Here is a 57,203-nt window from a genome sequence, read left to right as displayed (position 1 = left end):
CCCCACCCTCGATCAGGGCCTTGGCGCTGCCCACAGGGTCGGCCTGCATGTCCACATCGATGCCGGAGCGCCGCAGCATGTCCCGGTAGTGCGGCAGCGACATGTGTGCGGAATTACTGGCGAGCGCCACATCCGTGGGCTCACGGCCGTCCGCCGCCAACGCCACCGGCACCATGGCAACCAGGCGTGGCCGACTGCGGCCGGCCGCCGCGGCACCCTCGGCGAGCGCCGGCACGACGACGTCGCGTAGGTAGGAGGCGGGTGTCAGCCAGGTAATGGCGACGTCTGCGACCTCTCCGGTGAGCCGGGCCATGCCCGGCCGCAGCACGCCCAGACCCACCTCGACGGCGGGCCTCGGCTGCGGCGGAAGCTGACCGCGCACGCGGAAGAACTCCCCGTCCATGTCGACGGCCTCGCCGTCCAGCAGCCCGCGCACGGCGGTGGCGTACTCACGGCAGGCGCCGAGCTGACTGCGGTAGGGGGCACCGAGCAGGTTCTTCTGCAGGATGCCGGCACCGGGACCGAAGCCCGCCACCACCGGATGGTTCATGGTGACGGCCAATGACTGGGCCTGCAGCGCCGCTTCGTAGGGGTGACGAAGCGGCATGACGGTGACCCCGGTACCGGCCGCGACCCGGAACCCGGAAGCAGCCATGTAGGCGAACGTCTGGTGGGGCTCACCGACCGAGGACTGGCCCTGCCACAGGCGGTGCGCTCCGGTCCACTGGGTCAGGGCCGCGTAGGGCAGCGCCTGTTCCGGACGTGACGGGGTGAAGGGCATCAGCACCGAGTAGCGGGGCGAGGCTTCGGAGGCGGCGGGGCCGGACATGGGAACTCCTGGAGGCGGTGGTGGGGCGATGACAGCCGGATCGTGTTTCACGTGAAACATGGCGGGGTGCAGAGGGCCCGATCGCTTGTTCCACGTGAAACATCCGGACGTCAGGCCGTGGAAGCAGAGGGGACAGTCAGGCGGCGACCGGAGCGCGGAAGTCGGCACCGAGGGACTGGCCGGCGACCAGCTCCGCGTAGGCGGGGCAACGGTCCACGAGTGCGGCGTGCCCTCCTTCGTCGGTGACGGCCCCCCGGTCCATGACGATCACGTGGTCGGCGTGCTGGATGGTGGAGATCCGGTGCGCGACGACGACCACGGCGCGTTCGGCGGCCAGTCGGTCGACGGCCAGCCGCAGCCGCTGCTCGTTGACGCTGTCCAGGTGTGACGTGGGTTCGTCGAGAAGCACCAGATCCGCGTCGGCCAGGACGGCGCGGGCGAGCGCCAGCCGCTGGCGCTGACCGCCGGACAGACCGGTCCCGCCGTCGAGCACGGTGTCCAGGCCGTCGGGGAGCGAACGGATGTCCTCTGCCAGACCGACCCGGTCCAGTACGGAGTACAGAGTCTTGTCGTCGGCGGGGCGCCTGCGCCCGAGGACGAGGTTGGCCCGTACGGACTCCTGAAGCAGGGTCGACGCCTGGTCGACGTAGGCGATACGGCTGCGCAAGTCGGCCGGGGACCAGTCCGTGAGCTCCTTGCCGTGCACCTCGATGCGGCCGCTGTCGGGCTCCATGAAGCGCTCGATGAGGGACAGGACCGTGGTCTTGCCCGAGCCGGAGAGTCCCACGACGGCCGTCAGGCCACGGCCGGGGACAGTGAAGCGGGCACCGCGGAGCACCGGGCGCTCTGGTTCGTATCCGAAGACGACATCGTCGAAACGAACGGCCGGGACCGCCGGGGAGGCCACGGACGGGGCGATGGCCGGCGCGGCCGAGCCGTACGTGCCCTCCTCGGCCGGCAGGGCGAACACGTCCTCGAAGCGCTTACGGGCCACCAGTCCGAGCTGGATCCCGCTGACACCGGAAGCAGCCATGATCAGAGGGGCGGTGAGTTGCAGCAGATAGAGCAGGAAGGCGACGAAGTCCGCGAGCACGAGGTGGCCGTCGAGCATCCGGGCACCGCCGCCGACGACGACCGCGACCAGGGCGATCTGCTGCCCCAGATTGATCACCGGCACCATCAGGGACTCCATGCGCGCCGCATCGGTCTCCAGCTTCGCCACCCGCCGGGCGCGGTCCGCCAGGGACGCGGACACGGATTCCTCCGCACGGTAGGCCTTGATGACGGTCAGCGACTCGAGGGCTGCCACGAAGCTCTGGGCGAGCGTGCCGACCTCCTCGCCCACGGAGGCGTACTTCCGGCGCAGACCTTTGACGACCAGCGTGATGATGCCGACGGCGACCAGGAACGCGCCGACCGTGATGAGCAGCAGGACCCAGTCGAGCAGCCCCATGACGATCAGTGTGCCCAGGACGGTGATGCCGGCCATGGGCAACTGCACGGGACCGATGTCGATCAGATTCTTGATCCGGGCGGCGTCCGAGGTCAGCCGGGCCACCAGGTTGCCGCTGCCCTCACGCCGCGCATCACCGAGACGCAGACCGAGCGAGTGGCGCATGGTCCGAACCCGCAGTCGGCAGATGAGCTGCTGGCCCATCCGTCCGAGCAGGAACGACGCGAGGGCTCCTGCGGCAGCGGAACCGAACCCGGCCGCCACCATCACGCCGGCCCACATGGCGAGGCCTTCGCCGCTCTGGATCGCGCCCAGCAGCTTGCCGACGACCAGTGGCAGGGCCAGGGTCGCACCGGTGGAGACGAGGGCGAGCAGTCCCACGGCTGCCAGTTGCAGTCCGTTGCCGCGGGCGAGCTCCCGCATCACCTTCAGTTCGGCCTCGGGGTCCGCCCCGGGCCCGGCGGTGTGCTTCATCGCAGTCCAACTCCTCTGATCGGTACGGTGGTCGGGTGTCGCGGCCATCTGGGGACCTCAGAGCCGGGCGCCGCGCAGGGCGTCCTTCACCTTGACGATCCCGCCGTGCTGCAGCAGCCCTCCGGCATAGATGCGGCCCCCGATCCGGATCAGTACGGCCGCGGTGACGAGGGTCAGCGCGAAGGCAGTGCCGATCTGCCACCAAGGCACGTCCTCGTACGCCATGCGGACGGGCATCGCCGCCCAGGAGACGCCCGGGACCAGCGAGAGGATCTCGACGGTGGCGGAGTCGGTCGATCCGGCGAGGGCAAGTCCCGGCCCGAGCAGGCCGAGCATCTGGAAGCCGTTGACCGGGCCGACGACGTGGTTGACGTCCTCCGGGCGGGAGACCAGCGAGCCGGCCACCGCGTAGAGGGTCACGAAGAGGACATAGCCGGGGATGAACCAGAGCAGCACGTTCAGCCCCGCTCCGACGGCGTCCGCCGGCGCCTCGAAGAGACCGAAGGCGACAGCGGCACCCAGGCAGGCGGTGGCCAGCACCAGGATCTGGACCAGGGCCGATGCGCCGAGACCGATGATCTTCCCGGCCAGCAGATGGCGTGCCCGGACCTTGGCCAACAGCACTTCGGCGATCCGGCTGGACTTCTCCTCCGCGACACCCTGCGCGACAGCGAGCCCGGAGACCAGCATCAGCATGAAGAGGATGAAGACGGCGGTCGCAGCGGTGGTGGTGCGCTGGAGCGTACGCACGGCGTCGGGATCGAGCGTGGTGGTGGGGAGCGGCGGCACCGCGGCGGCCTGCGCGGCCTCTGCCTCGCTCAGCCCGTGCCGGCGCAGCGAGGCGTCGAGGACAACGGCACGGTGCGCCTCCTGCAGCAATCTGCCCAGTTCCTCGGGCAGTTCACGCTGGACGACGATGCCCTCGGGGCCGTCGAGCACGGCGGCGTCCGCCCTGCCGGCGTCGACTGCCGCCCGGGCGGCCGCCGCGTCGGCGGCGGTGGACACCTCGGCATGGGGGCGCAGCGCCGGGGCGAGCGAGTTCTGCTGACCGGTGAGGACGACGGTGAGGCGTTCACCGCCGCTGCCCTGGAAGTAGCTCGTGGCGCCGAAGGTGACGGCCATCATGATCGCGGTGATCGCGACCGACATCCAGAAAGCCTTGTTGGTCAGTTGCTGGGTGAGTTCGCGGCGGGCGATCGCGAGCACGAGCGCACTGTCGCGTATGCGGCGTGGTTCCGTTTCCCGGTCGGGTGCCTGCTGGGGTGCGGCCCCTTTTTCCGTCTGCTGTGCCATGGGTTCGTCGCGTTTCATCGTCTGGGGTGCCATGGGGGTCAGCCCCCCACTGATTCGCGGAAGATGTCGGAGAGCGCCGGCCTGCGGCGGCCGAAGTGCTCGATCTCGCCCGCGGCTTGGGCCACGGCAAGGATCCGTCCGGCGGGCACGTCGTCGTCGACCCGCAGCAGGACCGTGCGGCCTTCCGTCTGAAGGACCTCGACACCGTCGATCCGGTTCAGCCCGTCGGTCCAGTCGGCGCTCGCGTCGCTCAGTTCGACCTCGAGCGGGCCGCGCCCGGCTCCGTCGCGCAGCTCGCCGACGGTGCCCTCGGCGACCAGAGCGCCGTCCCTGACGATCCCGACCCGGTCGCACAGCCTCTCCACAAGATCGAGCTGGTGGCTGGAGAAGACGACGGGGACACCGCGACGGGAGAAGTCGACGAGGGCGTCGGCCATCGCGTCGACGGCCACCGGGTCCAGTCCGGAGAAGGGCTCGTCCAGGACGAGGACGTCCGGCTCATGGATGAGGGAGGCGATGAGCTGGACCTTCTGCTGGTTGCCGAGCGACAGCTTCTCCAGCGCGTCCTTGGGACCGGCGACGACCTTGAGCCGCTCCATCCACTCCTCGGCGCGACGGCGGGCGGTCGTACGGTCCACGCCGCTGAGGACCGCGAAGTGCACCAGCTGGTCGCGCGGCGTCATCTTCGCGTACAGACCCCGCTCCTCCGGCATGTAGCCGATACGGGCCCGTGAGGCGGCGTCCACCGTCTTTCCGTTCAGGCGGACCTCGCCACGGTCCGCCTGCAGCACACCGAGAGCGATGCGCATCGCGGTGGTCTTGCCGGCGCCGTTCGCCCCGCAGAAACCGAAGAGTTCCCCGGGCCGGACGGTGAACGTCAGCCCGCGCAGTACCTGTCGTTCGTCGAAGGCCTTGTGCAGTGCGTGGAACTCAAGCATTGCGGAACTCCAGCAGGGAGCGGACCGCGGTGGCGGGGCCCTCCCAGGACGGTTCGAGGCCGGCCGCCGCGGCCAGCGCCTTGATCTCGGTGACGGTGCGCACGGGGCGCGGCATCACGGCCCGGATGTAGAGCTCGGTGCCGGCCGTGGCCGGGCCGTCGGCCTCCACCGGGATGTTGACGTCGGCGACCAGAACCCTGCCGTCGGCGCCTGCCGCCTCGGCGACGCTGCGCAGGATCGCGACGGCCTGCTCGTCGTCCCAGTCCGCGAGGATCGCGGAGAGCAGGTAGACGTCGGAGCCGGGGGTGATCGGATCGAAGAAGCTGCCCGTCTCGGCGGTGAGCCGGTCGCCGAGACCGCTCTCCTCGAAGCGCAGGGCTGCGACCTCGGCGGCGTTCTTGAGGTCGAGCACCCGTCCGCGAAGGTGCGGGTTGCGCAGGGCGAGCTCGATGAGGAGGGTGCCGTTGTTGCCGCCGACGTCCGTGACGGACCCGACGCCGGACCAGTCGTACGCCTCGTGGATCAACTCGGCGCCCCAGCCCAGCTGCTGGGGCCCCTCCTGCCGGAAGGCGTCCGCGAACCGCGGGTCCTCGTTGACGGTCTCCCAGTAGCCCTGTCCGAAGACCGAGGCGTGGGCGGGCTCGCCGGTCCGCACGGTGTGCAGGATGTTGATCAGGGCCAGGTCGGTACGGCCGAACAGCCCGTCCATGCTGAGGTGCTGCCGCACCCCGGCGGGGTCGGAGCCGCGCAGCGGGGCGCCGAGGCCGGTGACCGAGTAGCGGCCGTGCTCGTCCCTGTCGAGGATGCCCAGCCGCACCAGGTGGCGCAGCAGCATGTCGAGCAGGTCGGGGCGGGTGTCCGTCAGCTCCGCCAGCTCGGCCGTGCCGGTGGCGCCGGCGTCGATGTGATCGACCAGGCTCAGGGTGGCCGCGGTGCGGATGGCGGCCGGACGCAGGATGTCGGCCATCTGCATCAGTTCCTGGGCGCGTTCCTGGGCGAGCCGGAGTTCGTCTTCCCCGGTCGTGCCCTCGGTGCGTTCTGCGGTGGTGGCAGACATGACGGTGTGGTGCCTTTCTCGCCCGAGGGCGCATCCGTGCCGGTGAGGGGGTGCCGGGCGGGGGCCGGGCGGGGACCGCCGCTGGTGCGGCGGTGCCACGCCCGGACGCCCGGCTGGTGCCGCCCGCTCAGCAGCCGTCCTTGTACGTCTTCACCGTGAGCTGGCTGCCCAGCCAGGAGATGGTCGCCGCGGCGCAGGCCGGGGTGGACGCCGGAGCGTCCGCCGCCGCCTCTGCGACGAGCTCGCCCGCCTCGCTGTAGGTGTCGTATCCGGCGACGAGCTCGCTGATCGCGGCCGTCTTCCCGAGTTCGGCCATGATCAGCAGCCTTCCTTGTACGTCTTCACGGTGAACTGGCTGGCGAGCCAGGAGACGCTGGCAGCACCGCAGGGGGCGCTGGTCGCGGGGGCCTCGGCAGCGGCGGTGGAGTTGAGCTCCTCGGCGTCGCTGTACGAGTCGTAGCCCTCGATCAGCTCGGTGATGGCACCGGTCTTGTCCATGGGAAAGCCCTTCTGTGTCAGGTACTCGTCAGATGTGGGCGCGTGCGCGCCCGGTGGATCGGGGTCGAGATCAGCAGCCGGCCTCGTACGTGGCACCGGAGATCGCCGAGGCGGCGGAGGCGCACCAGGTGGAGCTGGCGATGCTCGCGGCGCAGACCGGCGTGGTGGCCGGGGCGTCCGCGGCGGCGGTGACGTTCAGCTCGTCGACGTCCGCGTAGGCGTCGTAGTTGGCGATGAGGTCCATGATCTCGGTGTTCTTCTGCATGTTTCTCTCCTGTGGGACGGGGCCGACGTGGGCCGGCCCGGTTGAAGGCTGAGCCGAAAACAGAGGGCGCTCAGGGGCGCCCCCTGCAACCGCCTCAGACATCGGACGGTGCAGATGAGCGGTGCACATGGGTGGAGCAGTGGAGCAGTGGAGCAGAGCCCACGAGCGGTGCGCATCGGGCGGCTCCACCGCGCACGGACCACCGGGCTGTGCGCCTCGGCCGTCCGCCTCGGACGGTTCTTCCTGCCGGAGCCGGGACGGGGGGCGCCGGCCCCGGCAGGGGTCTCCACGGACCGTCGGGCCGTGAACGGCTTCAGACGGTGCGGGGCAGGTTGCGGTACGGGTCCGCGGGGTCGGCGCCGGCCTCGCGCAGGGCCTCGGCGAGCAGGGAGGGAAGCGGGCCCTCGCCGCGCGCGGCGCCGAGCAAGGCATGTGCCGTGGCGGTGGCGCGATGCTGGCCGAAGCTCAGGCCGGACATCGCGGGCCTCGGGTCGTCCGGTTCCTCGGCGACGGAGACTCCGGGCGCCAACTCGCTCGTGAACACCGACGTTTTCGCACCCACGCCCTCGGCTCCGCGCACGGCGTCGGCCACGGCGCCGGCCGCATCGGCGGCGTCTCCGGTGAGATAGACCACCAGCGCGTCGCGGCGCGGGTAGAGCCCGCGGGCGGAGAGCGCCTTGCTGCGGTACGGCACGCCCTCGCCCTCCAGGCGGGAGAGCACGCGTCCCCACACAGGCGCGGCGTGGTGGGCGGCTGTGACGTGCACGTACACCCGCAGCGTGCGGTTGCCCCGAGGCCTCGGGCGTGAGCCGTCGACCATGAAGAAGCCGGGTGACAGCGCGGGCCGCAGTGCTGCGACGCGCAGCGTCAGGATGCTGCCGGCTACGGCAGGATCGCCGTCCACCACTTGGTCGCGCGGAACCCAGACCCGGACACCGTCCCGTTCCACGAGCAGCGGTCCGCTGCCGGCAGGCGCGTGCTCGCCCGCGTCGAGGGCACGTACCCGGGTGGTGGTGCCCCGGTGCGGGACCACGGCGGCGAGTTCCTTCTCGAAGCCCTCGTCGCGCAGGTTGAGCGGCAGGTCCTTCTTGTCCACGTCCTGCCCGGCGTGCAGCACGTCGTACAGCGCTTCGGCGAGCAGCCGGCGCATCTCCCGGGGATTGTCCGAGGTGACCGTGCGGGTGCCGAGACGTGCCTCGGTGCCGTCCGCGGAGACGTGCACGTCCTTCAGGGCCCTGACGAGCCGGTCCGGCAGTGCCGGGGCGACGGTGATCGCCGTCATCTGCTGATCTCCTCGGGTTCCTCGAAGCCAAGCGTGGCCGCGAACTTGTGCGGGGCGAGCAGGGCCGCACGGCCGATGCCGGCGGCGGCGCGCTCGATGCCGGAGAGGCGTGCGCTGCGCTGGGAACCGGCCATGAGCCGGTCGAGCAGGTGCCATCCGGCGAAGGCGGTGGCCCGCTGGGTCAGGCCCGAGTCGATTTCGGGACGGGCCTTTCGGTATCCGGACCAGAACTCCCGGATGAACGGAAGAAGTCGTTCCAGTTTTTCCGCGCCACGGCGGAGAACGATGTCGTGGGTCAGCTCGACTTCAAAGGTGGTCGCGTCACCGCGGTTGGTCACGATGTCGAGCACCGAGCGGTAGAGCCATTCCCCCGCGAAGGAACCGACGTCGCGGGCGGGATCCGCGAGACGGAACTCCTCCCAGTCGGTCACATAGAAGTCGTCGCCCTTGATCAGGAATTGATCTACGCGCAGATCACAGTGGGACGGGACCTTCGGCGCCAGCTTCTCCGCCGCACGCAATTCCGTCACGCCGCGGACCAATGCCGTGTCCTGTTGCATGAGACGCCATGCCTGCGCCTCACCGAAGCTCAGATTCTCGAACATCGGCAGCGGTATTCCGTGCAGCAGTCGCACGGACGGCTGGGTGGGCGGAGAGTCGTCGAATGCCTCGTGCCCGGCGGGACGAGCCTCGTGCAGCAGACCGATGGCCGTGCCGATCCTGCGGGCCAGGCCGGCGTCGAAGTCCTCGTCGACCATCAGCTCGGCGCCGTTGCGCGCTCCCTCCACGAGGGCGAAGGCGACGAGGTCGTTGTCCTCGTCGAAGCCGAGCAGCCGAGGACCTCGCAGCGCCTCCAGCGGAAGCGTCGCCGCGCACTGCTCGAACGCCTTCAGCCTGCGCATTCTGGCCCGTACGTCGTCCTCGGGGCCGACCAGGCGCTTGACGAAGACGGGGTGCCCGTCGACGGTGACGCCGGCCCAGCAGTCGTTGCGGCCGACCGGGGCGGTGAGCGTGTCACGGTCGAAGACTCCGAGCCCCAGACGCCCGACCAGGGCGTCCACTGCCGGGTACCGGTCCAGGTCCCGCGGCTTGTATCCGGGCTTGGCCGCCTGTTCGGGGGCCTCCAGCATCACTGTCATGATTCCTCGTTCGCGCTTTCTCCGTGGACTTCTTCGAATTCCCCCGCTCGGCCGGCGGCCGGTTTACTGCCAGGTGATGGAATCGAGGACGGAGGCCGGAGCCGGAATCTGCCAGGTGATGGACCCGGAGCCCTCGACCGGAGCCGGGGTCTGCCAGGTGATGGACCCGGAGCCTTCGACCGGGGCCGGGGTCTGCCAGGTGATGGAGGAGGAAATGTCAGCCGCAGCGCCCTGCGTCTCATTCGCCTGGGCCGGAGCGGCGGCGATCGCAAGACCACCGATGACGAGGAAGAAAGCGCCTGCCGTGCGGATCGCGATGTTCTTCTTCATGATTCCCCCTGCTGACTTTCCGGGTTTTTGTTCCCGGCCCGTTTGCCTGTACGAGAAGACTGCCAGCGCGACGGGAGCGTCAGTAGGGAAAAGAGTGTCAGCTTGCTGCAGCCGCTCGTGCAGCATGGTGCAGCCCCCGGAAAACGCGCCGCCGGACGGGGCGTCGACCAGGCCGCCGGAAACGCGAAGAGGTCCCCTGACCACCGAAGGCGGTCAGGGGACCTCTCACACTGTGGAGCCTAGGGGAGTCGAACCCCTGACATCTGCCATGCAAAGACAGCGCTCTACCAACTGAGCTAAGGCCCCGGAACGGCGACGACGGCCGAGGAGAACCCTCCCCGGCAACCGCCGTGCACCAGAGTACCGGGTCACCCCCGTGATCCTGCAAAAACATTGGGGTTCCGACTGGACTCCCCGTGATCGGACACGCTCCGTAAGATGCAGCACAAGGTTCGCAGCAGCGAAGCCGCTTGGGGAAGCGATGGGGAGACGCAATGGACGCAGCGCAGCAGGAGACAACCGCAAGAGCCAGAGAACTGCAGCGGAGCTGGTACGGGGAGCCCCTGGGCGCCCTCTTCCGTCGCCTCATCGACGACCTCGGGCTCAATCAGGCCCGGCTCGCCGGCGTGCTCGGGCTGTCGGCTCCGATGCTGTCCCAGCTGATGAGCGGCCAGCGCGCAAAGATCGGCAATCCCGCGGTGGTCCAACGCGTACAGGCACTCCAGGAGTTGGCGGGCCAGGTCGCGGACGGCAGCGTGAGCGCCGTGGAGGCGACCGCACGGATGGACGAGATCAAGAAGTCGCAGGGCGGCTCCGTCCTCACCGGCACCAACCAGTCGACGGGCACCTCGGGCGCACCGACGGTCCGGCGCGTGGTGCGTGAGATCCAGTCCCTGCTCCGCTCCGTCGCTGCGGCCGGGGACATCATCGATGCCGCGGACTCCCTCGCACCGACCCATCCGGAGCTGGCAGAGTTCCTCCGGGTGTACGGTGCCGGGCGCACCGCCGACGCGGTGACCCACTTCGAGTCGCACCAGAGCTGAGCGAGGCAGTCGCCTCCATGAGGAACGGGGAGCTGGCGCAGCACCATGGGTGAGGGCCGGCCAACATCCTGATGGAGGCGACCGGGAAAGGGCGGCCCCACCTCAGGGTCTCGGACTTCGGGATCTCCATGCGCAAGGTGAGCCCCGGCTGACCGAGCCGAACTACGTGGTGGGAACGCCCGGTTACTTCGCGCCGGAGCAGATGCTCGGCGCGGAGCCGGACTTCACCGCCGACCTCTTCGCCGTCGGCCTCGTCGCCCTCTGTCTGCTCCAGGCCAGAAGCCCGACTCCCAGGCCTTGGTCGAACACTTCGCCAACCACGGCACGCCGGGCGCCCCGCAGGGCATCCCCGAGCCGCTCTGGCAGGTGCTCGCAGGCCTGTTGCAGCCGGACCCGCAGGTGCGGTTCCGCACCCCCACCGGAGCGCGCAAGGCACTCACAGCCGCTGTGGAGATGCTCCCCGAGCCGGCGCCGGACGGAGAGCCCGTCGAGATCTTCGACCAACTGGGCCCGCTCCCGGCCGGTTTCGGACCCAACGGCCCACATACCGCCCAGCAGACCGGCGATCGGCCTTCGCCCGCGCAGCAGCCCTCTCCGCCGTCGGAGACGGGCAGCTTCCGCGCGCCGGTGAATCGCCCTTGTTGTCCGCCTGCTTGTCGCCCTGCTCGTCCCTGTCGCCGCTCAGCACGGTGGCGCCGTGCTGCGGCGCGGCCGGTTCATCACCCAGGACGTCACCCGGAGCACCACGCCGATCCTCGTGTTCTTCGCGGCCTTCGCGGCTTCGCGGCTTCGCGGCTTCGCGGCTTCGCGCCGAGCGTGACGGCGATGCGGAGCCCGCCCTTGGTGTGCGCGGGCACGACGCACGGGCGGCTCTCGTGGCGGTTCGTCCACGCGACGGGCGCGGTTCCTCTCTCGAGGGCCGCTGGGTGGCCGTTGCAGGCGGTCTGCGGGCTGAACTCACCGGTGCCGCCGCCGACCGGCGCACGGGCCGCGGTGAGGGCCTGGGTGGCGCCGCAGTACACGCGGAGGAAGCGCCGTCCACCGTCGGCTCGTTGGCAAACTTCGCGTCGTGTCGTGGCGGAGCTGCCGGCCCCCATCCGATCGGCACCTTGTAGGCGGGGAGGCCCTGTGCTGCCCTGTGCAGTGACAGACCGATGGGAGTGTCGCCCTTGGGCTGCACGGCCTCCACGGCCTGCTTCATACCGGTCGGTCCAGCGGTTGCGCGGGCAGCGCCAGGCGCGTGTCGGCGCAGCCCTTGGAGCGGTCGGTCGGCGCCGTAGACGCGGAACCCGGTCGGACGGCCGTCGGGGAGGGCGTCCACGACGGTTGTGACGGCGGGCCGGGTGGACTCCGTCCGCGTGCGGCCCGTGCCGTCGTCGTCGGCCGCGTCGTCGGCCATGGAGCCGGAGGAGTCAGGACCGTCACCAGACCGCCGTCCCCGTCCGCCCTCGGCGCCCGTGCCACCCGGGCCCCCACCCCGCGCCTGCTCCGCCATCCCCGCGGCAGGCAGTGTTCCTGCCGCCAGGGCGAGCAGTGCCCCTGTTCGCCGCCACCGTCACACGGCGGCGCAGTCGTGCTGTCACCATGCGCCCCTCCCCGAGACCCCAGAATTTGCTCTCGCAAGCCATTCATTTGCTGGAGTGAACTCATGTGCATGGCGTCACGGTGATGCAACAGGCTGTGGCTGTCGGCGCCGCCGACCACCGCCGACCGGTCCGGGCAGTAGCGCCCCGGGCAGCACGAAGCCCCGGCCGCTTCCGCGACCGGGGCTCATGTCCAAGAAACGCTGCGTCTCACACACCCGAACCTGCGGGCACGGAGTCGGTCGCCTCCGTCCACAGATCCTGCTCGGCGCGATCCGCCTGGATCTGGCGGTACACGAGGAGCCCGCCGATGGCGGCCAGTGCGACCAGGAGAAGCTTCTTCACCGCGCGACCTCGTCTTTCCTTGACGTATGAGGACTTCTGGCGCCCGACTATACACACCGACCGATACCGATCGGTGACCTACGTTCGCCCGCCGCACGCTCATGCCGCGTCCCAACTCGGGCCGGGGACACTGCGTCCCGCCGGACGGAACCCCTCCGCTCGGGCCTGCCGTCGCTGCGGGCCGGGCGGGCCGGAGATGACAAAGACCCCCGACCGGAATCGGTCGGGGGTCTTTGTACTGGTGGGGCTAACAGGATTTGAACCTGTGGCCTCATCCTTATCAGGGATGCGCTCTAACCAACTGAGCTATAGCCCCGCCGCGCTGCGCGCTGACCTCTGAAGATTAGCGCACACGCGGTGCAGCGCCAAAATCGGAATCCGCGGACCCCGCAGCGGCGCTACTCGTCCTCGGCGAGCGTGAGCTCGACACCGCCCACAAAACCGGCGGAGAGGTTGTAGATGAAGGCTCCGAGCGTCGCCAGAGCTGTGGCCAGGACCACATCGATCACCGCGATGACCGAGGTGAAGATGAGGACCCGCGGCAGCGACAGGAACGACTGGAGATCGAAGCCGTTGCTCTCGTTCGAGCCGGTCGCCTCACTGATCGTGCCGCCGACGGTCGAGAACACGCCCATCGCGTCCATGACCATCCACAGCACGGCCGCCGCGACCACCGTGCACACGCCCAGCGCGATGGAGAGCAGGAAACTGACCTTCATCACCGACCACGGGTCGGCCTTGGCCACCCGCAGCCGCGCCTTGCGGGTACGCGGCGTCGTACGGGCACCTGTGCGCGGCCGGCGCACGGCGGCGCCTGCCTGCTGACCGGGCCGCTGCTGACCACCCTGTGTGCCGTCCGGCGAGGGATAGGCCTGCGGCGGGTGGTACGGCTGCCCGGCCTGCTGCCGGGCAGGCTGCTCGCCGCCATACATGTCGTACGAGGGCTGGTGCCCCCGGGTGTCCGTCACTGTGGCCCCCTGGGAGTCCGCGGCAGGGCCACGGGCACCGTTCGCTCCGGATGCGGATGATCCGGCGCCCGTGGCTCCACTCACGCTTTACTCCTCGTGCTCCCCTGCCGAGGGCTCTGTGCCCTCGGCTGCCGCCTCAACCGTCTCCGCGCCGGCCTCTTCGGTCGCGTCGGCCGGAACGGCCCCCTCGACCTCTTCGGCCTCGCGACCGGCCTCGGCGTTACGAGCGATGCCGACGACGGCATCGCGCTTGCCCAGGTTGATCAGTTGGACGCCCATGGTGTCACGGCCCGTCTCCCTGACTTCGCTGACTCGCGTGCGAATCACACCGCCCCCGAGCGTGATGGCGAGGATCTCGTCGGACTCCTCGACCACCAGCGCGCCCACGAGCGAGCCACGGTCCTCCACGATCTTGGCGGCCTTGATACCGAGGCCACCGCGACCCTGGACGCGGTACTCGTCGACAGCGGTCCGCTTCGCGTACCCGCCGTCGGTGGCGGTGAACACGAACGTACCGGCCCGGACGACATTCATCGAGAGCAGTTCGTCGCCCTCTCGGAAACTCATGCCCTTGACGCCGGACGTGGCTCGTCCCATCGGGCGCAGCGCCTCGTCGGTCGCGGTGAACCGGATCGACTGCGCCTTCTTGCTGATGAGCAGCAGATCGTCCTCGGCGGACACCAGCTCCGCGCCGATCAGTTCGTCGTCGGCGCCGCTCTCGGTCTCCCGGAGGTTGATCGCGATGACGCCGCCCGAGCGCGGGGAGTCGTAGTCCTTGAGAGGCGTCTTCTTCACCAGACCGGCCTTGGTCGCGAGCACCAGGTACGGCACGGCCTCGTAGTCGCGGATCGCCAGGATCTCGGCGATCTGCTCGTCCGGCTGGAAGGCCAGCAGGTTGGCGACGTGCTGGCCGCGCGCGTCGCGGCCGGCGTCCGGCAGCTCGTAGGCCTTGGCGCGGTAGACCCGGCCCTTGTTGGTGAAGAACAGCAGCCAGTGGTGGGTGGTGGAGACGAAGAAGTGGTCGACGATGTCGTCTTCCTTGAGCTTCGTGCCCCGCACGCCCTTGCCGCCGCGCTTCTGCGAGCGGTAGTCGTCGGTCTTCGTGCGCTTCACATAGCCGCCACGGGTGATCGTGACGACGATGTCCTCCTCGGCGATCAGATCCTCGATGGACATGTCACCGTCGAAGGGCACCAGCTTGGAGCGACGGTCGTCGCCGAACTTCTCGACCAGGGCCGCCAGTTCCTCGCTGACGATGCCGCGCTGCTTCTCGGGCGAGGCGAGGATCGCGTTGTACTCGTTGATCTTCGCCTGCAGCTCGTCGTGCTCCTGCACGATCTTCTGACGCTCCAGGGCGGCCAGCCGGCGCAGCTGCATCTCGAGGATGGCGTTCGCCTGGATCTCGTCGATCTCCAGCAGGCCCATCAGGCCCTCACGCGCGACGTCGACCGTGTCGCTGCGCCGGATCAGCGCGATGACCTCGTCGATCGCGTCCAACGCCTTGAGCAGACCGCGCAGGATGTGCGCGCGCTCCTCCGCCTTGCGCAGCCGGAACTTGGTGCGCCGGACGATGACCTCGATCTGGTGCGTCACCCAGTGGCGGATGAACGCGTCCAGCGACAGGGTGCGGGGCACACCGTCGACGAGCGCCAGCATGTTGGCGCCGAAGTTCGTTTGCAGGTCGGTGTGCTTGTAGAGGTTGTTCAGCACGACCTTCGCGACCGCGTCGCGCTTCAGCACGATCACCAGGCGCTGACCGGTACGCGACGAGGTCTCGTCACGGACGTCGGCGATGCCGCCGATCTTGCCGTCCTTCACCAGGTCGGCGATCTTCTGCGCCAGGTTGTCCGGGTTGGTCTGGTACGGAAGCTCCGTGACCACCAGGCACTGACGGTTCTGAATCTCCTCGACCTCGACGACCGCGCGCATCGTGATGGAGCCGCGACCGGTGCGGTACGCCTCCTCGATGCCCTTGCGGCCCACGACCAGCGCGCCGGTCGGGAAGTCGGGGCCCTTGATCCGCTCGATCAGCGCCTCGAGCAGCTCCTCGTGCGAAGCCTCGGGGTGCTCCAGCGCCCACTGGGCACCGGCCGCGACCTCGCGCAGGTTGTGCGGCGGGATGTTGGTGGCCATGCCGACGGCGATACCGGCACTGCCGTTGATCAGCAGGTTCGGGAAGCGCGCCGGCAGAACCGTCGGCTCCTGGTTGCGGCCGTCGTAGTTGTCCTGGAAGTCGACGGTCTCCTCGTCGATGTCCCGGAGCATCTCCATGGACAGCGGCATCAGCTTGCACTCGGTGTACCGCATGGCGGCAGCCGGGTCGTTGCCGGGAGAGCCGAAGTTTCCGTTGGAGTCCACCAGCGGCATGCGCATCGACCACGGCTGGGCGAGGCGCACCAGGGCGTCGTAGATCGAGGAGTCACCGTGCGGGTGGTACGTGCCCATGACGTCGCCGACGACGCGCGCGCACTTGTAGAAGCCCTTCTCGGGCCGGTAGCCGCCGTCGTACATCGCGTACAGCACACGCCGGTGAACGGGCTTCAGACCGTCCCGTACGTCGGGCAGCGCACGCGAGACGATGACGGACATCGCGTAGTCGAGGTACGAGCGCTGCATCTCGGTCTCGAGCCCCACGGGCTCCACACGCATGCCCACGCCCGGAACGATGGGCTCCTCTTCGGGTGTCACTTTGGTGTTCTCGTCGGCCATTGCTGGTCGTCAGTCCTTTCGTGCGGTCAGCTGAGACCGACTCAGATGTCGAGGAAACGAACGTCCTTGGCGTTGCGCTGGATGAACGAGCGCCGCGCCTCCACGTCCTCACCCATCAGCACGGAGAACAGGTCGTCCGCCTGGGCCGCGTCGTCCAGCGTGACCTGGCCGAGCACTCGGTGGTCCTGGTCCATGGTGGTGATGCGCAGTTCCTCGGCGTTCATCTCGCCGAGACCCTTGAAACGCTGGATCGAGTCCTCCTTGATCCGCTTGCCGCCCCGCTTGCCCAGCTCGACCAGGGCGTCGCGCTCACGGTCGGAGTAGGCGTACTCGAAGTCGTCCCGGCCCCACTTGATCTTGTAGAGCGGCGGGCGCGAGAGGAAGACGTGACCCGCCTCGACCAGCGGCCGCATGAAGCGGAATAGGAACGTCAGCAGCAGCGTGTTGATGTGCTGACCGTCGACGTCGGCGTCCGCCATCAGGATGATCTTGTGATAGCGGAGCTTCTCGATGTCGAAGTCCTCGTGGACACCGGTGCCGAAGGCCGAAATCAGCGCCTGTACCTCGGTGTTCTGGAGGATCTTGTCGATCCGCGCCTTCTCGACGTTCAGGATCTTGCCCCGGATCGGCAGGATGGCCTGGTACATCGGGTTGCGGCCGGACTTCGCCGAGCCACCGGCGGAGTCACCCTCGACGATGAAGATCTCGCACTTCGTCGGGTCGTTGGACTGGCAGTCGCTCAGCTTGCCCGGCAGGGAGGCGGACTCCAGCAGGCCCTTGCGGCGCGTCAGGTCTCGGGCCTTGCGGGCCGCGACGCGTGCCGTCTGCGCCTGGATGCCCTTGCGGATGATGTCCGCGGCCTCGTTGGGGTTGCGGTCGAACCAGTCGGTGAGGGTCTCGTGGACGACCTTCTGCACAAAGGTCTTCGCTTCGGTGTTGCCCAGCTTGGTCTTCGTCTGGCCCTCGAACTGCGGCTCGCCGAGCTTGACCGAGATGATCGAGGTGAGGCCCTCGCGGATGTCCTCGCCCGAAAGGTTGTCGTCCTTCTCCCGCAGCAGCTTCTTCTCGCGCGCGTACCGGTTCACCAAGCCCGTCAGCGCCGAGCGGAAGCCCTCTTCGTGGGTGCCGCCCTCATGCGTGTGGATGGTGTTCGCGAAGGAGTACACGCCCTCGGTGTACTGCGAGTTCCACTGCATCGCGATCTCGACGGAGAGCATCCGCTCCTTGTCCTCGGCCTCGATGTCGATGACCGTGGGGTGGATGAGCTCGCCCTTGCGGGAGTTCAGGTACTTCACGAAGTCGACGATGCCGCCCTCGTAGTGGTACTTGACCGTGCGCGCCGGCTCCGCGATGTCCTCCGGCTCCTCGCCCGTCTCGGCGCCGGCAGTGGCCTTGGCCGACTCCCGCTCGTCCGTGAGCGTCAGGGTCAGGCCCTTGTTGAGGAAGGCCATCTCCTGGAAGCGGCGCGACAGCGTCTCGAAGGAGTACTCCGTCGTCTCGAAGACGTCGCCGTCGGCCCAGAACGTGACCGAGGTGCCGGTCTCGGTGGTGGCCTCGTGCCGCTCCAGCGGCGCGGTGGGGACGCCCGACTTGTACTCCTGCGTCCAACGGTAGCCGTCCGTCCTGATCTCGACGGCGAGCTTGTAGGACAGCGCGTTCACCACGGAGACACCGACGCCGTGCAGACCGCCGGAGACGGCATAGCCGCCGCCGCCGAACTTGCCGCCCGCGTGCAGCACCGTGAGCACGACCTCGACGGCCGGCTTCTTCTCGACGGGGTGGATGCCCACCGGAATGCCACGGCCGTTGTCGACGACGCGTACGCCGCCGTCGGCGAGGATCGTGACGTCGATGCTGTCGGCGTGGCCGGCCATGGCCTCGTCGACGGAGTTGTCGACGACCTCTTGGACGAGGTGGTGCAGACCGCGCTCACCGGTCGAGCCGATGTACATGCCGGGGCGCTTGCGGACCGCGTCCAGACCCTCGAGGACGGTAATCGCGCTGGCGTCGTACGAGGCGGTGACCTCGCCGTTCCCACCGGCAGGGGTGGACGGTGTGTTCTCGTTGGGGTTGCCGGAATCGGCCACGAAGCGCCCTTTCTGGCACAGCACGAGCCGTCCTCCGGCTGGCGGGGAGCGGCTGCGTCGTTCGGCATCTAATCGACGTGTCCCGCAACAGAAGCGGGACTGCAGACCAGTCTACCGGTATCGCAGACACTAATGGGGGTTTGCCGGTAGCTGAGTCCGCCTGTGCCGCCCTGAACCGTCACCGTCCGACTCCCCATATCCGGGAAGGGGCTCCAAGAGGCTCACACGGGCTTTGAGCGCTTCGGGCTGTCAACCTCCCGCTACCGTGAGGGACACCTCACTCGCACCGAACGGTTCCTCCTGTCCCATACGGCATCCGCACCCGGCGAAACCTCAGCCGTACGTGTCGCCCGGGCCGGTGCTGCCCGGCGCCCGCAGCGGGCCGTAGCGGCGCTGCGGGCCCCCCGGCCCCAACACCTTGATCATGCGGACGGTGCCGGGGCCGAGGTCCTCGTTGAGGCGCGCCACCAGGCGGGGGGCGAGCAGGCGCAGCTGCGTCGCCCACGCCGTCGAGTCGCACTGGACCGTGAGCACTCGCTCGTCGGGGGCCTCGTCGTACCGCAGCGGTGCGCAGTGCTTCGCCAGGTCCTCACCCACGATCTGGGGCCAGCGGCCCATCACACCGCCCACGGCGGCCGGCGCCTCCCAGCCCCGCTCGGTGATCAGCCGGTTGATCGCAGCGCCCAGCGGCAACGGATCACGCCCGTCCGCCCTGGCCCCGGACCGCAGACCGCCGCCCCGCCGGGCCTGCTTCTTCTGCTGTGCGGCCGCGCCGCGGGCCTTGGCCTGCTCCTTCGCGGCGCGCAGCGCCACCCGGGCCAGGTCCACTCCGGACGACTCGGCGGTGTCGGGGGCTTTCGGCTCCGCCGGCCGCTCCGCGTTCTCGCCGGTCATACCCGCTCCACCGTTCCGCCGGAAACCGTGAACCGCGCGCCCGCCAGCACTCCCGGCACGTCGTCGTCGACGGCCGCGGTCACCAGCACCTGCTCGCCCGGAGCGACCATCTCGGCCAGCCGCTCCCGGCGCCGGGCGTCCAGTTCCGCGAAGACGTCGTCGAGGACCAGCACCGGCTCGTTGCCCTCGGCCCGCAGCAGGTCGTACGAGGCCAGCCGCAGCGCCAGCGCGAACGACCACGACTCGCCGTGGCTCGCGTACCCCTTGGCCGGCAGCTGCCCCAGCTTCAGGGTCAGCTCGTCACGGTGCGGGCCGACCAGCGTCACGCCGCGTTCGACCTCCTGCTTGCGCACCTCGGCCAGCGCGGCCATGAGCTGCTCGTACAGCTCCTCACGGTTGTGCGCCTCGCCCGTGGGACCGGCGGAGGAACGGTACTCCAGCGCGACGGGACCGCCTCCCGGGGCGAGCGCCTCGTACGCCTTGTCGGCGAGCGGCTGCAGAGCGGCGATCAGGTCCAGCCGCTGGGCGAGGACCTCCGCACCCGCCCGCGCCAGATGCTGGTCCCACACGTCGAGCGTGGACAGGTCCATGCCCCGTCCGCCGTGGCGGCGCGCCATGGCCGCCGACTTGAGCAGGGTGTTGCGCTGCTTCAGCACACGCTCGTAGTCGGAACGCACACCCGCCATCCGCGGGGAACGCGCGGTCACCTGCTCGTCGAGGAAGCGCCGGCGCTCGCCCGGGTCGCCCTTCACCAGCGCCAGATCCTCCGGCGCGAACAGGACCGTCCGCACTATCCCCAGGACGTCACGCGGCCTGACCTGCGAGGATCTGTTGATCCGGGCACGATTGGCCCTGCCGGGGTTCAGCTCCAGCTCGACCAGCTGCGAGCGCTCCCCCTGGGTCACGGCCGCCCGGATCACCGCCCGGTCGGCCCCCATCCGCACCAGCGGAGCATCGGAGGAGACCCGGTGGCTGGCCAGGGTCGCGAGGTAGCCGACGGCCTCGACGAGATTCGTCTTGCCCTGTCCGTTCGCCCCCACGAAAGCGGTGACGCCCGGATCGAGAGGGACCTCGACCCGGGCGTACGAGCGGAAGTCGGCCAGCGACAGATGCGTGACGTGCATGGTGTGCGCCGACCTTCCCCCGGCATGGCTGTGCGGCGTGGTGCACAGCCTGTGGACTAGTTCTTGCTCTCCACCGCGTGGCCGCCGAACTGGTTGCGCAGCGCCGCGATCATCTTCATCTGCGGCGAGTCGTCCTGGCGGGACGCGAAGCGGGCGAACAGCGATGCGGTGATCGCGGGCAGCGGGACCGCGTTGTCGATCGCGGCTTCCACGGTCCACCGGCCCTCGCCGGAGTCCTGTGCGTAACCGCGCAGCTCGTCGAGGTGCTCGTCCTCGTCCAGCGCGTTGACCGCGAGGTCCAGCAGCCAGGAACGGATGACCGTGCCCTCCTGCCAGGAGCGGAAGACCTCGCGCACGTCGGTGACGGAGTTGACCTTCTCGAGGAGCTCCCAGCCCTCCGCGTAGGCCTGCATCATCGCGTACTCGATGCCGTTGTGGACCATCTTGGCGAAGTGACCGGCACCGACCTTGCCGGCGTGCACCGAGCCGAACTCGCCTTCCGGCTTGAGGGCGTCGAAGATCGGCTGCACCTTGGCGACGTTCTCGGCTGTGCCGCCGTACATCAGCGCGTAGCCGTTCTCCAGGCCCCAAACGCCGCCGGAGACACCGCAGTCGACGAAGCCGATCTCCTTCAGGCCCAGCTCCACCGCGTGCTTCTCGTCGTCCGTCCAGCGGGAGTTGCCGCCGTCGACGACAACGTCGCCCGGGGAGAGCAGCTCGGCGAGCTCGTCGATCGTGGACTGCGTGGCGGCACCCGCCGGGACCATGACCCAGATGACCCGGGGTCCCTTGAGCTTGCCCACAAGCTCCTCAAGGCTGTGGACATCAGCGAGGTCGGGGTTGCGGTCGTACCCGATGACGGTGTGGCCGGCGCGGCGAATGCGCTCGCGCATGTTGCCGCCCATCTTGCCGAGACCGACGAGACCGAGCTCCATCAGATGATTCCTCAATCGTTGTGTGCAAGTACCTACCCGTGTCCGAGCCTACGCCCGGACACGGGTGCACACCTGTGGGGTCCAGCGCTCAAAAGCCGCTGATCAGCCGCTCAGACGCACCGGCATGATCAGGTACTTGTACGCCTCGTCCGCCTCCGCGTCGACGGCCGGCCTGCCGCTCAGAAGCGCGGGCTTGGTGGACGTGGTGAACGACAGCTGGGCGACGGGCGAGTCGATGGCGCTCAGACCGTCCAGCAAGAAGGTCGGGTTGAAGGCGATCGAGATGTCGTCGCCCTCGAGCTGCGCGTCGACACGCTCCACAGCCTGTGCGTCGTCGCTGGAACCGGCCTCCAGGATGAGCACGCCCTGCTCGAAGCTCAGCCGCACCGGGGTGTTCCGCTCGGCGACGAGGGCCACACGCTTGACGGCCTCGACGAACGGAGCGGTCTCGATGACGGCCACCGAGTTGAACTCGGTGGGGAAGAGGGTCCGGTACTTGGGCAGGTCGCCCTCGAGCAGGCGGGTGGTGGTCCGGCGTCCGGCACCCTCGAAGCCGATCAGACCCTCACCGGCACCGGAGCCGGAGAGCGCCAGAGTGACCGTGTCACCGCTGGTCAGGGCCTTGGCCGTGTCCAGAAGCGTCTTGGCGGGCACCAGGGCGACCGCGGACGCCTCCGGGTTCTCGGGCTTCCACAGGAACTCGCGGACCGCGAAGCGGTAGCGGTCGGTGGAGGCCAGGGTGACGGTGTCGCCCTCGATCTCGATCCGCACGCCGGTCAGGACCGGCAGGGTGTCGTCACGGCCGGCGGCGATGGCGACCTGTGCAGCGGCGGAGGCGAAGACCTCGCCGGGCACGGTGCCGGTCGCGGTCGGCATCTGCGGCAGTGCCGGGTACTCCTCCACAGGCAGGGTGTGGAGTGTGAACCGGGAGGATCCGCAGACCACGGTCGCCCGTACACCGTCTGTGGAAATCTCCACCGGCCGGTTGGGGAGGGCGCGGCAGATGTCGGCGAGGAGCCGGCCGGAGACCAGGACGGTGCCGTCCTCGTCCACCTCGGCCTCCACGGAGACACGCGCCGAGACCTCGTAGTCGAAGCTCGAGAAGCTGAGGGCGCCGTCCTCCGCTTTCAGCAGAAGGCCCGCGAGAACGGGCGCCGGCGGACGGGCCGGGAGGCTACGAGCTACCCACGCCACCGCCTCCGCGAGTACATCGCGCTCCACCCGGATCTTCACCGGAACCGCCTCCTGCTGTTGCTGGCTCGCCCTGCTGGCCTTCTTCGTCGGCTTGATGCCGGAGACCAGTCTGACGTACGGCGCCGACAGTCGGTGCGGGTCGGGGTCAAGTCGCTGCGAGAGGCAGGGGGCGTCCCGGGCTCGAGTTGTGCACAGGGCCCTCTTCGAAGCGAATTCCCCGGTAACTCTATGTGGGAGTAGTAGTAGGGGCTGTGGAAACCGTGGATAACGGCGTCCATGCAGGTCAGGGCCACTTTTTTGTCCACTGCGCCTGTGGGCGGCACCCGTGGACAACCCGGGCGTTCTGTGGACACGCGAAAGTTCTGCACACCCGATGCACAGCCGAGGGGCACTTCTCCCCAGCGCCGTCCCCAGCTTTACCCAGGTTCCCCACAGGCCAACCGACCTCATTGGTGTGACGGCTTTCACTCGACGCGGTGAGCGGGTGTGTTTCGTTGCCGAACAGTGGACAGGGGTGTGGAGAAGCTGTGGGCAACGCACCGTGGCCTGTGGGCCGCCGGTGGACAACGGCGATCAAGGCCTGTGGAAGCTTTCTGTGTCCACAGTCTGTGGAGCCCGCTTGGCCACAAATCCCCAAGGTACTGACCTGGGACGACGGGCTGTGGGCCGGTGCGCCTGTGGACGGGGTCTGGACAACTTCGCAGTCCCCAGGTTGTGGACGGAGAGTTCCTCCACCATCTGTGGAGAACCGCTCGACCCCGGCTCGAATTCGAACACGGCGGCGGCAGAGGCACGCACGGCAGGGGGCTGAGGAACGACCGACAGGGGGCTGAGGAACGACCGAGGGCGCCCCGGGACGGTGTCCCGGGGCGCCCTCAGGAGTGCGCTGGAAGCTCTGTCAGCCGTTCTTGATGCGGTTGGTGAGCTCGGTGACCTGGTTGTAGATGGAGCGCCGCTCCGCCATCAGCGCGCGAATCTTCCGGTCCGCGTGCATCACCGTCGTATGGTCACGGCCGCCGAACTGGGCACCGATCTTCGGCAGCGAGAGGTCCGTGAGTTCCCTGCACAGGTACATGGCGATCTGTCGCGCCGTCACCAGCACGCGGCTGCGGGACGATCCGCAGAGGTCCTCCACCGTGAGTCCGAAGTAGTCCGCGGTGGCCGCCATGATGGCGCTCGCGGTGATCTCGGGGGCCGCGTCCTCACCGCCGGGGATCAGGTCCTTCAGCACGATCTCGGTGAGTCCGAGGTCGACCGGCTGCCGGTTGAGCGACGCGAACGCCGTCACGCGGATCAGCGCGCCCTCGAGCTCCCGGATGTTGCGTGAGATGCGGGAGGCGATGAACTCCAGGACCTCCGGCGGGGCGTTGAGCTGCTCCTGGACGGCCTTCTTCCGCAGGATCGCGATACGCGTTTCCAGCTCCGGCGGTTGGACGTCCGTGGTCAGACCCCACTCGAAGCGGTTGCGCAGCCGGTCCTCGAGCGTCATCAGCTGCTTGGGCGGCCGGTCCGAGGACAGCACGATCTGCTTGTTGGCGTTGTGGAGGGTGTTGAAGGTGTGGAAGAACTCCTCCTGCGTCGACTCCTTGCTCGCCAGGAACTGGATGTCGTCGACCAGGAGGATGTCCACGTCCCGGTAGCGCTTGCGGAAGGTGTCGCCCTTCCCGTCCCGGATCGAGTTGATGAACTCGTTGGTGAACTCCTCGGAGCTCACGTACCGCACGCGCGTGCCCGGATAGAGGCTGCGTGCGTAGTGCCCGATGGCGTGCAGCAGGTGCGTCTTGCCGAGCCCCGACTCCCCGTAGATGAACAGGGGGTTGTAGGCCTTGGCCGGGGCCTCGGCGACCGCCACCGCCGCGGCGTGCGCGAACCGGTTGGAGGCGCCGATGACGAACGTGTCGAAGAGGTACTTGGGGTTGAGGCGCGCGTGCGGCTCGCCGGGGCCGGGAGCCGGCGCCGGCTGAGCGCCCAGCGGTCCCGGAGCTCCGGAGGGGCCCCCGCGGCGCTGTGCCTGCGGATCCGGCATCTCACGGCGCTCCGGGCGGGGCTCGTACTGCCGGCTCTCGGGGGGCTGCGGCGACCGGTAGTCGTGCTGAGGCTGACGCGTCGGAGCGGAGGCATAGGGATCGCGGTCCTGGAAGCCGCCGAGCCGCGGCTGCTGCCACGACAGGTCCTCCTGGGTACGCGGCCACGCGCCGGGCTCGGGGCGCTGCTGGTACTCGGGGTAGGCCGGCCGGGCCGTGGGCAGGCCGTCGTCGGAGCCGGAACGGTGCCCGTACGTGTCGTAGGGGTCGCTCTGCCGGGGCTCGTCGTGCTGCGGGCCCGGATAGCGCGGCGCCTGCTGCTGATGATGCGGAGGTGCCTGGGGGGCGGGCGCCTCACCGACCGAATCGTCGACGGTGATCGCGATCCGGATGGGGCGGCCGCACTCGCGGCTCAGCGTCTCACTGATGAGCGGGGCCAGCCGGCCCTCGAGGACGCGCTTCCCCCACTCGTTGGGCACGGCGAGCAGAGCGGTGTCGGCGACCAGGGCGAGCGGCTGGCAGCGCTCGATCCACTGTTTGTCCTTCGGCTCGACGCCCTGCTGGCCCTCATCGAGGAGCTGCTCCAGCACTCGTGGCCACACTGCGGCAAGATCGGCAGGTACGTCAGCCACAAGGCACGCTCTCTCGCAGGTCCCACGAATGTGTGGTTCTCGGGACGGGATGGGAAGACAGGCAGGAAAAGATTCCAAGTTCAGCCACGGTAGTCAGGGCGACCCGCGTGGTTCAAGTTGTTGTCCACAGCCTGTGCACAGTGGACCACGGCGCAGGGTTGGTTTGACCGGATGGCGTAGCCGCGCGTACCGTAACCAGGTCGAGTTGTCGATGGCTGCTGCCGCCTGCCTCCGATGGGCAAAGATCACGGTCTGTGATCGTGAAGCGGTGTGCACTCGGGCGTAAACGCGAGCTACTCGTGGGCGCACGGTGACAGCCAGGCGATGTCCCGCCACCAACGAATCATTTCTGGAGCCCCCGAGTGAGCAAGCGCACCTTCCAGCCGAACAACCGTCGTCGCGCCAAGACCCACGGCTTCCGCCTGCGGATGCGCACCCGTGCCGGCCGCGCGATTCTCGCGAACCGCCGTGGCAAGGGCCGCGCCAACCTGTCCGCCTGATCGCGTACAGGTCGGTCATGACGTGCTGCCTACCGAGAATCGGCTGAGGCGGCGCGAGGACTTCGCGACCGCGGTACGCCGAGGACGCAGGGCGGGCCGCCCGCTTCTCGTCGTCCACCTACGCAGCGGTACAACGGACCCGCACGCGCCGGGGGAGAGCACCTCCCCGACGTGTGCGGGTTTCGTCGTGAGCAAGGCTGTGGGCGGTGCCGTTGTCCGCAACAAGGTCAAGCGGAGACTGCGCCACCTCATGCGCGATCGGCTCTCCGAGCTGCCCCCCGGTAGCCTGGTGGTCGTACGGGCGCTGCCCGGTGCGGGCGACGCCGAACACGATCAGCTGGCCCGAGACCTGGACGCCGCTCTTCAGCGGTTGCTGGGAGGGGGCGCGCGATGAAGTACCCGCTGCTGGCTCTCATCAAGATCTATCAGTGGACGATCAGCCCGCTGCTGGGGCCTGTCTGCAGGTACTACCCGTCGTGTTCGCACTACGGATACACAGCCATCGACCGGCACGGTGCGGTCAAGGGCACGGCTCTGACCGCCTGGCGCATTCTTCGGTGCAATCCGTGGTCGCCGGGTGGTGTGGACCATGTGCCTCCGCGCAAGCGCCCCCGGTGGCACCAAATGCTGCGGGACGCCTTGAGCGGCCGCACCAAGGGCGGGAACTCCGCCGCTGATGTACCAGCCACGGGGGCTGCCTCCGCACCCCACGGCCCGGCCGCAGAGACCTCGCCCAATGCTCAAGGAGCCTGATTAGTGGACACGATTGCCAGTCTCTTCAGCTTTATCACCACACCTGTCTCGTGGATCATCGTCCAGTTCCACAGCCTCTACGGGGCGATCTTCGGCCCGGACACGGGATGGGCCTGGGGACTGTCCATCGTGTCTCTGGTGATCCTCATCCGGATCTGTCTGATCCCGCTCTTCGTGAAGCAGATCAAGTCGACCCGGAACATGCAGGCGCTCCAGCCGAAGATGAAGGCGATTCAGGAGCGCTACAAGAACGACAAGCAGCGCCAGTCCGAAGAGATGATGAAGCTGTACAAGGAGACGGGTACCAACCCGCTCTCCTCGTGCCTTCCCATCCTGGCCCAGTCGCCGTTCTTCTTCGCGCTGTACCACGTGCTCAGCAAGATCGCCTCCGGTGACACGATCGGCGTCCTCAACCAGAACCTGGTCGACAGCGCTCGTGAGGCCCACATCTTCGGCGCCCCGATCGCCGCGAAGTTCATGGACTCCCCCGAGAAGGTCGAGGCGCTCAACGCCTCGCTGACGGACGTCCGCATCGTCACCGCGGTCATGATCATCCTGATGTCGGCGTCGCAGTTCTACACCCAGCGCCAGCTGATGCAGAAGAACGTCGACCTCACGGTCAAGACGCCGTACATGCAGCAGCAGAAGATGCTGATGTACATCTTCCCGGTGATCTTCGCCGTCATGGGCATCAACTTCCCCGTCGGTGTTCTCGTCTACTGGCTGACCACCAACGTGTGGACCATGGGCCAGCAGATGTACGTGATCAACCAGAACCCGACCCCGGGCAGCAAGGCCCAGGACCACTACCTGCAGCGACTGCTCAAGAGCGTCACTGCTCACGGCGAAGTCCGTTCGCGGCGCAAGCGCAACGTCGTCCAGGCGATCGTGGCCAAGGGCTCGGACCGCAACGACAACGAGCGTCGCTTCATCACGGGTCTGGCCAAGGCCGGCCTGGCCGCTCAGGCGGACGGCACGGTGGCCAAGAGCGACACCGCCATGGCCGAGGCGGAGGGCGGCTCGCAGAGGCGTCAGCAGCCCAAGCGTCAGACGAAGGCGAAGCGTCAGGCCGCTACCCAGCCCGGTGCGACCAAGAGCCCTGACGCTGCCGGCACCGTGGCGAAGACCTCCCTTCAGAAGGACCGGCCCGCGGAAGGCCGCTCCAGGGCCAGCTCGTCCGCGGCGGACGCCAAGCCGAACGCGGGCGGTGGCAAGGCCACCGGTTCCGCACGCCAGCCCAAGGCGGGACAGCGCAAGGGTCCGCAGCGGCCCAAGCACCCGTCGTCCAAGAAGTAAAAAAGGAGTCCATCCGTGACGGAAGGCACCATCTCCGCCGCCGGCGAGGTTGGCGACACCCTGACCCGCCTCGAGCAGGAAGGGGAGATCGCGGCTGATTACCTCGAGGGCCTGCTGGACATCGCCGACCTCGACGGTGACATCGACATGGACGTCGAAGCGGACCGGGCCGCGGTCTCGATCATCAGCGACACCGGCAGCCGCGATCTGCAGAAGCTCGTGGGCCGGGACGGCGAGGTTCTCGAGGCGCTGCAGGAGCTGACGCGCCTGGCAGTGCTCCGGGAGACCGGGGAGCGCAGCCGGCTGATGCTCGACATCGCGGGTTTCCGCGCCAAGAAGCGCACGGAACTGGCCGAGCTGGGTGCCAAGGCTGCCGCTGAGGTGAAGAGCACCGGGGAGCCGGTCAAGCTCGACCCGATGACGCCCTTCGAGCGCAAGGTCGTGCATGACGCCGTCGCGGCCGCGGGCCTGCGCAGCGAGTCCGAGGGCGAGGAGCCGCAGCGCTTCGTCGTCGTACTCCCTGCCTGACCCCCTTGTTCCGTCGGCCCCGTCTGTTCGCAGGCGGGGCCGATCTTTGTCAGCCTGATAGTCAGCCACCACAGTCCACACTGCGGCCAGTGAGGTACGGAAGGACGGTCCCCGTGACGGAGGCAGCACAGCTTCCCCAGGCGCCCGAGGCGGCCCGGACAGTGTTCGGAGAGTACTTTCCGGAGGCTGTGCGCTATGCGGAGCTGCTTGCGGACGCCGGGGTGAAGCGAGGGCTCATCGGGCCTCGCGAAGTGCCGCGCCTGTGGGAGAGGCACCTGCTGAACTGTGCCGTGCTCTCGGAAGTCGTGCCGGAGGGAGTGACGGTCTGCGATGTCGGCTCAGGAGCCGGCCTCCCGGGCATTCCGCTGGCGCTGGTCCGCCCGGACCTGAAGATCACGTTGCTGGAGCCACTGCTCCGCCGGACGAACTTCCTGCAGGAAGTGGTGGAGCTGCTCGGCCTCGATCATGTGACCGTGGTGCGCGGACGGGCCGAGGAGGTTCTCGGCAAGGTGCCCCCGGTCCACGTGGTGACCGCGCGAGCGGTGGCTCCGCTGGACCGGCTCGCCGGCTGGGGCGTTCCCCTGCTGCGCCCGTACGGCGAAATGCTGGCGCTCAAGGGCGACACCGCGGAGGACGAGATCCAGGGAGCCAGGGCCGCGCTGAGCAAGCTGGGCGTGGTGCGGACCACGGTTCTTCATGTCGGTGAGGGTCTTGTCGATCCGCTGTCCACCGTGGTGCGCGTCGAGGTCGGTGAGAGCCCGGGCGGTGTGAGGTTCGCCGCAAAGAAGGCCAAAGCTGCTCGTACCAGCCGCACCCGTCGTCGCCGCTGAGCCATACACGTAGCCATACGTCCGTATTTCGGAGTGTCGTCCCGGTGTAGTCCTGCCGCTTGTGCATCGTGTTTCACGTGAAACGTCGCTCACTGCTGCAGGGAATCATCAGCCGTGGCCGTGCGGCCGCCCCGATGAAGGGCCGCAAGCCCCTCTTGCGGGTTACGGATGTGTCCACAGAGGTGGATTCCTCCACAGAACCACGGGCCTCGCTGGTTCACGACCCCGAAAGCATGGCAGGCTCTGTGCATTGCGAGCCTGATGTCGAGGAGAGTGAATCCTTGCGGTCCGACGCCAACATCGCGGGACCGATGACCGATCCGGTCCCCGGTCCCCGTACCGAGTCCGCGGGGGAGGATGTTTCACGTGAAACACCGCCCCCCCTGGATGACACCCCCATTGGCCGTGCTGCTCAGCTGGCTGTGGAGGCGCTGGGGCGTGCCGGTGAGGGTCTGCCCCGACCTGAGCAGACACGCATCATGGTCGTCGCCAACCAGAAGGGCGGCGTCGGGAAGACCACCACTACGGTCAACCTGGCCGCTTCTCTTGCGCTGCACGGCGCACGTGTCCTGGTGATCGACCTCGATCCACAGGGCAACGCCTCGACGGCCCTGGGGATCGACCATCATGCGGAAGTTCCCTCGATCTATGACGTCCTGGTGGACAGCAAGCCCCTCGCCGAGGTGGTCCAGCCGGTCCCCGACGTCGAAGGACTCTTCTGCGCCCCCGCCACCATCGATCTCGCCGGTGCGGAGATCGAGCTGGTGTCGCTGGTGGCGCGGGAGAGCAGACTGCAGCGCGCGATCCAAGCCTACGAGCAACCGCTGGACTACATCCTCATCGACTGTCCCCCGTCGCTGGGGCTGCTGACGGTCAACGCGCTGGTGGCCGGTGCCGAGGTGCTGATTCCCATCCAGTGTGAGTACTACGCCCTGGAGGGCCTCGGTCAGCTGCTGCGCAACGTGGATCTGGTGCGAGGCCACCTCAATCCGACGCTCCACGTGTCGACCATCCTGCTCACCATGTACGACGGCAGGACGAGGCTGGCATCGCAGGTCGCCGACGAGGTGCGCAGCCACTTCGGCGAGGAGGTTCTGCGGACGAGCATCCCGCGCTCCGTGCGGATCTCGGAGGCGCCGAGCTACGGGCAGACGGTTCTGACTTACGATCCAGGTTCCAGCGGCTCCCTGTCGTATCTCGAGGCTGCCCGCGAGATCGCGCTGCGCGGGGTGGGAGTCCGCTACGACCCGCAGCATGCCCAGGTGGGTCAGAACGATCAGCAGAACATCTCGGAGGGGATCCAGTGAGCGAGCGACGAAGAGGATTGGGGCGTGGGCTCGGTGCGCTGATTCCTGCCGCTCCACAGGAGAAGCAGGTACCTTCCCCGGGGGCTTCGCCGTCTTCCGGCGTGCCTCCGGTGCTGACTTCGGACCGGGGGGTGGCGGCAGCCAAGGTCGCCACACTGCCCACCGCGACGGTGGCACCGGAGTCGACCGCTCACCTGTCGGAAGAGCCCGCTTCGGCGCAGCCCAGCGAGCCGGCAGGAGCGCACTTCGCCGAGGTGCTGCTCGACTCGATCACCCCCAACCCGCGCCAGCCACGTGAGGTGTTCGACGAGGACGCTCTCGCAGAGCTGGTCACCTCCATCCAGGAAGTGGGGCTTCTCCAGCCGGTTGTCGTGCGCCAGTTGGGGCCGGACCGCTATGAGCTCATCATGGGTGAGCGTCGCTGGCGGGCCTGCCGGGAAGCCGGGCTCGAGCGGATCCCCGCGATCGTCCGGGACACCGACGACGAGAAGCTTCTGCTGGACGCACTGCTGGAGAACCTGCACCGCGCCCAACTGAACCCGTTGGAGGAGGCAGCTGCCTACGACCAGCTGCTCAAGGACTTCAACTGCACGCACGACCAGCTGGCCGACCGCATCGGGCGGTCACGCCCGCAGGTGTCCAACACGCTGCGGCTGCTGAGGCTCTCCCCGCCCGTCCAGCGCCGGGTCGCGGCGGGAGTGCTCTCGGCTGGCCATGCGCGAGCCCTGCTCTCGGTGGACGACTCCGACGAGCAGGACCGGCTGGCCCACCGGATCGTCGCCGAAGGCCTGTCGGTGCGGGCAGTCGAAGAGATCGTGACGCTGCTCAACTCGAACCCCAAGAGCACACCCAAGCCCAAGGGCCCGCGGGCCGGCGCTCGGATGTCCCCTGCGCTCTCTGATCTGGCCTCTCGGCTGTCGGACCGGTTCGAGACACGGGTGAAGGTCGACCTCGGCCAGAAGAAGGGCAAGATCGTCGTCGAGTTCGCATCGATAGACGATCTCGAGCGCATCCTCGGCACCCTTGCACCCGGCGAAGGGCGAGTCCTGGAGAAGGGACTTGGCGAGGAGCCTGCCGAGGACGAGGACGTCTGAGTCAGCGTTCGGCACAGCCGACAGGGCGGGTGGCGTTCCGGACCATGGAACGCCACCCGCCCTTTGCCTTGGTGCAGTATCCGTGCCGGGGCTGGGTGGATACGATGCGTTCTGGTATGACGCATCCATCTTGAGTCACTTCAGTGGGAGGGCGTAGGCCATGCGATCGGTGAGCCACGGGCAACTGGTGACGGCAGGCCTGGGACTTGGGGCGGTGGGCGGGTTCGTCAGCAGCCTGCTGCTCGAGAGGAGCGCGCTGGCAGCCGCGCGCAGCGCGGCACACGAGGGAAGTGAGGAGCAGCCTTCATGGGGCGTCGGCTCGTACCGCTCACGCTGGACAACCTTTCGGATCTTCCCAAGCGCTGTCGTGCGTGCGTCTTCTGGGAACTTGATCCGGTCAGCGGCGAAGCTGCGGTAAAGGCGGGAACCCCCGAACTCGAGAAGGAGGCATGGATCTCGGCCGTGCTGCTCGAGTGGGGGTCGTGCGGCCGCGTCGTCTATGTCGACGAGGTCCCTGTGGGCTTCGTTCTGTATGCGCCGCCCGCCTACGTGCCGCGCTCCACGGCTTTTCCGACGAGCCCCGTGTCAGCGGATGCGGTGCAGTTGATGACCGCCTGGATCATGCCCGGCTATCAGGGTCAGGGACTGGGGCGCGTCATCGTGCAGACAGTCGCCAAGGATTTGCTGCGCAGGGGGTTCCGGGCGATCGAAGCCTTCGGCGACGCCCGGTGGAAGGAACCGGCCTGTGTCCTGCCGGCCGACCATCTTCTGGCAGTCGGCTTCAAGACGGTGCGCCCCCATCCGACGCACCCGCGGCTGCGGCTGGAGCTGCGCACCACTCTCTCCTGGAAGGAAGACGTGGAGCTTGCCCTGGACCGGCTTCTGGGTGCTGTGCAGAAGGAGCCGGCGCTGCGTCCGCTCTGAACCCGGACACGAGCGCTCTGAACCCGGACACGAGAATGGACTCATCCCGAGGGGATGAGCCCATTCTCGTGTTTCACGTGAAACAACGGAGTCGTGCTTACTCTCCGATGAAGCTCTCCAGATCGCGGACGATGGCCGCCTTCGGCTTGGCGCCGACGATGGTCTTGGCGACCTCACCGTTCTGGTAGACGTTCAGCGTCGGGATCGACATGACGCCGTACTTGGCCGCAGTGGCGGGATTCTCGTCGATGTTGAGCTTCACGACCTGGATCTTGTCGCCGTGCTCGGCCGCAATGGCCTCGAGGGACGGCGCGATCTGGCGGCAGGGACCGCACCAGGCGGCCCAGAAGTCCACCAGCACGGGCTTGTCGCTCTTGAGGACATCCTCCTCGAAGGAGTCGTCGGTCACGTTCTTCAGGTCGCCGGCCACGGCAGCCTCCTGCTTCTTTTGCGGGGTGTAAGGGGAATGGGAGATCAAGGGGTCAGACCACGGGGGCCTTCTCCGGCTCGGCCGTCTTCTCGCTGTCCACGAGAGCGGCGAGGTAGCGCTCGGCATCCAGGGCCGCGGAGCAGCCGGTGCCGGCGGCGGTGATGGCCTGTCGGTACGTGTGGTCGACGACATCGCCCGCGGCGAAGACGCCCGCGAGATTGGTGCGCGTCGACGGCGCGTCGACCTTCAGGTAGCCGTCGGCGTCCAGCTCGAGCTGGCCCTTGAAGAGCTCGGTCCGGGGGTCGTGGCCCACGGCGATGAACAGACCGGTCACCGCAAGCGGGGACTTCACGCATGTCTTCGTGTTGTTCAGGGACAGGCCGGAGAGCTTCTGCTCGCCGTGGATCTCGGCCACCTCGCTGTCCCAGGCGAAGGAAATCTTCGGGTCGGCGAAGGCGCGCTCCTGCATGGCCTTGGAGGCGCGCAGGGTGTCCCGGCGGTGGATGATTGTGACCGACTTGGCGAAGCGGGAGAGGAAGGTCGCCTCCTCCATCGCGGTGTCGCCACCACCCACGACGGCGATGTCCTGGTCCTTGAAGAAGAAGCCGTCGCAGGTCGCGCACCACGAAACACCGCGCCCGGACAGCGCGTCCTCGTTCGGCAGGCCCAGCTTGCGGTGCTGGGAGCCGGTGGTGACGATCACGGCCTTGGCGCGGTGGACGGTCCCGGCGGTGTCGGTGACGGTCTTGATGTCGCCGGTGAGGTCGACCGACACGACGTCGTCCGGGACGAGTTCGGCGCCGAAGCGCTCAGCCTGTGCCCGCATGTTGTCCATGAGGTCGGGACCCATGATGCCGTCGCGGAAGCCGGGGAAGTTCTCCACCTCGGTCGTGTTCATCAGGGCACCGCCGGCGGTGACAGCTCCCTCGAACACCAGCGGCTGCAGCGATGCGCGCGCGGTGTAGAGCGCGGCTGTATAGCCCGCGGGCCCGGAGCCGATAATGATCACGTTACGGACGTCGCTCACGGGTTTCTTCCTCGTCTCTGCAGACTGCCAACTGCCTACGGGGCGGGTTCCAGGACTCTCACCCCACCCAACGGATCCTACGGGGCGCGCATTCCCGAGGAGCCGGAGCGGCACCGGCGATATCTCAGGGGCGTGGATAGGTCTCCGACAGCAGGAGCTTCCCGGCAGAGTCGACCGCGTTGTTCACGCATGCCGCGTCGACGACATAGGCCTGCACCCGAGTGCTGTCCTTGGCGTGGGCCATGAGCACGAGGTAGGCGCTGACGCCGTCGTACGTACCCTTCTCGACGGCGAGCGGACCGTCGGTGCGCCCGGTCCCCTTCTGGATACAAGGAGGCACGGCAGCGCTCGGACTGTTCTTCGGGGACAGCGTTGTGGGGCCGTCGGCGGAGGGAGCCCGCTCGATCCTGGGCTCGGCCTCCTGAGTCGGTCCGGCGGCCAGCAGCGAGTGCACACGGCTGTCGAGTGCCGTTCCGGAGAACTCGGCCCCCTCACCCGCCGTGGCGTTGACGCTCGCGTCCTTCTTCGCGGTCGAGGAGTCACTGTCCGAACCGGGCAGCGACTGGAGGAACATCACGCTCACGCCCACCGCGGCGGCTCCGAACACGGCGCCCAGGACCGCAGCACGGCGGCGTCGTGCCGGGCGGCTGCGGCCGGGACCGGTTGTGGCGCGGGGGTGTCCTGCTGGACGGGCGGGCGGCGCTTCGGTCTCTGCCGCCTGAGGGCGCGCTGTTTCACGTGAAACATGCGCTGCCTCGTCGGGAGCGGTGGCATCGAGGAGAGCTTCGGCAGCCAGAGCCGCGTCGATACGGCCGGCGATGTCGGCGGGCATGCGCGGCGGGCCGGGCAGGGTGCCCAGGAGCCCACGGATCTCTTCCAGGGACGTGTGGACGTCCGAGCAGAGTGGGCAGCCGTCGAGGTGGCGCCGTACTTCAGCCGTGCGGGACGGCGGGAGGATTCCTTCGGTGAGGTCGGAGATCTCCGAGACGTCCGGGTGCTGAGTGGTGTCGGCCCTGTCGGTCGAGGATGTCACGCGCGCCCACCTCCGCCCTTCACTGCCGCAGGGTCACTCGGCCCTGTCTCTCGTGGTCCCGACGCCGGTGGGACGGATGTCCCGGCCGTCCGGTTCCTTCCCCTGCCGACGTCGCTGTCATTCCCGGTTCCGCCACGCAGATGGGTGAGCATGGGCAGCAGTCGGGCCCGGCCACGGGCACAGCGGCTTTTGACTGTCCCCGTCGGCACGCCCAGCACGTCTGCGGCCTCGGCGACCGGATACCCCTGCATGTCGACCAGCACCAGGGCGGCGCGTTGGTCAACGGGAAGTTTCGCCAGAGCGGCCAGGAGCTCACGGTGGAGGTCATGACGCTCGGCGGGCGCCTCGGCCGATTCCTGCGGCTCCAGCAGTTGCTCCAGCCGCTCCGTGTCGTCGACGGGCGAGGTCTTGCGGGACGCTGCCTTGCGCGCTCGGTCCAGACAGGCGTTCACGGTGATGCGATGCAGCCACGTCGTGACAGCCGACTGGCCCCGGAACGTATGGGCGGCCCGGAAGGCTGACACCAGAGCGTCCTGTACGGCGTCGGCGGCCTCCTCGCGGTCCCCCAGCGTGCGCAGGGCGACGGCCCACAGCCTGTCGCGGTGGCGCCTTACGAGCTCACCGAAGGCGTCCGGGTCCCCGTCGACATGGCGTGCCAGCAGGTCGTGGTCGCCGGCGTCGCCGAGTGTCACGTCGTCCAACGGTGAGCCCCCTCCCATTGCCTCGGGTCAGCCGGTGAACGCGACGTCCGTGATCCCCTGCTTGTAGCCAGGGTCGCTGAACTTGTCCTGGGGCGCGTAGGGCATCGCGGTCATCCAGAGGAGCACGTACCGGCTCCTGGCCTGCTCCTCGGCGGTCATCTTCAGGGTCGATCCGCTGGTCCGCCCTGTTGCGATCTTCTTCATGGAGCCGACCGGGCCGGACGGCGACAGCGAATCAACGGCGTAAAGGGTGATGGTGGTGTGGTCTCCGCCGTAGCGCAACGCTATGGACGCGCCGGAGACGTCCTTGTCGGAACCGAGGTCGTAGACGATGCCCACACCCTGCTTCACCGACGGCACCAAGTCGGGTCCGTCGTAGAAGCTCCTGCTCCGCCAGTACGTGGTGCTGTCACGGTCGTAGGTGGCCCCGACGTTGTTCGCGTTCTGCGGCGAACCGTCCGGTGCGTACTCCTGCGCGGCCCGAACGGCGAGGGGCACCGGTGACTTGGGGCTGTCGTCGCCGCCGTTCGTGGTGCTGGTCTCCGAGGTCTTCGGTTCCTTGTTCCCCTTGCGGTTGTCCAGCAGCTTGTCGGCCACCTGCCAGCTGCCGAGCCCCAGGGCCGCGATGAGCAGTGCCGAAACGGCCCACTTCAGCGCCTTGCCGGTACGGGTCTGCAAGGGCGGCGGAGGCGTCGGCGTCGGCTGGGTGACGTTCACACCCGGCCTCGGCGCGGGCCGGCCGTAGCTGCCCTGCTGGTAGGTGGTCCGCTGGTACTCGGGAGGGGCGGTGAAGGCCGGCTCCGGCGGACGGATGCGCGGCATCGCCGCGACGGCCTTGGCCAGTTCGTCGGGCGTCGTACACGGCGGCTCCTGACGCGAGGCGGTGGCACCGTCGTTGACCAGCGCCCTCATGGCCAGCTCCGACAGGCCTCGGTGCACACCGGCCCGCACCTGGTCGGGAGCGACCAGACCGACTCCCTTGGGCAGCCCGGACAGGCCGTACGCGTCGCTCTCGTACGGCCAGCGCTGGGTGAGCGCCGCGTACAGGAGGGCACCGATCGCCTCGGTGTCGGTGCGCTGCGGGCCGTCGACGGAGATACCGCGCAGGGCCGCGTTCACCGCCAGCCCGCGAATCCGGTACTGCCCTGTAGACGTGCGCAGGACTGCGCCGGGGGTGAGCCGGAGGTGGGCGAGACCCTCTCTGTGGGCGGCTGCCATCGCCTGCGAGATTTGGTCGACGAGTTGGTAGGCGTCGTGCGGTTCGAAGGGGCCGGAGGCGAGGAGAGCCGTCAGCTCGACGGCGTCCGGAAGCCACTCGTGCACGACATAGACGAGGTCGTTCTCCTCGACGGCGTCCAGGACTTGCACGAACCGCGGGTCACCGAGAAGCGCCGACGACCGGGCGGCCGACAGCACTGACCGTGCTCGCGGATGGTCAGCGGGCAGGATGTGCACGCCGACGGCGCGCCGCAGTTTCTCGTCGACCGCACGCCAACTGCTGAAACCGTCCAGACGGGTGACGCACTCCTCGAGTCGATAGCGTCTGGCGAGCTTGTGGCCACTGTGGAGTTCGGGCGTCGAGAAGGACGGCTCGCCGCCCTGCCGTTTGCTGTCCGTGTCCGGTGCGGCCTTGTCAGCCGTGCCCCGGGAGTCCGCTGTGCGGGATTCTGCCGTCTCGGATTCCGCCGCCCCGTCGGTCGTGGCCTCGCCCGCCTTCGCGGTCAGCGGTTCGTCCCCGCCGTTGTCGGCCACGTCGACGGCAGCCGTGCTACGTTCCGCCACCGTCGTTCCTGCCTCCCCATCCGTTGCGCCATGTCCAACAGCCATGCCAATTGTGCCCACAGTCCGACGCTATGCACGACACGCGGCGTCCGACGATGGTTGTGCGGGGCGTGCCCGCCGATCTCCGTGAGCGCCGTTTCTGCCGGCACTAGCGACCGAGTCGGCCGCGGACCATGCCGACCATGGCGTTGAGCTCCGCGATACGCATTCGCTTCGCGGCGACGAAGAAGATACCGAGCAGCACGACGCCGCCTGCCACCAGTGCCACGAGCGAGCCGCCCGCACCGCTGCCGAGGCCCTGGAGAACGCCGTAGGCCACGGCGCCACCGGCGACCGCGGCGGGTACGGAGGCCATGGAGAGCCGGGCGTAGGTGCGCATGACGTGAGCGCCGTCCAGATCGCCGCCCAGGCGGTTCTTGAGCCTCCGCCACGCGACACCGACCCCCACGGCGTAGGCGAGCCCGTAGGAGGCTCCCATGCCCACGACCGCCCACTGGGCCGGAAGCAGCAGATAACACAGAGCGGACGCACCCGCGTTGACGAGGGCCACGATGACCGTGTTGTAGAAGGGGGTCCGGGTGTCCTCGTAGGCGTAGAAGCCGCGCAGCACCACGTACTGAACCGAGTAGGGGATCAGGCCGAGGCCGAAGGCCATCAGGATGAAGCCCATGCCCTGGGCCGCTTCGAGACCCGTGGACGCGAACAGCAGCGTCGACATCGGGACACCGAGCGCGAGGAACGCGAACGAGACCGGCACGATCGCGACCGCCGAGTTGCGAAGGCCCTGCGAGATGTCGTCGCGTACGGCGCCGGGGTCGTTGTCGTGGGCGGCGCGGGAGATCCGGGGCAGCAGCGCTGCCATGACGGAGACGGTGATGATGGCCTGTGGCATGCCCCAGATCAACTGGGCGTTGGTGTAGGCGATGAAACCTGCACCCTGCCGGCCGGAAGCCTCTCCCGCTGCCGTCGCGAGCTGGGTGACGACCAGCACGCCCGCCTGGTTCGCGAGGACGAAGAGGACGGTCCACTTGGCCAGCTTCACGGTCTTGCCGAGTCCGTGGCCCTTCCAGTCGAACCGGGGGCGGAAGCGGAAGCCGGCCTCGCGCAGGTACGGGATCATGGCCAGAGCCTGGACGACAAGCCCGAGCAGCGTTCCGATGCCGAGCAGCCGCACGCCCTCCGGCGGAATCGTCTGCACACCCATCTGCGATTCGGCGGAAGTGCCGTACACCCAGATGAAGAGCCCGAAGGTGGTGATCATGACGATGTTGTTCAGGACCGGGGTCCACATCATCGCCCCGAACCGGCCACGGGCATTGAGGATCTGCCCCATCACCACGTGGATGCCCATGAAGAAGATCGTGGGCAGGCAGTAGCGGGCGAACGTGACGGCGACGCTGTTGGCCGCCTGGTCGCTCGCGATCGTGTCCGACATGAGCCGGATCAGCAACGGCGCCGCGAAGACGGCGATGGCGACGATGGCGCCGAGGGCCACCATCACCAGGGTGAGCAGCCGGTTGGCGTAGGCCTCGCCGCCGTCCTCGTCGTTCTTCATCGCGCGAACCAGCTGCGGGACGAAGACGGAGTTGAGTCCACCGCCGACGGTCAGGATGTAGATCATCGTCGGCAGGGTGTACGCGACGGTGAAGGTGTCACCGAGAAGCGCGGCGCCGAGAGCAGCGGTGATCACCAGGCTGCGTACAAAACCGGTGAGGCGGGAGACCAGGGTCCCCGCCGCCATCACGGCACTGGACTTCAGCAGACTCGTGGCTCTTCCTGCCGGTTTCTTGGGGGCGGGCGCGGGCGTCGGTGTCGGCTCGGGGGCAGCCGGGGGCGTCGAGGACTGCTGGTCCCGGAAAAGGTGGGCGAAGGCGTCGGGTTCCTGCTTCTGCTCGCCGGCCCGGGTGATCAGGTCGTCGACGCCGGTGAACTCCGTGGTCCTGGCGTCGTCGCCGTACGGGAGACGCCGGGACGGGCCGTCGGGCTCGGGCGGGGGAGTCTGGGCCCAGACACGGGGGTCGGGGGCGTACTGCGGTGCCGCGGGCTGCTGGTAGAGCGGCCGCGGCTCGGGGTCGGTCCCCGGAGGCGGCGGGGGGTGCGCGGAGCGGTCGTAGCGTGCCTCGTTCACCGGGTCCTGGGCCGCCAGGTCCTGGTCGTGGAAGGGATCAGGGGCGTAGGCGTCCCGGACGTAGGGATCCTGCGCATACGGGTCGGACGGGCGCTGCTGTGGCGGATAGGAGCCTGCGGGGTCTGCGCCCGCGCCCTGACCGCGGTCACCGTCATACGGCGCGTTCATGCCTACCCCACCTCATCGTCCCCGGCCGACCGGCCACGACATCGCTCAACGGTCCACTTTCTCACCAGCGCCGGACGGGTTGTCGCTTTCGGGTCCGGTGTCAGAGGCGAGGTCACTCGGCTGCTCTGGATCCGAGTCGCCGCTGTCACCCTCTGTGTTTTGCGGTGCGCTTTCCGCTGTGTCTTCCGAGCTGTTCTCGACCGCGTCGTCCACCCCGGCCGCCGCTGCGCGCTTGCGCTGGGTGTACATCCTGACGCCTGCGAGGACGAGCAGGAGCACACCGCCGGCGAGGACGAGCATCACGGTCGGGGTGATCTCGGAGACCTTCACCGTGAAGTCCATCGGCGGGCCGTAGAGCTTGCCGTCCTGCGTGTAGAGCTGCGCGGTCATCTGGACCTGACCGTTGGCGTTGGCGGCGGCGGGAAACTTCACCGACTGGCTGTGGCCACCCTCGACCTTGATCGGTTGCTCGGCCATGCCCTTGCCGCCATCGAGACGGAGGCGGTTGGGATTGTTCGACCTCAGCCGCAGCACCAGGTCGTCGACGCCTTGGACCAGCTGGTTCTGCACCGTGACCGGAATGGTCGCGCTGCGTCCGGACAGGGTGACGGCCGACTTCTGGATCAGCTGGACCTCTTCGGTGAGGCTCTGCAGATACGACTGGACCTCGGTGCGGTACTGCTGCGCTGCCGTCGGATTGCCGCGCCACGATGTCGACAGCTCACGGTCGATCGCCCTGCCGAAGGGGGTCTCGACCCGGTCGGCGAGCGTGAGGATGACCGTGAACTTGTCGAGGGTGCCCTGAGTGGTCCTGATGTCCTCGAAGGTCTGCACCGGCAGTTCCTGCTTGCGCAGCGCTGCCGGGTACTGGGAGGCGCCGGGCACCTTCGTATTGGCCTCGGCGTCCGGCTTGGCCGCCGCCGCGGCCACCAGATCCAGCGGCTCTGTCCAGCGCTCGGTCTCCAGGGCCCGCAGGGCGCGGGCCATGGACTGCGCCTGGGCGATCGTGGGCCTGCGCTGCGGGGCGACGACGATGCTCCGCTGTTTCTCCGGCTCCTGAAGTGTCAGAGCCTGCGTCTGGGCGAGGAACTTCTGCACCGCGGCCGTGGACTCGCCGGCGTCGGTCATGTCGCCCTCGAAGGCGGTGGACAACCGGGCGTCGGCAACGACGGCCGTCGTGCCGCCGCCGATCGGACGGGCCGCGGTCGGCGTGTAGGAGAGGTTGTCCTGGAGGCTGTCGCTCCGGGCGATCACTTTATGCGCTCCGGCCGAGGTGGCCACGTCGACGATCGAGGAGTCGATCGCGCCGTCCACCGGCCAGGCGAAGTCGACGGACGGCTTCACGTGGAGAATCGTCTCCACCGTGATCTCCGCCACCTCCGTCGCCGGCTGCAGATGGCTGAGCGAGCCGGAGACGGACTTGCCCTTGTGGGCCAGCGAAGCGAGATCAGGATCCGCGAAGGGAAGCGCGACGACCTTGCGGCCCTGCACCGCCGCCTCGACCGAGTTCAACCATCGCTCGGCCAGGGCCTGGTTCTTGCCGGCGACCGTGGAGTCGCCGCTCTTGACCCGATAGCCGCCCTTCATGGCGTCGACCGTGGCCAGGAGGTCCGGATCGATGACCCAGGTGACGGGCAGTTCCTTGCCGAGGGACACCATCTGGTCGAGGCGTCCGCCCGGGGCGAGCTCGGCGGCCAGGGCCTCGTCCTCGAAGACCGGCGTCTGCTGCTCGTCCGAACCCGTCTCGGACGTGAGGTGGGTCGAGGAGATGAGCGGCCATAGATACGTGAGGCGAGTCTTCTTCTCCGCCTCCTCCGGCTGCCAGGGCAGGAAGGTCCGCTCGATCCCCAGCACCTGGTCCCACTGCTGGTTGGCGGTTCGCCCCGTCAGGGACACCCCGAGCTGACGGACACCGGCGTCGACGCCCAGATCGAGCTCGTCGGCCGGCACCGAGAGCGTGAAGTCGTGGCTGACGCCCGTGGCGAGCTTCGGCAGCTTGACGCTGAACTTGTCGTCGATTGCCGGGGCGTCGACCCCGTACAGGTAGCCGGTTCGCTCCGCGGCCCGGTCGAGGGCGCTCCGGCCGGGCTGCTGCGGCCCCACTCGGAGATCGACATGCGCGTCGGTGATCGTCTGCTTGCCCTTGTTGACCACCGTCCCGGAGACCGTGATCGTGTCTTTCTTCCCGGGTGCTTCCGGAGTCAGCGTGTCGAGAGACACATCCACGGTCCGGGATCCGGAAGCCTCCTCAGCGGCGTGCGCCGCCGGGGCAGCCTGCGCCGAGGGCGCTGCGGGACCGCACAGCAGCCCGGCCACGAGTGGGGCGCCGGTGAGCAGGGAGGCTGTGCGACGCAGCCACCGGCGCGCAGGAGAAGTACGCATCCCCTGGAAGTCTGCCGCCTCGGCCACGCGCCCGTCCGTCCCTCGTCGTCTGGTGCCATTAATGGTTCTCCGGCTCTTGCGTCCACGCATGGTAACGAGGCGCGCTGTGTCGAAGTGCCGCGGAGTGCCCCACAAGATCGGCAGGACTTCCGGGGCAGCCGGAAACGGGGACGCTCCGGTCGGCCCGGGCACGTACCCTTTTCTGTTGTGCCGAAAGCCAATGAAGACAACCCCACTGCCCTGAGCCAGGTGCAACGCCGAGCGGTGAGCGAACTGCTGCGGGTGTCGCCCGTCGCCGACGACCTGGCGCGCCGTTTTCGCGAGGCCGGTTTCAGTCTCGCCCTTGTCGGGGGCTCGGTCCGCGATGCGTTGCTCGGTCGGCTCGGCAACGACCTCGACTTTACGACGGATGCCCGGCCCGAGGATGTGCTGAAGATCGTCCGCCCGTGGGCGGATTCGGTGTGGGACGTCGGTATCGCCTTCGGCACGGTCGGTGCGCAGAAGGACGGCCGCGTCGGCGACACGGTCCAGCGCTTCCAGATCGAGGTGACGACGTACCGCTCGGAGGCGTACGACAGGACCTCGCGCAAGCCGGAGGTGTCCTACGGCGACTCGATCGAGGAAGACCTGGTCCGACGCGACTTCACGGTGAACGCGATGGCCGTGGCGCTGCCGGAGAAGGAGTTCATCGACCCGCACGGCGGTCTCGAGGATCTCTCGGCACGGGTGCTGCGGACGCCGGGGACTCCGGAGGAGTCCTTCTCCGACGACCCGCTCCGCATGATGCGGGCTGCCCGCTTCGCCGCGCAGCTCGACTTCGAGGTGGCACCCGACGTGGTCTCCGCCATGAAGGCCATGGCGGAGCGGATCGACATCGTCTCGGCCGAACGGGTGCGTGACGAGCTGAACAAGCTGATCACCGGGGCGCACCCCCGTAAGGGGCTCGCGCTGCTCGTCGACTCCGGCCTTGCCGCGCACGTACTGCCCGAGCTGCCGGCCCTGCGGCTGGAGAGTGATGAGCACCACCGGCACAAGGATGTCTACGAGCACTCGCTGACCGTGCTGGAGCAGGCCATCGATCTCGAGGAGGAGGGGCCCGACCTCGTGCTGCGGCTGGCCGCGCTGCTCCATGACATCGGCAAGCCCCGCACTCGGCGCTTCGAGGAGGACGGCCGGGTCTCCTTCCACCATCACGAGGTGGTGGGCGCGAAGATGACCAAGAAGCGCATGGCGGCGCTGAAGTACTCGAACGAGATGGTCAAGGACGTCGCGCGGCTGGTGGAGCTTCATCTGCGGTTCCACGGATACGGGACCGGCGAGTGGACCGACTCCGCGGTGCGGCGGTATGTGCGCGACGCCGGCCCGCTCCTGAACCGACTGCACAAGCTGACGCGCTCGGACTGCACCACCCGCAACAAGCGCAAGGCAGGCGCCCTGTCGCGGGCCTATGACGGTCTTGAGGGCCGCATCGCGCAGCTCCAGGAACAGGAAGAGCTGGATGCGATCAGGCCGGACCTGAACGGCAACCAGATTCAGGAGATCCTGGGAATCGGTCCCGGTCCGGTGATCGGCAAGGCCTATGCGTTCCTCTTGGAGCTGCGCCTGGAGAACGGGCCGATGGAGCACGACGAGGCAGTGGCTGCGCTCAAGGAGTGGTGGGCCATCCAGGGCTGAGAGAGAAACGGTGCGATGTTTCACGTGAAACATCGCACCGTCTTCATGATCGAGGGCGATGTTTCACGTGAAACATCGCCCTCGCTGCATCCGCTACTTCTTCATCTCGTTCAGGCAGAGCACGAACGACTTGCCGGAACTCCGCCGGCCACCGCTGGTCTGCTCGAAGTAGCCGATGTCGGCCTTGCCCTCGCAGATCGTCCGGTCCGTCGTGTCGCCGTGCACGGAGACCACCTTGTACGCAGCCTCGGCGCCACCGCAGTCGACGACCTCAAGATCGGGGTTGATCTCGTTCCCGCTGTTCTTCATGCAGTCGCCGGCCTTCGCGGTGTCGGCGTCATCGCGGCCCATGAACCAGAACACGGCGAAGGCGATGACGGCCAGGACGCCCACGACTATCTGGAACTTGGTCTTGAGGCCGAGGCCCCGACGCTCGGGCGCCGGGGGCGGCGGCGGAGGCGCGCCCCACTGCTGCTGCTGGGGTGCCTGAGGCTGCTGCGGGTAGCCATAACCCGGCCCGGGCTGCTGCGGCTGCTGCTGCTGGGGATACCCGTAACCCGGCTGGGGCTGCTGCTGACCGTACGGGCCGGGCTGCCCGTAGGGGCCCGGTCCCTGCTGCGGCGGATAGGTCATGTGGGGGTCCCCCTGTGAACGTGCGATCGATGTTTGACGCGCGCACGCTATAGCAATCGGCCGACATGACTCCAACGCGCCAGTGTGACGGCAACTGTCGCGTAGATCACGGCGACCACGAGAACCAGCGGAACCGATCGCCCGTCAGGAGGCAGCATCAGCGCGGCGATTGCCGCCGCACCGACGAAGGCGACGTTGAACAGGACGTCGTAGAGGGAGAAGACCCTGCCTCGGAAGGCGTCGTCCACGGAGCTTTGCACCACGGTGTCGGTCGCGATCTTCGCGCCCTGTGTGATCAGACCGAGAACGAATGCCGCCACGAGCATCGGCCCCGGGGCGAACGGGAGTGCCAGGGCGGGTTCGAGGACTGCGGCGGCTGTCGCGCAGGCCACTATCCACCCGAAGCGGCCGAGTCTTCCGGTCGCCCACGGGGACACCACGGCCGCGGCGAAGAAGCCCGCACCGGATGCGGCGACCGCCAGGCCGAGCAGAGCGAGCCCCTCCGATTCTTCGTCGGCCCATGCGTACCGGCAGAGCATGAGCACCATCACGGTCAACGCGCCGTAGCAGAAGCGCAGCAGGGTCATCGCGCCCAGCGCGTGGCCTGCCGCCGGACGCCGGCGGAGATGCCCCAGTCCGTCCAGCAGCCCTCGCGCAGTCGAAGCGATCGCGGTGCCCAGGCGTGGTTGGACCTCGGCCGGGTCGGGCCCGAGCAGTTCACGCCCGATGCGCAGTGACGCGAGGGCCGAGCAGAGGTAGAGCGCTGCGCCGAGCAGCACCACCGCGGCGTCGGAGTCCGAGGCGACGAGGCGCATCAGGAAGGCGAGACCACCGCCCGCGGTAGCGGCCAGCGTCCCCGCGGTCGGTGAGAGGGAATTGGCCATGACGAGGCGGTCGGGGTCCACGACGCGCGGCAGCGCCGCCGAGAGGCCTGCCAACACGAATCGGTTGACAGCGGTGACGGACAGCGCCGAGGCGTAGAAGAGCCAGTCGGGGACGGAGGCGACGATCAGCACGGCTGTGCAGCAGGCGAGGAGCGCCCGCAACAGGTTCCCGTAGAGGAACACCTGGCGACGTGGCCAGCGGTCCAGCAGAACTCCGGCGAAGGGTCCGACGAAGGAGTACGGCAGGAGCAGGACGGCCATGGCGGAGGCGATCGCGGCCGGAGAGGTCTGCTTCTCGGGGGAGAAGACCACGTAGGTGGCGAGGGCGACCTGGTAGACACCGTCGGCCGACTGGGACAGCAACCGCACGGTCAGGAGCCGACGGAAGTCGGTCAGGCGCAGGAGTACGCGCAGATCACGTACGACAGGCATGCGAGCAAGGGTCACACACGCGGAGGGTCCCCGGGTGTACGACCCGGGGACCCTCCGCGTTGGGGCAGAACGAAGCGCTTAGCGCTCGACCTCGCCCTGGATGAACTTCTCGACGTTCAGACGTGCCTCGTCGTCGAAGTACTGAACCGGCGGGGACTTCATGAAGTACGAGGACGCGGAGAGGATCGGGCCACCGATACCGCGGTCCTTGGCGATCTTCGCGGCGCGCACGGCGTCGATGATGACGCCCGCCGAGTTCGGGGAGTCCCAGACCTCGAGCTTGTACTCGAGGTTCAGCGGGACGTCACCGAAGGCGCGGCCCTCGAGGCGCACGTACGCCCACTTGCGGTCGTCCAGCCAGGCGACGTAGTCCGACGGGCCGATGTGGACGTTCTTCTCGCCCATCTCGCGGTCGGGAATCTGCGAAGTGACGGCCTGCGTCTTCGAGATCTTCTTGGACTCCAGACGCTCACGCTCGAGCATGTTCTTGAAGTCCATGTTGCCGCCGACGTTCAGCTGCATCGTGCGGTCCAGGATGACGCCCCGGTCCTCGAAGAGCTTCGCCATGACGCGGTGCGTGATGGTGGCGCCGACCTGGGACTTGATGTCGTCGCCGACGATCGGGACACCGGCCTCGGTGAACTTGTCCGCCCACTCCTTGGTGCCGGCGATGAAGACCGGAAGGGCGTTGACGAACGCGACCTTGGCGTCGATGGCGCACTGCGCGTAGTACTTCGCAGCGTCCTCGGAACCGACGGGCAGGTAGCAGACCAGGACGTCGACCTGCTTGTCCTTGAGGGTCTGGACGATGTCGACCGGGGCCTCGGCGGACTCCTCGATGGTCTGGCGGTAGTACTTGCCCAGGCCGTCGAGCGTGTGGCCACGCTGAACGGTGACGCCGGTGGTCGGCACGTCGCAGATCTTGATGGTGTTGTTCTCGCTGGCGCCGATGGCGTCCGAGAGGTCGAGGCCGACCTTCTTGGCGTCCACGTCGAAGGCGGCCACGAACTCCACGTCACGGACGTGGTAGTCGCCGAACTGGACGTGCATCAGACCCGGCACCTTGCCGGCCGGGTCGGCGTCCTTGTAGTACTCGACGCCCTGCACCAGCGAGGCGGCGCAGTTGCCCACGCCGACGATGGCTACGCGAACCGAACCCATTCCGGTTGCTCCCTGTGTGATCTCGGTATTCCGGATGAAACCCTGCGGATCGCAGGGCTTCACTTGGCGGTGTCGTCGGACGGATCCGGCGGGGTGGAGCCCTCGGGAGGTGTCCCTCCGGAGGACTCGGCACCCTGGTGCCGGGGCAGGCCGCCCGTCGCTCCAGATGTGTAGTCCTGCTGAGCGGTGCCTTCTGGGGAGGGTCGTCGCTGATCCCGCCCTGCCCGCTCGCTCTCGATGAGCTCGTTCAGCCAGCGCACTTCGCGCTCCACGGACTCCATACCGTGGCGCTGGAGCTCGAGGGTGTAGTCGTCGAGGCGCTCACGGGTGCGGGCCAAGGAGGCGCGCATCTTGTCGAGGCGCTCTTCCAGCCGGCTGCGACGGCCCTCCAGCACCCGCATCCGCACATCGCGCTCCGTCTGACCGAAGAAGGCGAAGCGAGCGGCGAAATGCTCGTCCTCCCACGTGTCGGGGCCGGTGTGCGAGAGCAGCTCCTCGAAGTGCTCCTTACCTTCTGCCGTCAGCCGGTAGACGATCTTGGCGCGTCGACCGGCGAGTGAGGCGGCGAGGGCGTCCTCGGGGGCGCTTCCCGGTTCCTCGATCAACCAGCCGTTGGCGACCAGCGTCTTGAGGCAGGGGTAAAGGGTCCCGTAGCTGAAGGCCCGGAAGATCCCGAGCGACGTATTGAGCCGCTTACGCAGCTCGTAACCGTGCATCGGGGCTTCACGGAGCAGACCGAGGACGGCGAACTCGAGGATGCCGGAGCGTCTGCTCACAGTCGCCTCCCTCGCCGGTCCCGGTCATTTATGCCGTGCTGATGTATCGACTCGATACATCAGCACGATAGGGCCGTGTGCCTGCTGCGACAAGAGGGGGCATGGTGAACGGCGTCACATCGTCAATTCGTGGGGAGTGAGTTGCCTGATATGGGGTGAACTTCAGGGCTAGGCGGGTTTTGGCCGTGCGTAGTCTGTGCGGATGCAGACCAGCGGGAACCATGTGACGCCCCCAGGCGTCATCGCCGTGGATGCACAGCGGATGAGCCCTTCGCAGAGCTCGTCCGTATCCATTTCGGGGGGACCGGAACACAACTGCCGCTTCCAGGCGTCTCGCCTGCCCGAGGAGTAGTCGTTCGATGAGCGAGCACCGTCGCAAACCGCCGCAGTCCCAGGGTGGCGGGCGTGCCGCGGCCAGACGCGCAGCCCAGCAGCCTTCGGGTCGCCGGGGCGTCCAGCCCCGCGGCACCACATCAGCCTCACTTTCCGCCTCCTATGGCGAGGAGCGCCCCTACGGGGGCCGCGCCGAGGCCCGGCGCGCCGCACAACGAGGTGGTGGCGGCCGTCGGCGTATGGACGAGGCAGGAGCCGGCCACGGAGGCCGCGGCGGCGGTCGCCGCGGTGGCGGCGGAGGGCACGACGGACCCGGAGGACATGGTGGTCCGCCGCGGAAGAAGCGGCTGATCGACTACCCGCGCCACGACAAGTACGGGTGGCGTCGCTGGGTGCCGTCCTGGAAGCTCGTGACCGGTCTGTTCCTCGGCTTCCTCGCCAGCCTGATGACGGCCGGGACCATCGCCTACGCCATGGTCGCGATCCCCAACCCGGCCGAAGCGGCCAAGGCGCAGAACAACGTCTACTACTGGGACGACGGCTCGCAGATGGTCGCCACCGGTGGCGAGGTCAACCGGCAGATCATCGGCATCGAGAAGATCCCGGCACACATGCAGAACGCCGTGATCTCCGCGGAGAACAAGACGTTCCGCAAGGACTCGGGCATCGACCCGATGGGTATCGGCCGCGCCGTGTTCAACATGGCCCTGGGCGAGGAGACACAGGGTGGCTCCACGATCACCCAGCAGTATGTGAAGAACGCGCGCTTGGACAACCAGGACCAGACGCTCGAGCGCAAGTTCCAAGAGCTGTTCATCTCCATGAAGATCGACTCGAAGATGGAAAAGTCCGAGATCATGGAGGGGTATCTCAACACCTCGTACTACGGCCGCGGCGCGTACGGCATCCAGGCCGCCGCCCGTACGTACTTCGACAAGGACGCAGCCCAGCTGGACGCGAGCCAGAGCGCGTTCCTTGCCGCGCTCCTCAAGGGCGCGACCTACTACGACCCGGCGGGCGCCACCTCCATCGATGCGGCGGCGACTCCCGAGGCCAACAGGGAGCGGGCCTACAAGCGCTGGTCCTGGATCCTCGACGAGATGGTCAAGGACGGCCACCTCGACGCCGCGGAGCGCCAGAAGTACACCGAGCTCCCCCAGCTCGAGAAGCCCCGCAAGAACGCCCAGCTGAGCGGTCAGATCGGCTACCTGGTGGACCTGGCCAAGGCCAACTTCGTCAACAGCAACGATCAGGGCATCACCGCCGACGACCTCACCCAGGGCGGCTACGAGATCCACACGACCTTCGACAAGAAGAAGGTCCAGCAGCTCGAGAAGGCCGTCATCAAGGTCCGCAAGGAGAACATCGACCCGAAGAAGCGGCCCGACACGGACACCCACGTCCAGTTCGGTGGCGCCTCGGTCGAGCCCGAGACCGGCAAGATCGTCGCGATCTACGGCGGTGAGGACGCGACGAAGCACTTCACCAACAACGCCGACGCGACCGGTGCGCAGGTCGGCTCCACGTTCAAGCCGTTCGTCCTTGCCGCGGCCATGCGTGACGGCGTCCGCGACCCCGAGCTCGGACCTGACCAAGGATCCGACACCCGCACGATCGTCGACCCGAACAAGAGCCGCTACAGCGGCAAGAACAAGCTCAAGATCAAGAACTACGACGGCTCCGTCTGGCACAACGAGGAAGGGAAGGAGTGGCTCCAGACCAACGACGGTCAGGAGAGCTACGGCAACATCAGCCTCCGCGAAGCCATGATCCACTCAGCCAACTCGCCCTATGTGCAGCTCGGCATGGACATCGGCATCCAGACGGTCAGGGAAGCGGCGATCGACGCCGGTCTGCTCGAGTCCAGCCTGACCAAGTCGAACGTGCCCTCGTTCTCGCTCGGTATCTCCGAGCCCAGCGCCATCCGCATGGCAGGGTCCTACGGAACCTTCGCCGCCGGGGGCGAGCAGCGTGACCCGTACTCGGTCAAGCTGGTGAAGCACGAGGGCGAGACGGTCTACGAGCACGTGGACGAGGCCGAGCAGAAGTTCAGCAAGGCCGTGGCCAGCAATGTGACCGACGTGCTCAGGGATGTCGTCGACGACCCGGAGGGCACCGGCAGGAAGGCCCGGCTCCCCGGCCGCCAGGTGGCCGGCAAGACCGGTACGACCGACGGCAACAAGTCGGCCTGGTTCGTCGGTTACACGCCGCAGCTGTCGACGGCGATCGACATGTACCGCCTCAACGACGACGAGAAGGCCAAGAAGCGCGAGTTCCTGGAGATGTACGGCACCGGTGACCGGGACACGATCCACGGCTCGTCGTTCCCGTCCCAGATCTGGCAGGACTACATGTCGGACGCGCTCGAGAACGCGGAGATCATCAAGTTCCCCGAGCCGGAGCCCATCGAAGGCGAGGCCGTGTGGGGCGGCGGCGCGGTCAGCCCGAGCCCGACGCCGAGCAGCTCCCCGTCCGAGTCGCCGTCCTCGAGCCCGTCCCAGTCGCCGTCCCCGAGCCCGTCCACCAGCCCCGGACCCTCGCAGTCCTGCAACCCGTGGGAGGACTGGACCTGCGGCGTCGACGGCGGGGCCGACGGCGGCAACGACCAGGGCGGGGGCAACGGCGGCCCGACGCCCAGTCCGACGACGTCACCGGGCACCGACGGCGGAGCCGACAGCGGCGGAGGCAACGGCAACGGCGGGAACGGCAACGGCGGCGGGATCTTCGGAGGCTCCGACGGCGACAGCTGACGACGACCGCCCCGTAACGACGAGGGCCGCCGCACCCGGGAAGCCACAGGACCTGTGCCTGTCCCCCCGGGTGCGGCGGCCCTCGCCGTGTCCACCGCCCCGTACGGCAGGATGTGCACCATGCCCAGCGCAGAAGAGACGAGCGTGCACGAGGACCGCCCACGGGCCCTCCCCGCGCGACCTGACGGCCCCGATGTGCGGCCCACACGGCGTGACCGGATCGCAGCGGCCGGCAGCGAGCTGATCGGCGGCCCCGCCGGCCGCTGGGCCGCGCGCGGCGACGACAACTGGTTCACGCCCGTGCGTGTGGTGGTGCTCGTCACCATCGGCGTGTTCGCGCTCGGCATGGTGCAGAAGCTGCCCTGCTACAACTGGGCCTGGTTCAGGGGCACGAGCTCGCAGTACACCCATGCCTGCTACTCGGACATCCCCCATCTCTTCGTGGGGCGAGGCTTCTCCGAAGGTCTGATCCCGTACTTCGACCGGCTCCCCGGCGACATGGAGTACCTCGAATACCCCGTACTGACGGGCGTGTTCATGCAGTTCGCCGCCTGGATCGGCGGGATCGCCGGCGGCTCCGGCCAGCAACAGCAGCAGATGTACTGGATGATCAACGCAGGCCTGCTGATGATCTGCGCCGCCGTCATCGCCGTCTGCGTCGCCCGTACCCACCGCCGGCGCCCCTGGGACGGTCTCCTCGTGGCCCTGGCGCCCGCGTTCGCTCTCACGGCCACCATCAACTGGGATCTGCTCGCCGTGGCGCTGACCGCGGCGGCAATGCTGATGTGGTCACGTGGGCGGGTTCTGGCCTTCGGCATCCTGATCGGGCTGGCGACGGCCGCCAAGCTCTACCCCGTGCTGCTGCTCGGCCCGCTCCTGGTCCTGTGCTGGCGGGCGGGCAAATGGCGGGAGTTCGCCACGGCGATGCTGGGCGCGGCGGCCGCCTGGCTCGCGGTCAATCTGCCGGTCATGCTGCTCGCACCCGAGGGGTGGAAGAAGTTCTACACCTTCAGCCAGGAGCGCCAGATCGACTTCGGATCGTTCTGGCTGATCATCACCCAGCGCACCGGCGAGCCGATCGACGTCGAGAAGGTCAACACCTACGCCACCCTGCTGATGATCCTGGCCTGCGCCGGCATCGCCCTGCTCATTCTCAGGGCACCCCGTCGGCCCCGGTTCGCGCAGGTGGCGTTCCTGGTCGTGGCCGCGTTCATCCTCACCAACAAGGTCTACTCGCCGCAGTACGTGCTGTGGCTGATCCCGCTGGCCGCTCTCGCCCGGCCGCGCTGGCGTGACTTCCTGGTGTGGCAGGCGTGCGAGGTCATGTACTACCTGGGCATCTGGATGTACCTGGCGTACACGACCAGCCCCAAGCACCAGGGGCTGCCGCCCGAGGGCTACCAGGTGGCCATCGCACTGCATCTGCTCGGGACGCTGTATCTCTGCGCGGTGATCGTGCGGGACATCCTCATGCCGGAACGCGACGGCGTACGCCAGGACGGTTCCGACGACCCGGCGGGTGGTGTGCTCGACGGTGCCTCGGACGTGTTCGTGCTGGGTCCGGCGGCCCACCCGCCGCGCCATGCCGCGCACGCTGTTGAGGGGCCACGGGTCGAGTGGGGCACCCGGGCGGGGAGCGGCCCGGGGGCGGGTCCGCAGCCGTCGGCCTGAGCCCTGGCCGCCGTGCCCGGCAGGGCCGGAGGACTGCCAGGGGTGGCCGGCCGGCTCGGCCCCAGGGTCCTTCGACCGGATCAGGCCCGCTCTGTGATCCGGGGCCTGATCCGAACGAGAGGCCCTAGCGGTCGACCAGCCGGTCGAACTGCGTCGTCGTGTGACGCAGATGCGCCACCAGCTCGTCCCCGACCTTCGGCTCCTGGGCGTCGGCGGGTACGAAGAGGATCGAGACCTGCATGTGGGGCGGCTCGGCGAACCAGCGCTGCTTGCCCGCCCACACGAACGGCGACAGGTTCCGGTTGACCGTCGCCAGACCCGCCCGCGCCACACCCTTGGCGCGGGGCATGACGCCGTGCAGGGCTTTCGGCGCCTCCAGACCCACGCCGTGTGACGTACCGCCGGCCACGACGACCAGCCAGCCGTCGGAGGCGGCCTTCTGCTGGCGGTAGCCGAAACGATCCCCCTTGGCGACCCGGGTGACGTCCAGCACGGCGCCCCGGTACTCCGTCGCGTCGTGGTCGCCGAGCCACAGCCGTGTGCCGATGCGGGCCCGGAAACGGGTCTGCGGGAACTGCTGCTGCAGCCGCGCCTGTTCCTGGGCGCGCAGATGGCTCACGAACATCGTGTGCAGCGGCAGCCTGGCGGCGCGCAGCCGGTCCATCCAGCCGATGACCTCCTCGACCGCGTCGGAGCCGTCCGTACGGTCCAGCGGAAGGTGCAGGGCGAAGCCTTCCAGCCGCACGTCCTCGATGGCCGCGTGCAAATGGCCGAGGTCCTGCTCCGAGATGCCGTGGCGCTTCATCGAGCTCATGCACTCGATGACGACCCTCGCCCCCACCAGCGCGTGCACCCCGTCCACGGACGAGACGGAGCGCACCACGCGGTCCGGCAGCGGCACCGGCTCCTCACCGCGCCGGAACGGGGTGAGCACCAGCAGATCGCCGCCGAACCAGTCCTTGATCCGAGCGGCCTCGTAGGTGGTGCCCACGGCCAGCATGTCCGCACCGAAACGTGTGGCCTCCTCCGACAGCCGCTCGTGGCCGAAGCCGTATCCGTTGCCCTTGCAGACCGGGACGAGACCGGGGAACTGGTCGATCACCGACTTCTGGTGCGCCCGCCAGCGAGCGGTGTCGACGTAGAGGGAGAGCGCCATGGCCGGCCCGGAACCTTTCTGGTGGCTGCGGTGTGTCAGAGGTGTACGAGACTACGGAGTCGTCCGGGCGTCGTCAGCGACGGGACATGTAGATGTCCAGCGCCTTGTGGAGCAACTTGTTGAGTGGGAAGTCCCACTCGCCGACGTACTCGACGGCTTCGCCGCCGGTGCCGACCTTGAACTGGATCAGACCGAAGAGGTGGTCCGTCTCGTCGAGTGAGTCGCTGATGCCCCGCAGGTCGTAGACCGTCGCGCCCATGGCGTAGGCGTCGCGCAGCATCCGCCACTGCATCGCGTTCGAGGGACGGACCTCGCGCCCGATGTTGTCCGACGCGCCGTAGGAGTACCAGACGTGGCCGCCGACGACGAGCATCGTCGCCGCGGAGAGGTTCACCCCGTTGTGCCGGGCGAAGTACAGGCGCATGCGGTTGGGGTCCTCGCTGTTGAGCACCGTCCACATCCGCTGGAAGTACGAGAGCGGGCGCGGCCGGAAGCGGTCCCGCTCGGCCGTGATCTCGTACAGCCGCTGCCATTCGGCCAGGTCCTCGTAGCGGCCCTGCACGACCTCGACGCCGGCCTTCTCGGCCTTCTTGATGTTGCGGCGCCACAGCTGGTTGAAGCCCTTGAGGACGTCGTCGAGCGACCGGTTGGCGAGCGGGACCTGGTAGACGTACCGGGGCTGGACGTCACCGAAGCCGGCGCCGCCGTCCTCGCCCTGCTGCCAGCCCATCTTCCGCAGCCGGTCCGCCACTTCGAAGGCGCGCGGTTCGATGTGCGTCGCCTCCACGTCGCGCAGGCGCTTCACGTCCGGGTCCTGGATGCCGGCCTTGATCGCGGAGGCGTTCCAGCGGCGGATGACGACCGGCGGGCCCATCTTCACGGAGAAGGCGCCCTGGTTCTTGAGGTGCGCCAGCATCGGCTGCAGCCAGTCGTCGAGGTTCGGGGCGTACCAGTTGATCACCGGGCCCTCGGGCATGTACGCCAGGTACCGCTTGATCTTGGGGAGCTGGCGGTAGAGGACCAGGCCCACGCCGACGAGCTCACCGCTCTTGTCGAACCAGCCCAGGTTCTCCGAGCGCCACTCCGTCTTCACATCCGCCCACGCCGGAACCTGGCAGTGACTGGCCGAGGGCAGGGTCTGGATGTACGCCAGATGCTGCTCACGGCTGATGGTCCTCAGGGTCAGGCTCATGCGGGGCGCTCCTCGGCAGGTGTGTCCCCATGGGTACAGGGGCTCCGGCTCTCGCGCCGAAGCCTACTGGTCCAAGGAAGGGCCCCGAATGGCTGTGCGCAGGAGCGGGCCCCCCATCGGCCCGCTCCCGCTCCCGCTCCTGTCGTGGGCCGGGGTGGTTTCAGCCCAGGACTCCGCCGAAGAGGCCGCCGTGGGCCATCCCCAGGTAGAAGCCGACCGCGGATGCGCCCAAGCCGATGATCAGCAGGAATCGCTCGCGTGTCGTCGCCGAGATGAACTGTCCGTACGCGCCTGTGGCGATCCCGATGAGCCCGGCCCACGAACTCAGCAGATGCAGGCTGTGGAACATCGCCGTGATGAACGCGAGAGCGCCCATGACCAGCGTCACCGCCATCAGGATGTCCTGAAGGGGATGAGGCTTGCCGTCCGTGGCGAGCAGAGAGGCGGAGGAAGGACGTCGCATTGCCTGTGCCATGAGGCACCTCCTGGCTTTGCCGGAAGGCGGCGCATCGTAGCGCCGCGCACACCCGATGTGTACAGATTGAGGCCATCGGGCACCGGATTTCAACCGGAAGCCTGGGTGCAGGTACTCTGTACGGTCTGCACCGGTGTCTGCCCTGGCCAGGACGCGATCTCCACTCGACGAGGGGGATTGTCAGTGGCGGCGGATACCGTTGCTCACGCATCACGACCCTCCTGCCACGGAACGACCGTGGCCGCTGAGTCCAAAGGAGGTGGGTTCCACATGCGTCACTACGAGGTGATGGTCATCCTCGACCCCGATCTCGAGGAGCGTTCTGTCTCCCCGCTGATCGAGAACTTCCTCTCCGTCGTCCGTGAGGGCAACGGAAAGGTCGAGAAGGTCGACACCTGGGGCCGTCGTCGTCTCGCTTACGAGATCAAGAAGAAGCCCGAGGGCATCTACTCGGTCATCGACCTGCAGGCCGAGCCTGCGGTCGTCAAGGAGCTCGACCGCCAGATGAACCTGAACGAGTCGGTCCTCCGGACCAAGGTCCTCCGTCCCGAGACCCACTGAGCGTCTAGCTCAGAGGTCATCGGGTTCGAGTAGCAGCAAGCAGCCAGAAGCAATCCCGCCGAGAGGTTCACCCATGGCAGGCGAGACCGTCATCACGGTCGTCGGCAATCTCGTCGACGACCCCGAGCTGCGCTTCACCCCGTCCGGTGCGGCGGTCGCGAAGTTCCGCGTCGCGTCCACTCCCCGTACCTTCGACCGTCAGACCAATGAGTGGAAGGACGGCGAAAGCCTCTTCCTCACCTGCTCGGTCTGGCGTCAGGCGGCGGAGAACGTCGCCGAGTCGCTCCAGCGCGGCATGCGTGTCGTCGTACAGGGCCGGCTCAAGCAGCGGTCCTACGAGGACCGCGAGGGCGTCAAGCGCACGGTCTACGAACTGGACGTCGAGGAAGTCGGCCCCAGCCTCAAGAACGCCACGGCTAAGGTCACCAAGACCACCGGTCGCGGCGGCCAGGGTGGCTACGGCGGCGGCCAGCAGGGCGGCGGCAACTGGGGCGGCGGCCCCGGTGGTGGTCAGCAGCAGGGCGGCGGCGGTGCACCCGCCGACGACCCCTGGGCCACCAGCGCCCCGGCCGGCGGCGGCCAGCAGGGTGGGGGCAGCTGGGGCGGAAGCTCCGGCGGTTCCGGCGGCGGCTACTCGGACGAGCCTCCCTTCTAGGGACAGCTCGTTACCCACTTCTTGATCACACAGGAGAAACACCATGGCGAAGCCGCCTGTGCGCAAGCCTAAGAAGAAGGTCTGCGCGTTCTGCAAGGACAAGACCGCTTACGTGGACTACAAGGACACGAACATGCTGCGGAAGTTCATTTCCGACCGCGGCAAGATCCGTGCCCGCCGCGTCACCGGCAACTGCACGCAGCACCAGCGTGACGTCGCCACGGCCGTGAAGAACAGCCGTGAGATGGCGCTGCTGCCCTACACGTCCACCGCGCGATAAGGGAAGGGTGACCGAAACATGAAGATCATCCTCACCCACGAGGTCTCTGGCCTCGGTGCTGCCGGCGACGTCGTGGACGTCAAGGACGGCTACGCTCGCAACTACCTGGTCCCGCGCGGTTTTGCGATCCGCTGGACCAAGGGTGGCGAGAAGGACGTGGCGCAGATCCGCCGCGCCCGCAAGATCCACGAGATCGCGACCATCGAGCAGGCCAACTCCGTCAAGGGCCAGCTCGAGGCCGTCAAGGTGCGTCTGGCTGTTCGCTCCGGCGACGCCGGCCGCCTCTTCGGCTCCGTCACCCCGGCCGACATCGCCTCGGCGATCAAGGCTGCCGGTGGCCCGGAGGTCGACAAGCGCCGCGTTGAGCTCGGTTCGCCGATCAAGACCCTGGGCTCGCACCAGGTGTCCGTGCGTCTGCACCCCGAGGTCGCCGCACAGCTCGGTGTCGAGGTCGTCGCCGCCTAAGCGGTGCGCTTGACAGAGCAGTTGAGAAGGGCCTGTCCGAGGACGCCGATGATCAGCGCGGAAAGACCGATCACGATACAGCCGTTGGCCTCGGGCCGCTCCGGATAGAGGATCAACCGCACGCCG

General features: G+C 68.4%; 52 protein-coding genes, 2 tRNA genes and 2 pseudogenes (1 of these 56 running past the window's edge). 18 read left to right on the top strand and 38 right to left on the bottom strand.

The window, feature by feature from the left end:
- From ABZ070_RS03905 to ABZ070_RS03850, 12 genes are all read right to left on the bottom strand, one after another.
- Positions 1–829, bottom strand: the 5' portion of a protein-coding gene (locus ABZ070_RS03905; RefSeq protein ID WP_356629585.1) for an LLM class flavin-dependent oxidoreductase. The gene continues 164 nt to the left of window position 1, outside the view; the window shows 829 of its 993 coding nt (coding positions 1–829); the start codon lies at positions 827–829; its stop codon lies off the left edge, out of view.
- Between the two features lie 136 nt (positions 830–965).
- Positions 966–2,756, bottom strand: a complete 1,791-nt coding sequence (locus tag ABZ070_RS03900; RefSeq protein WP_356629583.1) for an ABC transporter ATP-binding protein — start codon at positions 2,754–2,756, stop codon at positions 966–968.
- A 57-nt stretch (positions 2,757–2,813) separates the two neighbouring features.
- Positions 2,814–4,082 (bottom strand): ABC transporter permease, encoded by a 1,269-nt coding sequence (locus ABZ070_RS03895; RefSeq protein ID WP_356629581.1) that lies wholly within the window; start codon positions 4,080–4,082, stop codon positions 2,814–2,816.
- A gap of 5 nt (positions 4,083–4,087) precedes the next feature.
- Complete coding sequence (locus ABZ070_RS03890) at positions 4,088–4,987, bottom strand: ATP-binding cassette domain-containing protein (RefSeq protein ID WP_356629579.1); 900 nt, start codon at positions 4,985–4,987, stop codon at positions 4,088–4,090.
- Complete coding sequence (locus ABZ070_RS03885; protein WP_356629577.1) at positions 4,980–6,044, bottom strand: methyltransferase; 1,065 nt, start codon at positions 6,042–6,044, stop codon at positions 4,980–4,982. The genes ABZ070_RS03890 and ABZ070_RS03885 overlap by 8 nt, the downstream gene beginning before the upstream one ends.
- Positions 6,045–6,171: 127 nt before the next feature.
- Positions 6,172–6,360 carry an LxmA leader domain family RiPP gene (locus ABZ070_RS03880; protein WP_356629575.1) on the bottom strand — a complete coding sequence of 63 codons (189 nt, stop codon included), beginning with the start codon at positions 6,358–6,360 and terminating at the stop codon, positions 6,172–6,174.
- A 2-nt stretch (positions 6,361–6,362) separates the two neighbouring features.
- Positions 6,363–6,542 (bottom strand): LxmA leader domain family RiPP, encoded by a 180-nt coding sequence (locus ABZ070_RS03875; RefSeq protein WP_005314921.1) that lies wholly within the window; start codon positions 6,540–6,542, stop codon positions 6,363–6,365.
- Positions 6,543–6,612: 70 nt separating this feature from the next.
- Positions 6,613–6,807 carry an LxmA leader domain family RiPP gene (locus ABZ070_RS03870; RefSeq protein WP_356629573.1) on the bottom strand — a complete coding sequence of 65 codons (195 nt, stop codon included), beginning with the start codon at positions 6,805–6,807 and terminating at the stop codon, positions 6,613–6,615.
- Positions 6,808–7,120: 313 nt separating this feature from the next.
- Positions 7,121–8,089 carry a T3SS effector HopA1 family protein gene (locus ABZ070_RS03865; RefSeq protein WP_356629571.1) on the bottom strand — a complete coding sequence of 323 codons (969 nt, stop codon included), beginning with the start codon at positions 8,087–8,089 and terminating at the stop codon, positions 7,121–7,123.
- Complete coding sequence (gene lxmK, locus ABZ070_RS03860) at positions 8,086–9,228, bottom strand: class V lanthionine synthetase subunit LxmK (RefSeq protein WP_356629569.1); 1,143 nt, start codon at positions 9,226–9,228, stop codon at positions 8,086–8,088. Before lxmK ends, ABZ070_RS03865 begins: the two co-directional genes overlap by 4 nt.
- Before the next feature lie 63 nt (positions 9,229–9,291).
- The gene (locus ABZ070_RS03855) at positions 9,292–9,684 is read right to left on the bottom strand and encodes a hypothetical protein (RefSeq protein WP_356629567.1); all 393 of its coding nucleotides are present in this window, start codon (positions 9,682–9,684) and stop codon (positions 9,292–9,294) included.
- 107 nt (positions 9,685–9,791) lie between these two features.
- A tRNA-Ala gene (locus tag ABZ070_RS03850) sits at positions 9,792–9,864 on the bottom strand.
- Between the two features lie 188 nt (positions 9,865–10,052).
- On the opposite strand from ABZ070_RS03850, the gene ABZ070_RS03845 reads away from it, so the two are divergent.
- Both ABZ070_RS03845 and ABZ070_RS03840 read left to right on the top strand, forming a co-directional pair.
- Complete coding sequence (locus ABZ070_RS03845; RefSeq protein ID WP_356629565.1) at positions 10,053–10,601, top strand: DNA-binding protein; 549 nt, start codon at positions 10,053–10,055, stop codon at positions 10,599–10,601.
- A gap of 56 nt (positions 10,602–10,657) precedes the next feature.
- Positions 10,658–11,144, top strand: a pseudogene (locus ABZ070_RS03840) (serine/threonine protein kinase); the annotation flags it as partial.
- Positions 11,145–11,718: 574 nt separating this feature from the next.
- Here ABZ070_RS03840 and ABZ070_RS03835 read toward each other — a convergent pair.
- From ABZ070_RS03835 to dnaA, 11 genes and pseudogenes are all read right to left on the bottom strand, one after another.
- Positions 11,719–12,096, bottom strand: a pseudogene (locus ABZ070_RS03835) (hypothetical protein); the annotation flags it as partial.
- Positions 12,097–12,394: 298 nt separating this feature from the next.
- The gene (locus ABZ070_RS03830; RefSeq protein WP_003958712.1) at positions 12,395–12,529 is read right to left on the bottom strand and encodes a DLW-39 family protein; all 135 of its coding nucleotides are present in this window, start codon (positions 12,527–12,529) and stop codon (positions 12,395–12,397) included.
- Positions 12,530–12,768: 239 nt separating this feature from the next.
- A tRNA-Ile gene (locus tag ABZ070_RS03825) sits at positions 12,769–12,845 on the bottom strand.
- An 82-nt stretch (positions 12,846–12,927) separates the two neighbouring features.
- A complete protein-coding gene (locus tag ABZ070_RS03820) occupies positions 12,928–13,497 on the bottom strand; it encodes a DUF3566 domain-containing protein (protein WP_356629563.1) in 570 nt (189 codons plus the stop codon).
- Positions 13,498–13,584: 87 nt separating this feature from the next.
- Positions 13,585–16,206 carry a DNA gyrase subunit A gene (gene gyrA, locus ABZ070_RS03815; RefSeq protein WP_356629561.1) on the bottom strand — a complete coding sequence of 874 codons (2,622 nt, stop codon included), beginning with the start codon at positions 16,204–16,206 and terminating at the stop codon, positions 13,585–13,587.
- Between the two features lie 41 nt (positions 16,207–16,247).
- The gene (gene gyrB, locus ABZ070_RS03810) at positions 16,248–18,317 is read right to left on the bottom strand and encodes a DNA topoisomerase (ATP-hydrolyzing) subunit B (RefSeq protein WP_356629559.1); all 2,070 of its coding nucleotides are present in this window, start codon (positions 18,315–18,317) and stop codon (positions 16,248–16,250) included.
- A 309-nt stretch (positions 18,318–18,626) separates the two neighbouring features.
- Positions 18,627–19,187, bottom strand: coding sequence for a DciA family protein (locus ABZ070_RS03805; protein WP_356629557.1), 561 nt, complete (start codon positions 19,185–19,187; stop codon positions 18,627–18,629).
- Complete coding sequence (gene recF, locus ABZ070_RS03800; RefSeq protein WP_356629555.1) at positions 19,184–20,311, bottom strand: DNA replication/repair protein RecF; 1,128 nt, start codon at positions 20,309–20,311, stop codon at positions 19,184–19,186. Before recF ends, ABZ070_RS03805 begins: the two co-directional genes overlap by 4 nt.
- Before the next feature lie 56 nt (positions 20,312–20,367).
- Positions 20,368–21,246: a phosphogluconate dehydrogenase (NAD(+)-dependent, decarboxylating) gene (gene gnd, locus ABZ070_RS03795; RefSeq protein WP_356629553.1), complete on the bottom strand. Its 879-nt coding sequence runs from the start codon at positions 21,244–21,246 to the stop codon at positions 20,368–20,370.
- Between the two features lie 102 nt (positions 21,247–21,348).
- Positions 21,349–22,479: a DNA polymerase III subunit beta gene (gene dnaN / locus ABZ070_RS03790; RefSeq protein WP_356629551.1), complete on the bottom strand. Its 1,131-nt coding sequence runs from the start codon at positions 22,477–22,479 to the stop codon at positions 21,349–21,351.
- Between the two features lie 859 nt (positions 22,480–23,338).
- Positions 23,339–25,096 carry a chromosomal replication initiator protein DnaA gene (dnaA, locus tag ABZ070_RS03785; RefSeq protein WP_356629549.1) on the bottom strand — a complete coding sequence of 586 codons (1,758 nt, stop codon included), beginning with the start codon at positions 25,094–25,096 and terminating at the stop codon, positions 23,339–23,341.
- Positions 25,097–25,458: 362 nt separating this feature from the next.
- Between dnaA and rpmH the strand changes: the two genes are divergently transcribed.
- The 9 genes from rpmH to ABZ070_RS03740 all read left to right on the top strand — a co-directional run bounded on the left by rpmH (position 25,459) and on the right by ABZ070_RS03740 (position 32,328).
- Positions 25,459–25,596, top strand: coding sequence for a 50S ribosomal protein L34 (gene rpmH / locus ABZ070_RS03780; RefSeq protein ID WP_014047156.1), 138 nt, complete (start codon positions 25,459–25,461; stop codon positions 25,594–25,596).
- Between the two features lie 22 nt (positions 25,597–25,618).
- Positions 25,619–25,990, top strand: coding sequence for a ribonuclease P protein component (rnpA, locus tag ABZ070_RS03775; RefSeq protein ID WP_356629546.1), 372 nt, complete (start codon positions 25,619–25,621; stop codon positions 25,988–25,990).
- Entirely contained in the window at positions 25,987–26,349 is a 363-nt protein-coding gene (gene yidD / locus ABZ070_RS03770; RefSeq protein WP_356629544.1) for a membrane protein insertion efficiency factor YidD, read from the top strand. The genes rnpA and yidD overlap by 4 nt, the downstream gene beginning before the upstream one ends.
- Before the next feature lie 3 nt (positions 26,350–26,352).
- A complete protein-coding gene (gene yidC / locus ABZ070_RS03765) occupies positions 26,353–27,645 on the top strand; it encodes a membrane protein insertase YidC (protein ID WP_356629543.1) in 1,293 nt (430 codons plus the stop codon).
- A 15-nt stretch (positions 27,646–27,660) separates the two neighbouring features.
- Entirely contained in the window at positions 27,661–28,173 is a 513-nt protein-coding gene (locus ABZ070_RS03760; RefSeq protein ID WP_356629541.1) for a R3H domain-containing nucleic acid-binding protein, read from the top strand.
- Positions 28,174–28,286: 113 nt separating this feature from the next.
- Entirely contained in the window at positions 28,287–29,003 is a 717-nt protein-coding gene (gene rsmG, locus ABZ070_RS03755; RefSeq protein ID WP_356629539.1) for a 16S rRNA (guanine(527)-N(7))-methyltransferase RsmG, read from the top strand.
- A 233-nt stretch (positions 29,004–29,236) separates the two neighbouring features.
- Positions 29,237–30,310, top strand: coding sequence for a ParA family protein (locus tag ABZ070_RS03750; RefSeq protein ID WP_356629621.1), 1,074 nt, complete (start codon positions 29,237–29,239; stop codon positions 30,308–30,310).
- Positions 30,307–31,404 (top strand): ParB/RepB/Spo0J family partition protein, encoded by a 1,098-nt coding sequence (locus ABZ070_RS03745; protein WP_356629537.1) that lies wholly within the window; start codon positions 30,307–30,309, stop codon positions 31,402–31,404. Before ABZ070_RS03750 ends, ABZ070_RS03745 begins: the two co-directional genes overlap by 4 nt.
- A gap of 306 nt (positions 31,405–31,710) precedes the next feature.
- Positions 31,711–32,328: a GNAT family N-acetyltransferase gene (locus tag ABZ070_RS03740; protein WP_356629535.1), complete on the top strand. Its 618-nt coding sequence runs from the start codon at positions 31,711–31,713 to the stop codon at positions 32,326–32,328.
- Between the two features lie 97 nt (positions 32,329–32,425).
- Here ABZ070_RS03740 and trxA read toward each other — a convergent pair whose 3' ends face one another.
- The 7 genes from trxA to ABZ070_RS03705 all read right to left on the bottom strand — a co-directional run bounded on the left by trxA (position 32,426) and on the right by ABZ070_RS03705 (position 42,006).
- The gene (gene trxA, locus ABZ070_RS03735; RefSeq protein WP_307714557.1) at positions 32,426–32,758 is read right to left on the bottom strand and encodes a thioredoxin; all 333 of its coding nucleotides are present in this window, start codon (positions 32,756–32,758) and stop codon (positions 32,426–32,428) included.
- A gap of 52 nt (positions 32,759–32,810) precedes the next feature.
- Complete coding sequence (trxB, locus tag ABZ070_RS03730) at positions 32,811–33,785, bottom strand: thioredoxin-disulfide reductase (RefSeq protein ID WP_356629534.1); 975 nt, start codon at positions 33,783–33,785, stop codon at positions 32,811–32,813.
- A 124-nt stretch (positions 33,786–33,909) separates the two neighbouring features.
- The gene (locus tag ABZ070_RS03725) at positions 33,910–34,818 is read right to left on the bottom strand and encodes a zf-HC2 domain-containing protein (protein ID WP_356629532.1); all 909 of its coding nucleotides are present in this window, start codon (positions 34,816–34,818) and stop codon (positions 33,910–33,912) included.
- Positions 34,815–35,519, bottom strand: a complete 705-nt coding sequence (gene sigM, locus ABZ070_RS03720) for an RNA polymerase sigma factor SigM (RefSeq protein WP_356629530.1) — start codon at positions 35,517–35,519, stop codon at positions 34,815–34,817. Before sigM ends, ABZ070_RS03725 begins: the two co-directional genes overlap by 4 nt.
- Before the next feature lie 27 nt (positions 35,520–35,546).
- Positions 35,547–37,301 carry a protein kinase family protein gene (locus tag ABZ070_RS03715; RefSeq protein ID WP_356629528.1) on the bottom strand — a complete coding sequence of 585 codons (1,755 nt, stop codon included), beginning with the start codon at positions 37,299–37,301 and terminating at the stop codon, positions 35,547–35,549.
- A gap of 148 nt (positions 37,302–37,449) precedes the next feature.
- Positions 37,450–39,597: a murein biosynthesis integral membrane protein MurJ gene (murJ, locus tag ABZ070_RS03710; protein WP_356629526.1), complete on the bottom strand. Its 2,148-nt coding sequence runs from the start codon at positions 39,595–39,597 to the stop codon at positions 37,450–37,452.
- A gap of 45 nt (positions 39,598–39,642) precedes the next feature.
- Positions 39,643–42,006: a DUF6049 family protein gene (locus ABZ070_RS03705; RefSeq protein ID WP_356629524.1), complete on the bottom strand. Its 2,364-nt coding sequence runs from the start codon at positions 42,004–42,006 to the stop codon at positions 39,643–39,645.
- 180 nt (positions 42,007–42,186) lie between these two features.
- Here ABZ070_RS03705 and ABZ070_RS03700 point away from each other — a divergent pair, with 180 nt between their 5' ends.
- A complete protein-coding gene (locus ABZ070_RS03700; RefSeq protein WP_356629522.1) occupies positions 42,187–43,653 on the top strand; it encodes a CCA tRNA nucleotidyltransferase in 1,467 nt (488 codons plus the stop codon).
- Between the two features lie 93 nt (positions 43,654–43,746).
- Here ABZ070_RS03700 and ABZ070_RS03695 read toward each other — a convergent pair whose 3' ends face one another.
- The 5 genes from ABZ070_RS03695 to ABZ070_RS03675 all read right to left on the bottom strand — a co-directional run bounded on the left by ABZ070_RS03695 (position 43,747) and on the right by ABZ070_RS03675 (position 48,195).
- Positions 43,747–44,286 carry a hypothetical protein gene (locus ABZ070_RS03695; protein WP_356629520.1) on the bottom strand — a complete coding sequence of 180 codons (540 nt, stop codon included), beginning with the start codon at positions 44,284–44,286 and terminating at the stop codon, positions 43,747–43,749.
- A gap of 47 nt (positions 44,287–44,333) precedes the next feature.
- Positions 44,334–45,602: an MFS transporter gene (locus ABZ070_RS03690; protein WP_356629518.1), complete on the bottom strand. Its 1,269-nt coding sequence runs from the start codon at positions 45,600–45,602 to the stop codon at positions 44,334–44,336.
- A 78-nt stretch (positions 45,603–45,680) separates the two neighbouring features.
- Positions 45,681–46,763 carry an inositol-3-phosphate synthase gene (locus tag ABZ070_RS03685; RefSeq protein WP_356629516.1) on the bottom strand — a complete coding sequence of 361 codons (1,083 nt, stop codon included), beginning with the start codon at positions 46,761–46,763 and terminating at the stop codon, positions 45,681–45,683.
- Positions 46,764–46,822: 59 nt separating this feature from the next.
- Positions 46,823–47,539 (bottom strand): PadR family transcriptional regulator, encoded by a 717-nt coding sequence (locus tag ABZ070_RS03680; RefSeq protein ID WP_356629514.1) that lies wholly within the window; start codon positions 47,537–47,539, stop codon positions 46,823–46,825.
- Positions 47,540–48,018: 479 nt separating this feature from the next.
- Positions 48,019–48,195 (bottom strand): hypothetical protein, encoded by a 177-nt coding sequence (locus ABZ070_RS03675; protein WP_356629625.1) that lies wholly within the window; start codon positions 48,193–48,195, stop codon positions 48,019–48,021.
- A 24-nt stretch (positions 48,196–48,219) separates the two neighbouring features.
- On the opposite strand from ABZ070_RS03675, the gene ABZ070_RS03670 reads away from it, so the two are divergent.
- Together ABZ070_RS03670 and ABZ070_RS03665 are read left to right on the top strand one after the other, a co-directional pair.
- The gene (locus tag ABZ070_RS03670; RefSeq protein WP_356629619.1) at positions 48,220–50,622 is read left to right on the top strand and encodes a transglycosylase domain-containing protein; all 2,403 of its coding nucleotides are present in this window, start codon (positions 48,220–48,222) and stop codon (positions 50,620–50,622) included.
- Positions 50,623–50,742: 120 nt separating this feature from the next.
- Positions 50,743–52,293: a glycosyltransferase 87 family protein gene (locus ABZ070_RS03665; protein ID WP_356629512.1), complete on the top strand. Its 1,551-nt coding sequence runs from the start codon at positions 50,743–50,745 to the stop codon at positions 52,291–52,293.
- Positions 52,294–52,417: 124 nt separating this feature from the next.
- On the opposite strand, the gene ABZ070_RS03660 is transcribed toward ABZ070_RS03665, so the two are convergent.
- The 3 genes from ABZ070_RS03660 to ABZ070_RS03650 all read right to left on the bottom strand — a co-directional run bounded on the left by ABZ070_RS03660 (position 52,418) and on the right by ABZ070_RS03650 (position 55,116).
- The gene (locus ABZ070_RS03660; protein WP_356629510.1) at positions 52,418–53,449 is read right to left on the bottom strand and encodes an alanine racemase; all 1,032 of its coding nucleotides are present in this window, start codon (positions 53,447–53,449) and stop codon (positions 52,418–52,420) included.
- Between the two features lie 73 nt (positions 53,450–53,522).
- Positions 53,523–54,641: a peptidoglycan bridge formation glycyltransferase FemA/FemB family protein gene (locus ABZ070_RS03655; protein WP_356629508.1), complete on the bottom strand. Its 1,119-nt coding sequence runs from the start codon at positions 54,639–54,641 to the stop codon at positions 53,523–53,525.
- Positions 54,642–54,801: 160 nt separating this feature from the next.
- Positions 54,802–55,116 carry a hypothetical protein gene (locus ABZ070_RS03650; RefSeq protein WP_356629506.1) on the bottom strand — a complete coding sequence of 105 codons (315 nt, stop codon included), beginning with the start codon at positions 55,114–55,116 and terminating at the stop codon, positions 54,802–54,804.
- 270 nt (positions 55,117–55,386) lie between these two features.
- On the opposite strand from ABZ070_RS03650, the gene rpsF reads away from it, so the two are divergent.
- The 4 genes from rpsF (at position 55,387) to rplI (ending at position 57,077) form a co-directional block, all read left to right on the top strand.
- Positions 55,387–55,677, top strand: coding sequence for a 30S ribosomal protein S6 (gene rpsF, locus ABZ070_RS03645; RefSeq protein ID WP_093655579.1), 291 nt, complete (start codon positions 55,387–55,389; stop codon positions 55,675–55,677).
- Positions 55,678–55,750: 73 nt separating this feature from the next.
- A complete protein-coding gene (locus ABZ070_RS03640) occupies positions 55,751–56,332 on the top strand; it encodes a single-stranded DNA-binding protein (protein WP_356629504.1) in 582 nt (193 codons plus the stop codon).
- Positions 56,333–56,375: 43 nt separating this feature from the next.
- The gene (gene rpsR, locus ABZ070_RS03635) at positions 56,376–56,612 is read left to right on the top strand and encodes a 30S ribosomal protein S18 (RefSeq protein WP_005315025.1); all 237 of its coding nucleotides are present in this window, start codon (positions 56,376–56,378) and stop codon (positions 56,610–56,612) included.
- Between the two features lie 18 nt (positions 56,613–56,630).
- Positions 56,631–57,077, top strand: coding sequence for a 50S ribosomal protein L9 (rplI, locus tag ABZ070_RS03630; protein ID WP_328398840.1), 447 nt, complete (start codon positions 56,631–56,633; stop codon positions 57,075–57,077).
- Positions 57,078–57,203: the final 126 nt, after the last annotated feature.

It is taken from the genome of Streptomyces sp. NPDC006283 (genome assembly GCF_040613325.1).
GTDB lineage: Bacteria > Actinomycetota > Actinomycetes > Streptomycetales > Streptomycetaceae > Streptomyces.
This window is presented reverse-complemented; position numbering and strand designations above follow the sequence as displayed.

Bases quoted from the DNA above. Each gene is read 5' to 3' on its own strand.
- ABZ070_RS03750 (WP_356629621.1), top strand. From the start codon at position 29,237: ATGGCAGGCTCTGTGCATTGCGAGCCTGATGTCGAGGAGAGTGAATCC.
- rpsR (WP_005315025.1), top strand. From the start codon at position 56,376: ATGGCGAAGCCGCCTGTGCGCAAGCCTAAGAAGAAGGTCTGCGCGTTC.
- ABZ070_RS03900 (WP_356629583.1), bottom strand. From the start codon at position 2,756: ATGAAGCACACCGCCGGGCCCGGGGCGGACCCCGAGGCCGAACTGAAG.
- lxmK (WP_356629569.1), bottom strand. From the start codon at position 9,228: ATGACAGTGATGCTGGAGGCCCCCGAACAGGCGGCCAAGCCCGGATAC.
- ABZ070_RS03890 (WP_356629579.1), bottom strand. From the start codon at position 4,987: ATGCTTGAGTTCCACGCACTGCACAAGGCCTTCGACGAACGACAGGTA.
- ABZ070_RS03640 (WP_356629504.1), top strand. From the start codon at position 55,751: ATGGCAGGCGAGACCGTCATCACGGTCGTCGGCAATCTCGTCGACGAC.
- ABZ070_RS03740 (WP_356629535.1), top strand. From the start codon at position 31,711: ATGGGGCGTCGGCTCGTACCGCTCACGCTGGACAACCTTTCGGATCTT.
- ABZ070_RS03845 (WP_356629565.1), top strand. From the start codon at position 10,053: ATGGACGCAGCGCAGCAGGAGACAACCGCAAGAGCCAGAGAACTGCAG.
- ABZ070_RS03855 (WP_356629567.1), bottom strand. From the start codon at position 9,684: ATGCTGCACGAGCGGCTGCAGCAAGCTGACACTCTTTTCCCTACTGAC.
- yidD (WP_356629544.1), top strand. From the start codon at position 25,987: ATGAAGTACCCGCTGCTGGCTCTCATCAAGATCTATCAGTGGACGATC.
- ABZ070_RS03885 (WP_356629577.1), bottom strand. From the start codon at position 6,044: ATGTCTGCCACCACCGCAGAACGCACCGAGGGCACGACCGGGGAAGAC.
- ABZ070_RS03880 (WP_356629575.1), bottom strand. From the start codon at position 6,360: ATGGCCGAACTCGGGAAGACGGCCGCGATCAGCGAGCTCGTCGCCGGA.
- rplI (WP_328398840.1), top strand. From the start codon at position 56,631: ATGAAGATCATCCTCACCCACGAGGTCTCTGGCCTCGGTGCTGCCGGC.
- ABZ070_RS03690 (WP_356629518.1), bottom strand. From the start codon at position 45,602: ATGCCTGTCGTACGTGATCTGCGCGTACTCCTGCGCCTGACCGACTTC.
- recF (WP_356629555.1), bottom strand. From the start codon at position 20,311: ATGCACGTCACGCATCTGTCGCTGGCCGACTTCCGCTCGTACGCCCGG.
- ABZ070_RS03660 (WP_356629510.1), bottom strand. From the start codon at position 53,449: ATGGCGCTCTCCCTCTACGTCGACACCGCTCGCTGGCGGGCGCACCAG.
- rpsF (WP_093655579.1), top strand. From the start codon at position 55,387: ATGCGTCACTACGAGGTGATGGTCATCCTCGACCCCGATCTCGAGGAG.
- ABZ070_RS03665 (WP_356629512.1), top strand. From the start codon at position 50,743: ATGCCCAGCGCAGAAGAGACGAGCGTGCACGAGGACCGCCCACGGGCC.
- ABZ070_RS03675 (WP_356629625.1), bottom strand. From the start codon at position 48,195: ATGTCCTCCGGGTCCGTCGTGCCCTCCGCCGCCACCGCGGCGACCGCC.
- murJ (WP_356629526.1), bottom strand. From the start codon at position 39,597: ATGAACGCGCCGTATGACGGTGACCGCGGTCAGGGCGCGGGCGCAGAC.
- gyrA (WP_356629561.1), bottom strand. From the start codon at position 16,206: ATGGCCGACGAGAACACCAAAGTGACACCCGAAGAGGAGCCCATCGTT.
- ABZ070_RS03650 (WP_356629506.1), bottom strand. From the start codon at position 55,116: ATGGCACAGGCAATGCGACGTCCTTCCTCCGCCTCTCTGCTCGCCACG.
- ABZ070_RS03655 (WP_356629508.1), bottom strand. From the start codon at position 54,641: ATGAGCCTGACCCTGAGGACCATCAGCCGTGAGCAGCATCTGGCGTAC.
- ABZ070_RS03870 (WP_356629573.1), bottom strand. From the start codon at position 6,807: ATGCAGAAGAACACCGAGATCATGGACCTCATCGCCAACTACGACGCC.
- ABZ070_RS03805 (WP_356629557.1), bottom strand. From the start codon at position 19,187: ATGACCGGCGAGAACGCGGAGCGGCCGGCGGAGCCGAAAGCCCCCGAC.
- ABZ070_RS03695 (WP_356629520.1), bottom strand. From the start codon at position 44,286: ATGACCTATCCGCCGCAGCAGGGACCGGGCCCCTACGGGCAGCCCGGC.
- ABZ070_RS03895 (WP_356629581.1), bottom strand. From the start codon at position 4,082: ATGGCACCCCAGACGATGAAACGCGACGAACCCATGGCACAGCAGACG.
- gnd (WP_356629553.1), bottom strand. From the start codon at position 21,246: ATGGAGCTCGGTCTCGTCGGTCTCGGCAAGATGGGCGGCAACATGCGC.
- ABZ070_RS03865 (WP_356629571.1), bottom strand. From the start codon at position 8,089: ATGACGGCGATCACCGTCGCCCCGGCACTGCCGGACCGGCTCGTCAGG.
- ABZ070_RS03875 (WP_005314921.1), bottom strand. From the start codon at position 6,542: ATGGACAAGACCGGTGCCATCACCGAGCTGATCGAGGGCTACGACTCG.
- ABZ070_RS03685 (WP_356629516.1), bottom strand. From the start codon at position 46,763: ATGGGTTCGGTTCGCGTAGCCATCGTCGGCGTGGGCAACTGCGCCGCC.